The 57671-nt window shown below is 55.9% G+C and carries 51 protein-coding genes and 1 pseudogene; 23 read left to right on the top strand and 29 right to left on the bottom strand.

Annotated features, from left to right (window positions below; translation table 11 throughout):
- Nucleotides 1–232 precede the first annotated feature (232 nt).
- The 9 genes from ACR0CG_RS12900 to ACR0CG_RS12860 all read right to left on the bottom strand — a co-directional run bounded on the left by ACR0CG_RS12900 (nucleotide 233) and on the right by ACR0CG_RS12860 (nucleotide 10067).
- Nucleotides 233–1507 carry an amidohydrolase family protein gene (locus ACR0CG_RS12900; protein WP_480525360.1) on the bottom strand — a complete coding sequence of 425 codons (1275 nt, stop codon included), beginning with the start codon at nucleotides 1505–1507 and terminating at the stop codon, nucleotides 233–235.
- Nucleotides 1507–2451 (bottom strand): ABC transporter permease, encoded by a 945-nt coding sequence (locus ACR0CG_RS12895; RefSeq protein WP_480525358.1) that lies wholly within the window; start codon nucleotides 2449–2451, stop codon nucleotides 1507–1509. Before ACR0CG_RS12895 ends, ACR0CG_RS12900 begins: the two co-directional genes overlap by 1 nt.
- Entirely contained in the window at nucleotides 2451–3500 is a 1050-nt protein-coding gene (locus tag ACR0CG_RS12890) for an ABC transporter permease (RefSeq protein ID WP_480525356.1), read from the bottom strand. Before ACR0CG_RS12890 ends, ACR0CG_RS12895 begins: the two co-directional genes overlap by 1 nt.
- Nucleotides 3490–5028 (bottom strand): ABC transporter ATP-binding protein, encoded by a 1539-nt coding sequence (locus ACR0CG_RS12885; RefSeq protein ID WP_480525354.1) that lies wholly within the window; start codon nucleotides 5026–5028, stop codon nucleotides 3490–3492. Before ACR0CG_RS12885 ends, ACR0CG_RS12890 begins: the two co-directional genes overlap by 11 nt.
- Nucleotides 5028–6050 carry a BMP family protein gene (locus tag ACR0CG_RS12880; RefSeq protein ID WP_480441254.1) on the bottom strand — a complete coding sequence of 341 codons (1023 nt, stop codon included), beginning with the start codon at nucleotides 6048–6050 and terminating at the stop codon, nucleotides 5028–5030. Before ACR0CG_RS12880 ends, ACR0CG_RS12885 begins: the two co-directional genes overlap by 1 nt.
- 201 nt (nucleotides 6051–6251) lie before the next feature.
- Nucleotides 6252–6704: an N-acetyltransferase family protein gene (locus ACR0CG_RS12875; RefSeq protein ID WP_480525351.1), complete on the bottom strand. Its 453-nt coding sequence runs from the start codon at nucleotides 6702–6704 to the stop codon at nucleotides 6252–6254.
- Nucleotides 6705–6757: 53 nt separating this feature from the next.
- A complete protein-coding gene (locus ACR0CG_RS12870; protein ID WP_480525349.1) occupies nucleotides 6758–8824 on the bottom strand; it encodes an oxidoreductase in 2067 nt (688 codons plus the stop codon).
- A gap of 75 nt (nucleotides 8825–8899) precedes the next feature.
- Nucleotides 8900–9568, bottom strand: a complete 669-nt coding sequence (locus ACR0CG_RS12865; protein ID WP_480525347.1) for a TetR family transcriptional regulator C-terminal domain-containing protein — start codon at nucleotides 9566–9568, stop codon at nucleotides 8900–8902.
- Between the two features lie 169 nt (nucleotides 9569–9737).
- On the bottom strand, nucleotides 9738–10067 hold the full coding sequence (locus ACR0CG_RS12860; RefSeq protein WP_480525345.1) for a DUF6614 family protein: 330 nt from the start codon (nucleotides 10065–10067) through the stop codon (nucleotides 9738–9740).
- 80 nt (nucleotides 10068–10147) lie between these two features.
- Here ACR0CG_RS12860 and ACR0CG_RS12855 point away from each other — a divergent pair, with 80 nt between their 5' ends.
- Nucleotides 10148–11440: an NAD(P)/FAD-dependent oxidoreductase gene (locus ACR0CG_RS12855; protein ID WP_480525343.1), complete on the top strand. Its 1293-nt coding sequence runs from the start codon at nucleotides 10148–10150 to the stop codon at nucleotides 11438–11440.
- A gap of 18 nt (nucleotides 11441–11458) precedes the next feature.
- Here the strand turns inward: ACR0CG_RS12855 and ACR0CG_RS12850 are convergent, their stop codons facing one another.
- Nucleotides 11459–12760, bottom strand: coding sequence for an MATE family efflux transporter (locus ACR0CG_RS12850; RefSeq protein ID WP_480525341.1), 1302 nt, complete (start codon nucleotides 12758–12760; stop codon nucleotides 11459–11461).
- A 79-nt stretch (nucleotides 12761–12839) separates the two neighbouring features.
- The gene (locus ACR0CG_RS12845; protein WP_480525339.1) at nucleotides 12840–13478 is read right to left on the bottom strand and encodes a TetR family transcriptional regulator C-terminal domain-containing protein; all 639 of its coding nucleotides are present in this window, start codon (nucleotides 13476–13478) and stop codon (nucleotides 12840–12842) included.
- Nucleotides 13479–13607: 129 nt separating this feature from the next.
- On the opposite strand from ACR0CG_RS12845, the gene ACR0CG_RS12840 reads away from it, so the two are divergent.
- The 4 genes from ACR0CG_RS12840 to ACR0CG_RS12825 are packed head-to-tail and all read left to right on the top strand — an operon-like array spanning nucleotide 13608 to nucleotide 19348.
- Nucleotides 13608–15254 (top strand): phytoene desaturase family protein, encoded by a 1647-nt coding sequence (locus ACR0CG_RS12840; RefSeq protein ID WP_480525337.1) that lies wholly within the window; start codon nucleotides 13608–13610, stop codon nucleotides 15252–15254.
- The gene (locus ACR0CG_RS12835) at nucleotides 15251–16783 is read left to right on the top strand and encodes a phytoene desaturase family protein (RefSeq protein ID WP_480525336.1); all 1533 of its coding nucleotides are present in this window, start codon (nucleotides 15251–15253) and stop codon (nucleotides 16781–16783) included. The genes ACR0CG_RS12840 and ACR0CG_RS12835 overlap by 4 nt, the downstream gene beginning before the upstream one ends.
- Entirely contained in the window at nucleotides 16780–17955 is a 1176-nt protein-coding gene (locus ACR0CG_RS12830; protein ID WP_480525334.1) for an aminomethyl transferase family protein, read from the top strand. The genes ACR0CG_RS12835 and ACR0CG_RS12830 overlap by 4 nt, the downstream gene beginning before the upstream one ends.
- A 13-nt stretch (nucleotides 17956–17968) precedes the next feature.
- A complete protein-coding gene (locus ACR0CG_RS12825) occupies nucleotides 17969–19348 on the top strand; it encodes an aminotransferase (RefSeq protein WP_480525332.1) in 1380 nt (459 codons plus the stop codon).
- Nucleotides 19349–19381: 33 nt separating this feature from the next.
- On the opposite strand, the gene ACR0CG_RS12820 is transcribed toward ACR0CG_RS12825, so the two are convergent.
- The gene (locus ACR0CG_RS12820) at nucleotides 19382–20161 is read right to left on the bottom strand and encodes a class I SAM-dependent methyltransferase (protein ID WP_480525330.1); all 780 of its coding nucleotides are present in this window, start codon (nucleotides 20159–20161) and stop codon (nucleotides 19382–19384) included.
- A gap of 187 nt (nucleotides 20162–20348) precedes the next feature.
- Between ACR0CG_RS12820 and ACR0CG_RS12815 the strand changes: the two genes are divergently transcribed.
- Entirely contained in the window at nucleotides 20349–22808 is a 2460-nt protein-coding gene (locus ACR0CG_RS12815) for a GcvT family protein (protein WP_480525328.1), read from the top strand.
- Nucleotides 22809–22832: 24 nt separating this feature from the next.
- On the opposite strand, the gene ACR0CG_RS12810 is transcribed toward ACR0CG_RS12815, so the two are convergent.
- The 5 genes from ACR0CG_RS12810 to ACR0CG_RS12790 all read right to left on the bottom strand — a co-directional run bounded on the left by ACR0CG_RS12810 (nucleotide 22833) and on the right by ACR0CG_RS12790 (nucleotide 27607).
- A complete protein-coding gene (locus tag ACR0CG_RS12810; protein WP_480525327.1) occupies nucleotides 22833–23396 on the bottom strand; it encodes a TetR/AcrR family transcriptional regulator in 564 nt (187 codons plus the stop codon).
- Nucleotides 23397–23466: 70 nt separating this feature from the next.
- Nucleotides 23467–24309 carry an ABC transporter permease subunit gene (locus ACR0CG_RS12805; protein ID WP_170614538.1) on the bottom strand — a complete coding sequence of 281 codons (843 nt, stop codon included), beginning with the start codon at nucleotides 24307–24309 and terminating at the stop codon, nucleotides 23467–23469.
- A complete protein-coding gene (locus tag ACR0CG_RS12800; RefSeq protein ID WP_480441272.1) occupies nucleotides 24310–25218 on the bottom strand; it encodes an ABC transporter permease subunit in 909 nt (302 codons plus the stop codon).
- 50 nt (nucleotides 25219–25268) lie between these two features.
- A complete protein-coding gene (locus tag ACR0CG_RS12795; protein WP_480525324.1) occupies nucleotides 25269–26333 on the bottom strand; it encodes an ABC transporter ATP-binding protein in 1065 nt (354 codons plus the stop codon).
- A gap of 164 nt (nucleotides 26334–26497) precedes the next feature.
- Entirely contained in the window at nucleotides 26498–27607 is a 1110-nt protein-coding gene (locus ACR0CG_RS12790; protein ID WP_170680759.1) for an extracellular solute-binding protein, read from the bottom strand.
- A gap of 375 nt (nucleotides 27608–27982) precedes the next feature.
- Between ACR0CG_RS12790 and ACR0CG_RS12785 the strand changes: the two genes are divergently transcribed.
- The 3 genes from ACR0CG_RS12785 (at nucleotide 27983) to ACR0CG_RS12775 (ending at nucleotide 30935) form a co-directional block, all read left to right on the top strand.
- Nucleotides 27983–29284 carry an aromatic ring-hydroxylating oxygenase subunit alpha gene (locus ACR0CG_RS12785; RefSeq protein WP_480525322.1) on the top strand — a complete coding sequence of 434 codons (1302 nt, stop codon included), beginning with the start codon at nucleotides 27983–27985 and terminating at the stop codon, nucleotides 29282–29284.
- 15 nt (nucleotides 29285–29299) lie between these two features.
- Complete coding sequence (locus ACR0CG_RS12780) at nucleotides 29300–29542, top strand: hypothetical protein (protein WP_480525321.1); 243 nt, start codon at nucleotides 29300–29302, stop codon at nucleotides 29540–29542.
- Between the two features lie 127 nt (nucleotides 29543–29669).
- On the top strand, nucleotides 29670–30935 hold the full coding sequence (locus ACR0CG_RS12775) for a flavin monoamine oxidase family protein (RefSeq protein WP_480525319.1): 1266 nt from the start codon (nucleotides 29670–29672) through the stop codon (nucleotides 30933–30935).
- 108 nt (nucleotides 30936–31043) lie between these two features.
- Here the strand turns inward: ACR0CG_RS12775 and ACR0CG_RS12770 are convergent, their stop codons facing one another.
- Entirely contained in the window at nucleotides 31044–31838 is a 795-nt protein-coding gene (locus tag ACR0CG_RS12770; RefSeq protein ID WP_480525317.1) for a helix-turn-helix transcriptional regulator, read from the bottom strand.
- Nucleotides 31839–31955: 117 nt separating this feature from the next.
- Between ACR0CG_RS12770 and ACR0CG_RS12765 the strand changes: the two genes are divergently transcribed.
- From ACR0CG_RS12765 to ACR0CG_RS12740, 6 genes are read left to right on the top strand one after another with little or no spacing between them, the layout of a single operon-like run.
- On the top strand, nucleotides 31956–33086 hold the full coding sequence (locus tag ACR0CG_RS12765; protein WP_480525316.1) for an ABC transporter ATP-binding protein: 1131 nt from the start codon (nucleotides 31956–31958) through the stop codon (nucleotides 33084–33086).
- Nucleotides 33087–33117: 31 nt separating this feature from the next.
- Nucleotides 33118–34281 (top strand): ABC transporter substrate-binding protein, encoded by a 1164-nt coding sequence (locus ACR0CG_RS12760; protein WP_480525315.1) that lies wholly within the window; start codon nucleotides 33118–33120, stop codon nucleotides 34279–34281.
- A gap of 27 nt (nucleotides 34282–34308) precedes the next feature.
- A complete protein-coding gene (locus ACR0CG_RS12755) occupies nucleotides 34309–35160 on the top strand; it encodes an ABC transporter permease (RefSeq protein WP_480525313.1) in 852 nt (283 codons plus the stop codon).
- Nucleotides 35161–35169: 9 nt separating this feature from the next.
- On the top strand, nucleotides 35170–35985 hold the full coding sequence (locus ACR0CG_RS12750) for an ABC transporter permease (protein WP_480525312.1): 816 nt from the start codon (nucleotides 35170–35172) through the stop codon (nucleotides 35983–35985).
- Nucleotides 35986–36020: 35 nt separating this feature from the next.
- The gene (locus ACR0CG_RS12745) at nucleotides 36021–36779 is read left to right on the top strand and encodes an SDR family NAD(P)-dependent oxidoreductase (protein ID WP_480525500.1); all 759 of its coding nucleotides are present in this window, start codon (nucleotides 36021–36023) and stop codon (nucleotides 36777–36779) included.
- Nucleotides 36780–36795: 16 nt separating this feature from the next.
- Nucleotides 36796–37572: an SDR family NAD(P)-dependent oxidoreductase gene (locus tag ACR0CG_RS12740; protein WP_480525310.1), complete on the top strand. Its 777-nt coding sequence runs from the start codon at nucleotides 36796–36798 to the stop codon at nucleotides 37570–37572.
- A 218-nt stretch (nucleotides 37573–37790) separates the two neighbouring features.
- Here the strand turns inward: ACR0CG_RS12740 and ACR0CG_RS12735 are convergent, their stop codons facing one another.
- The 7 genes from ACR0CG_RS12735 to ACR0CG_RS12705 all read right to left on the bottom strand — a co-directional run bounded on the left by ACR0CG_RS12735 (nucleotide 37791) and on the right by ACR0CG_RS12705 (nucleotide 46024).
- A complete protein-coding gene (locus ACR0CG_RS12735) occupies nucleotides 37791–39011 on the bottom strand; it encodes an aminopeptidase P family protein (RefSeq protein WP_480525308.1) in 1221 nt (406 codons plus the stop codon).
- Between the two features lie 162 nt (nucleotides 39012–39173).
- Nucleotides 39174–40385, bottom strand: a complete 1212-nt coding sequence (locus ACR0CG_RS12730) for an ABC transporter permease (RefSeq protein ID WP_170614525.1) — start codon at nucleotides 40383–40385, stop codon at nucleotides 39174–39176.
- A 5-nt stretch (nucleotides 40386–40390) separates the two neighbouring features.
- Nucleotides 40391–41665 carry an ABC transporter permease gene (locus ACR0CG_RS12725; protein WP_170614524.1) on the bottom strand — a complete coding sequence of 425 codons (1275 nt, stop codon included), beginning with the start codon at nucleotides 41663–41665 and terminating at the stop codon, nucleotides 40391–40393.
- 74 nt (nucleotides 41666–41739) lie between these two features.
- A complete protein-coding gene (locus tag ACR0CG_RS12720) occupies nucleotides 41740–42831 on the bottom strand; it encodes an extracellular solute-binding protein (protein ID WP_321253967.1) in 1092 nt (363 codons plus the stop codon).
- 103 nt (nucleotides 42832–42934) lie between these two features.
- Entirely contained in the window at nucleotides 42935–44023 is a 1089-nt protein-coding gene (locus ACR0CG_RS12715) for an ABC transporter ATP-binding protein (RefSeq protein ID WP_170806700.1), read from the bottom strand.
- 148 nt (nucleotides 44024–44171) lie between these two features.
- Nucleotides 44172–44882: a maleate cis-trans isomerase family protein gene (locus ACR0CG_RS12710; RefSeq protein ID WP_480525306.1), complete on the bottom strand. Its 711-nt coding sequence runs from the start codon at nucleotides 44880–44882 to the stop codon at nucleotides 44172–44174.
- The gene (locus ACR0CG_RS12705) at nucleotides 44879–46024 is read right to left on the bottom strand and encodes a M24 family metallopeptidase (protein WP_480525305.1); all 1146 of its coding nucleotides are present in this window, start codon (nucleotides 46022–46024) and stop codon (nucleotides 44879–44881) included. The genes ACR0CG_RS12710 and ACR0CG_RS12705 overlap by 4 nt, the downstream gene beginning before the upstream one ends.
- A gap of 192 nt (nucleotides 46025–46216) precedes the next feature.
- Here ACR0CG_RS12705 and ACR0CG_RS12700 point away from each other — a divergent pair, with 192 nt between their 5' ends.
- A complete protein-coding gene (locus ACR0CG_RS12700) occupies nucleotides 46217–47401 on the top strand; it encodes a M24 family metallopeptidase (RefSeq protein ID WP_480525303.1) in 1185 nt (394 codons plus the stop codon).
- 33 nt (nucleotides 47402–47434) lie between these two features.
- Here the strand turns inward: ACR0CG_RS12700 and ACR0CG_RS12695 are convergent, their stop codons facing one another.
- Complete coding sequence (locus ACR0CG_RS12695) at nucleotides 47435–48277, bottom strand: LysR family transcriptional regulator (protein WP_480525301.1); 843 nt, start codon at nucleotides 48275–48277, stop codon at nucleotides 47435–47437.
- 106 nt (nucleotides 48278–48383) lie between these two features.
- On the opposite strand from ACR0CG_RS12695, the gene ACR0CG_RS12690 reads away from it, so the two are divergent.
- From ACR0CG_RS12690 to ACR0CG_RS12670, 5 genes are read left to right on the top strand one after another with little or no spacing between them, the layout of a single operon-like run.
- Nucleotides 48384–48983 carry an amino acid synthesis family protein gene (locus ACR0CG_RS12690; RefSeq protein ID WP_480525299.1) on the top strand — a complete coding sequence of 200 codons (600 nt, stop codon included), beginning with the start codon at nucleotides 48384–48386 and terminating at the stop codon, nucleotides 48981–48983.
- Entirely contained in the window at nucleotides 48955–49743 is a 789-nt protein-coding gene (locus ACR0CG_RS12685; protein WP_480525298.1) for an alpha/beta fold hydrolase, read from the top strand. The genes ACR0CG_RS12690 and ACR0CG_RS12685 overlap by 29 nt, the downstream gene beginning before the upstream one ends.
- The gene (locus ACR0CG_RS12680; protein ID WP_480525297.1) at nucleotides 49740–50657 is read left to right on the top strand and encodes a flavin reductase family protein; all 918 of its coding nucleotides are present in this window, start codon (nucleotides 49740–49742) and stop codon (nucleotides 50655–50657) included. The genes ACR0CG_RS12685 and ACR0CG_RS12680 overlap by 4 nt, the downstream gene beginning before the upstream one ends.
- A 3-nt stretch (nucleotides 50658–50660) precedes the next feature.
- Nucleotides 50661–51695 carry an LLM class flavin-dependent oxidoreductase gene (locus tag ACR0CG_RS12675; protein ID WP_480525498.1) on the top strand — a complete coding sequence of 345 codons (1035 nt, stop codon included), beginning with the start codon at nucleotides 50661–50663 and terminating at the stop codon, nucleotides 51693–51695.
- 9 nt (nucleotides 51696–51704) lie between these two features.
- Nucleotides 51705–53183 carry an aldehyde dehydrogenase gene (locus tag ACR0CG_RS12670; RefSeq protein ID WP_480525296.1) on the top strand — a complete coding sequence of 493 codons (1479 nt, stop codon included), beginning with the start codon at nucleotides 51705–51707 and terminating at the stop codon, nucleotides 53181–53183.
- Nucleotides 53184–53395: 212 nt separating this feature from the next.
- On the opposite strand, the gene ACR0CG_RS12665 is transcribed toward ACR0CG_RS12670, so the two are convergent.
- Nucleotides 53396–54523: an aromatic ring-hydroxylating oxygenase subunit alpha gene (locus ACR0CG_RS12665; RefSeq protein ID WP_480525294.1), complete on the bottom strand. Its 1128-nt coding sequence runs from the start codon at nucleotides 54521–54523 to the stop codon at nucleotides 53396–53398.
- A gap of 1 nt (nucleotide 54524) precedes the next feature.
- Nucleotides 54525–55682 (bottom strand): aromatic ring-hydroxylating oxygenase subunit alpha, encoded by a 1158-nt coding sequence (locus ACR0CG_RS12660; protein ID WP_480525292.1) that lies wholly within the window; start codon nucleotides 55680–55682, stop codon nucleotides 54525–54527.
- A gap of 132 nt (nucleotides 55683–55814) precedes the next feature.
- On the opposite strand from ACR0CG_RS12660, the gene ACR0CG_RS12655 reads away from it, so the two are divergent.
- On the top strand, nucleotides 55815–56735 hold the full coding sequence (locus ACR0CG_RS12655; protein ID WP_480525290.1) for a LysR substrate-binding domain-containing protein: 921 nt from the start codon (nucleotides 55815–55817) through the stop codon (nucleotides 56733–56735).
- A gap of 73 nt (nucleotides 56736–56808) precedes the next feature.
- On the opposite strand, the pseudogene ACR0CG_RS12650 reads toward ACR0CG_RS12655, so the two are convergent.
- Nucleotides 56809–57536 (bottom strand): annotated as a pseudogene (locus tag ACR0CG_RS12650) (IS6 family transposase).
- Here ACR0CG_RS12650 and ACR0CG_RS12645 point away from each other — a divergent pair.
- Nucleotides 57487–57671 (top strand): hypothetical protein (locus ACR0CG_RS12645; protein WP_480525511.1); only part of this gene is annotated, 185 nt, incomplete at its 3' end. The pseudogene ACR0CG_RS12650 and the gene ACR0CG_RS12645 sit on opposite strands and share 50 nt — an antisense overlap.

The following is a 57671-nucleotide window of genomic DNA, read 5'->3' as shown; positions in this document are numbered from 1 at the left end:
CTATTTCATGATTTTCAGCTACGGTTCATCGATCCAGATAGTGGTTTCAAAACGGGATTCACGCAAATGTCGCGTTTCCACTTTTTATTTATTAACAGTAGCTTGTACGCAAAACAGAACGCAGACTAGACCGGGCTATAGTTCGTCCAGCCCAATCGTAAAACCATTGAGTGAGGCTACGAAAGCCCCCGACCCTTCAAAGAAAAATCATGACGAGACCGTCACATAAACCCTAGTGCCGCCTACGCACGCTTTTCGGCCGATCAGGAAGGGCGAGATGGCTATCGTTGCGTTGCTTTCTGGAAACCACATTTCCCTTTGAGATCACCACCAACCGATCAGGTCTCAGGCGGACAGCTTCAATGGGGTCCCCGGCGTCCAGAACCAACAGCGAGGCCATGGCGCCCTCGTAAAGGCCATAGTCTTCAAGTCCGAGGATTGCAGCATTTTCAACCGTAACCATGTCAAAACACCGCCTCATATCTTCTGGAGACGACATCTGAGCGACGTGCAACCCCATGAAAGCAACGTCAAGCATGTCTGCGGTTCCCAGCGAATACCAGGGGTCGCGCACACAATCCTGTCCCCAGCCAACTCGGATACCTTTAGCCTGCATTTCCTTCACCCGGGTCAGCCCGCGCCGTTTCGGGAAAGTGTCGTGCCGACCCTGAAGCATAATGTTGATCAGTGGGTTCGGAATGGCGCTGATTTCGGCCTCGGCGATCAGAGGAAGCAGCTTTGAGACATAGTAGTTGTCCATGGAATGCATTGAGGTCAGGTGAGACCCTGCCACCCGCCCCTGCAATCCCAGTCGCGTCGTTTCATAAGCCAATGTTTCGATATGCCGAGAATTAGGATCGTCGGTTTCGTCACAATGCATGTCGACCGGCAGGTCCCGTTCAGCGGCGATTTCGCACAGGATACGGACCGAGTCAGCACCATCCGCCATGGTCCTCTCAAAATGTGGGATACCGCCGACGACATCGACCCCCATGTCGAGCGCCCGCAATGTATTGGCATGGGCAGTGGGGTCACGCAGCAGACCGTCTTGCGGAAAGGCGACAAGCTGAAGATCCAGGTAAGGCCGAACGACTTCGCGCACATGCAACATCGCCTCGACGCCCTTCAGGCTGTCATCGCAGGTGTCCACATGGCTCCGGATCGCAAGCAGGCCCATAGAGACCGCCCAGTCGCAGTATGAAAGCGCACGGTCGACCATTTCATCGGCCGTAGTCACCTGCTTGAGTTCGCCCCAAAGGCCGATCCCCTCCAGCAGCGTGCCCGATGCGTTTATTCGAGGGATGCCATAGCTAAGCGTTGCATCCAAATGAAAATGGGGGTCGACAAAGGGCGGCGAGACCAGGTCGCCGGTCGCGTCGATGATTGTACCAGCCTCGGCACCGTCCAACTGCCCCATTGCCGTGATACGGTCGCCTGTTATTCCGATATCGGCGACGTTTCCGTCGGGCAGGTTCCCGCCCTTCACAAGAATATCGAAGCTTGCCATCAGCGTTCTCCGCGGTTGTAGGGTATCATCAGCGCCGCTGGCACTTCGGCACGACGCGACATCAGGATCAATGCCAGGATCGACAGGATGTAAGGGATCATCAAGAAGATCTGGTAGGGAACGAGGGCCCCCAGCCCCGTCTGCTGCAGGCGGATTTGCAGGGCATCGAAGGCAGCGAAAAGTAGCGCACCCAACAATGCCTTGCCTGGCCGCCAAGCACCGAAAACCACCAATGCGATACAGATCCAGCCGCGCCCGTTGACCATCTCGAAGAAAAAGCTGTCAAAAGCCGACATGGTGAGGAACGCCCCCCCGACAGCCATCAGACCAGACCCCATGATGACCGCCCCCATTCTAAGCGCGGTAACGGAAAGGCCCTGAGCCTCTACTGCAGACGGGTTTTCTCCGGCTGCCCGCAGGGCCAGCCCCAGCGGCGTCCGGTACAGTACGAAGGCAGTTACGCCAACGATAACAAAGGCCAGATAGGTTAACGGGGTTTGGTTGAACAGCGCCTGCCCCAGAACGGGTATCTTCGACAGTACCGGAACCTCAAATGGTTGAAAGGGTGTTATCCGCGGGGGGCTTGAGACTTCCGGCAGGGCCAGGCGATACGCATAATAGGCGGCTGATGTCGCCAGAAGCGTAATCCCAAGCCCCACGACATGCTGCGACAACCCAAAGGGCACTGTGAGCGTCGCATGCAAAAGCCCGAAAAGCATACCTGCCAGCATCGCAATGAAAACACCGGTCCACAGTCCGGTACCGGCATAGACCGCCATCCAACCGGCAAAGGCGCCGGCCACCATGATTCCTTCGATCCCGAGGTTCAGAACCCCCGCGCGTTCGCAGATCAACTCTCCCATCGTCGCAAAGATCAACGGAGAAGCAATGCGCACAGCAGCTGCCCAAAAACTGGCAGAGAGGAGGATATCGAAGATCTCCATCAGCCCCTCACGATCCTGAACCGCGTCAGCAAGATGGCGAGGACCATGAACAAAAGTGCGGTCGCCAATAGAAGGTCTGCGATATAGGTGGGAACGCTCGCGGCGCGGCTCATACCGTCGGCACCGACGAATACGCCCGCTACGAAAATCGCCGAAAGAACGACGCCAAGAGGGTGAAGTAGCGCAAGCATGGCGACGATAATGCCTGTGTAGCCAAAGCCCGGACTCAGATCCAGCGTAAGGGACCCCTTGAGCCCCGCGACTTCCGAAAACCCCGCCAAAGCCGCGAGTCCGCCCGAAAGAAACGCGGTCTTCAAGAGCACAAGATTTACTGGGATACCCGCGAAACGGGCAGCCGTCGGGTTCTGACCCACAGCCCGGATTTCGTAGCCAAGCGTGGTGCGGGTCTCAATCACCCAGACGACCACGGCACAGATCAGAGCAAGCGCAAAGCCCCAGTGCAGACGAAGTCCTTCGACAATCCGAGGAAGGCGCGCTTCTGCATCCAGCCTGGGCGATTTCGGCCACCCCATCCCCATGGGATCCTTGAGCGGTCCCTCCAGCAGAAGCGAGATGAAAAGAAGCACGATGAAGTTGAGCAGCAGAGTCGTCACCACTTCATCAACGCCGAAACGCGTCTTGAGAATGACCGGGCCCAGCAGCATCAGCGCCCCTCCCAGCATCGAGGCGAGACCGACCAATATCAGTGGTTGCGGCCCCGGCAGGCCCAACGCCGACGTCCCGAAGAGGACTGTAACAAGCGCGCCAATGTAAAGCTGTGCTTCCGCCCCGATGTTCCACAGCTTTGCGCGAAAGGCGACGGCTACCGCCAGACCTGTGAAGATCAAAGGTGTTGCCCGGTTCAGGGTCTCAAGCGCGGCGAACTTCGAACCTGCGGCTCCTTTCAGTATCAGTCCCAACGTGGCGAAAGGATTGGCCCCTGCAAGTAGAACGAGAAAAGATACCACAACGATCGAAAGCCCCAGTGCCACCGCTGGAAATCCCACGGATCGGGCGAGGGACGGTTTGGCAATCGGTTCAAGCCGCACGTTCAAACCCCTCCCCGGCCATCCACCGCCCAAGCTCGGCGGGGGTTATCGTTCCACGGGGGAACTCAGGCGAGAGCCGGCCGTCGGACATCACCCGGATCACATCCGCAAGCCCCATGATTTCGTCCAAGTCTTCCGAGATCAGCAGGATCGACGCGCCCGCATCTCTGGCTGCTATCAGACGCTCCTGAACGTAGGTTACGGCCCCAATATCAAGCCCTCTCACGGGCTGGTTGGCGAGGATGATTTCCGGATCGGATTCAAGAACCCGCCCGAGGATGAGTTTCTGCATATTGCCGCCCGAAAGCAGACGAATTCGCGTATCCGGACCGGGACAACGCACATCGTATCGCGCGATCACCTTCTGCGCGAAGGCTTGTGCCGCGGCCCAGCGCATCCAACCTGCTCGGCTGATCCCCGGGTTCCTGTAGCTTTCAAGGATGGCATTTTCGGTCAACGAGAAATCTGCAATGCTGCCAGTGCTGTGGCGGTCCTCGGGAATGCGCCCGATCCGGGCCGCAAGGGACGCGCGAGGTGACCAAGCAGGCGCCTTTTCCTGACCAAGCCACATCTCTCCGCTCTCTGGCCTGGCCTCGCCCGACAGCAAATCGGCCAGTGCGCCCTGCCCGTTTCCGGACACACCGGCAAGGCCCATTATCTGGCCTGCACGCAGATCCAGATCGATGTTTCGAAGGCCGGTTCGGTGCCCAGGCGGATGCGCAGAGACACCGCGCAAGCTTAGAAGAACGGCACCGGGCTTGGCCTCGGATGGAACGGGTTGGGTAATCTCTTCCCCGACCATAAGCTCAGCAAGGGCATGAGGTGTCGTTTCGTCTGTACGCGTTTCCCCGACCAGCTTGCCATGGCGCAGCACAAGAACCCGGTCCGAGATTGCCATAACCTCGTGCAGCTTATGGGAAATAAAGATGACGGAAAGGCCCTGATCGACGGCGCGGCGCAGCGTCTCGAACAGCGCGTCAGCTTCCTGTGGTGTCAGCACCGCTGTCGGCTCATCCAAAATCAAGATGCGGGCATCGCGATACAGTGCCTTCAGGATTTCCACGCGCTGCCGCTCGCCGACCGACAACTGCCCTGTCTTGGCCGATGGGTCGACGGCCAGCCCGAATTCTTCGGCCAGTTTCATCACGCGTGACTGCGCCTTATGGCGGCCACGGCCCAACGACCAAAGGGAAGAAGTGCCCAGAAGGATATTTTCGAGAACAGTAAGGTTATTGGCAAGCGTGAAATGCTGGTGCACCATGCCGACACCGGCCCGCAGCGCTGCTCCGGTTGCACCGGCAGGCAAGACTTGACCAAACACCTCTACGGTTCCTTCGTCCGCAGTATAGTGCCCGAACAGGATGTTCATAAGCGTTGTCTTGCCAGCGCCGTTCTCACCAAGAAGCGCGATGACCTCGCCCCGGTGAAGCGTCACGTCAACCGAGTCATTGGCCGTTAAATTGCCAAATCGCTTGGTGATGCCATTGAGGCGCAGGACAACCTCCTGCGCCGAACTATCGTTGGACATCAGGAGGACACAGGCTCTGAATCGTCCACTTCCACAACATAAGTACCCGCCCGAATTGCAGCCTCTCGTTCAGCAACAAGCGCCATCGCATCGGCAGGCACCTTGCCTTCGAATGTGCCCAGAGGCGCGAGCGAGCAGCCGCCTTCCTTCATGTAGGAATAAAGCCCGTAATTGGCCGCCGTAAAGCTGCCGTCGGCGACCGCCGCAAGAGCCGCTTGCATCGTAGGCTCAAAATGCCAGAGCGCCGAGGCAACCACCGTATCCGGATAGTCCGCCTGAGTGTCGATGACATTGCCGATTGCCAGAACGCCGCGCTCCTGCGCCGCGTCGGAAACACCGAAGCGTTCGGCATACATAACGTCTGCACCGTTTTCGATCATCGCAAAAGCCGTCTCTTTCGCTTTGGGCGGATCGAACCACGAGCCAATGAACGAAACCTGGAAGGTCGCGTCGGGTTTCATTTCGCGCACGCCAGCCATGAACGCGTGCATGAGCCGATTGACCTCTGGTATCGGGAAACCGCCAACCATTCCGATATTGCCAGACTCGCTCATGGCGCCGGCGATGATACCGGTAAGATAGGCAGCGTCCTGAATATAGTTGTCGAAAACGGCCAGATTGGGATGGGCCGGATCTTCAAGGAAAGACGAACCCAACAGGAACGCGGTATCGGGGTAATCCAGAACCACCTCCCGTGCTTCTGCCTCGACCCCGAAAATCTCGCCCACGATCAGCTTGGCGCCGCCTTCGGCGTATTCCCGCATGACCCGGGTATAGTCGGTATTGGCCGTGTTCTCGGTAAAGGCATAAGTTATCTGGCCCGCATCTTTCGCCGCTTCCGCCGCAATGTGGATGCGGCTGACCCATTGCTGTTCAACTGGAACGGTGTAAATGCCCGCAACGCTCAAAGGCTCTTGCGCAATGAGGCGTTTGGGAAATGTCGCGAGGCTGGCTGCGGCGCTCGCGCCCAAAAGCAGGCTCCGACGATCAATTCCAGAGTAAAGCAGTTCGGCGCGTTTCATGACATATTCCCCCTATCGACCTTGTTGTCAGCCGACAGTAGCAAGAACGCCGTGTAACGCAAAGAAAACGTGCCGAATATTGGGCGAATGATCTCGGCACTGGACTTGCGGTACGCAAATGCGCTGGGTTTGAACACAAATAGAAGCTGTGAAAGACACCCGCCCTCCGCAGATCAAGGCCTTCAGAAAAGGCCCTGCTGACTATCCGTCTTTTTCGTAGACAATGAATGGCGTTCGTTTTGCCACTTTGTCGTATAGCATTCGGCCCTTGTAGTTGAACTCCTGAGTGGTCCAATAAGTTGTTGGAACACCATGCTGCTTTGCGGTTTGAAAAACGGCCTCGATCAGAGCACGGCCGACACCCTTTCCACGGACCTCGGGGTCTGCAAACAGATCCATCAGATAGCAGGTATCCTCGACCGACCACATAAACCTGTGAAACAGGTAATGTGCCAATCCAACCGGTTGTCCGTCCAGTTCAGCAATGAGGCAGTTGTATTCACCTGTATCTGTCGACAACAGCCTGCTGAAAGAAATCTCGTAGACATCTTCCGGGACCGAGGTCTCGTAGAACTCCAGATAGGCAGTCCACAAGCGGCGCCACTCTTCCTTGTCTTTCGCCTCCAGTGGACGGGTAACCAGACCTTTCGGCATGACAGACTTCTCCTGCATTCTAAGATGTTTATCGAGGTGACCGCACCGAGCGATCAAATGAGTTGTTGCCCGACATCGACACGATCGTGTTTTAGCGGGACGTCCACATCCACGTAACTATCCAATTCCTGGGCGTATCTATGCCCGGCATAGACTGCCGCCGCGATAATAGCTGGTGCATCGCAATCGCCAATACGGCGGAGGCTGAATGGCAATTCCGCAGCTTTCGTCAGACTGCTCAGTTCCCGATACAAGCCATCATTTGGTTTCCGGGCTGTCACCATCACAATGTTGGCAACGGGCAAGGTCTTACCTGATCCGCCGTAGAGACAATCCAAATGCGCCATTTCGCCATCGAATTGTCTCAGCGTCTTTGACGGCATGATCTCGATCCCCAGGCGAAGCAAATGCGTTCGGATGCGCCAACGCTCGGACGTTTTTCCAGCCCAATCAGCCACACTGTCGGACGGTGTGACAAACGTTACGGCGTGACCTTGCGCCTTAATTTTTTCGGCAATGACGCTGGCCATGTAGTAGCCATCACTGTCAAAAACGAGAGTAGGCCCGTCGGGAATCTTTCCATCCATGATGTCATCGGGGGTGTATACGCGGTTCAAGGCGGCTCCTTCCGCGACCGGGACGAAACGTTCCTCATCATGGTAATCATTTCGCCAGGTCGCGCCGGTGGCGATTGCAACGTGGTCAGCCTCAACTGCGAAGATGTCGTCAGCCGTCAGCGGGCTTTCCCGGTAGATTTCAACATTGGGCATTTCGATCAATTGCTGCTCGCGATAGTCCCTGACGCGAATGTACTCGCTCATGCCCGGAAGTGCCGCTTCGCGCACAACCCGACCGCCTATTTCACGAGAAGCCTCTGCCAGCAGGACATCATACCCACGCGCCCCAAGCGCCCGCGCGGCTTCAAGCCCGGCAGCCCCTGCCCCGACAATCAGAACGCGTGCATCTGAAGCTTTCTTTCGAATGATTTCGGGATGCCAGTCCTTGCGCCATTCCTCTCCCATTGTCGGGTTTTGCGTGCAACGAATTGGCACGCCAATCGTGTCGCTGGCATAGCAGACATTGCACCCGATGCATTCACGGATCGCAGACAGGCGCCCTTCTTCGATTTTCTTGGGAAGGTAAGGGTCAGCAATCGACGGGCGCGCGGCACCGATAAAATCCGTAATTCCGCGCCTGACCTGCGAGACCATTGTATCGGGTGACGTGAAGCGACCCACAGTCACCACGGGCTTATCCGTCACGGACTTGACCCAATGCATGTAGGGTTCAAGAGCTGCCTCTTTGGTAAAACGGGAAACGCCCATCTCGACCGAGTAATCTGCGATGTTGATATCCCACAAATCCGGAAGATCAGCGAGCATCTCGAACATCTCGCGACGCTCACCATAGATGGGCTGGCCATCCTCACCGATCTCTTCGTCTGCTGAGAAACGGACCCCCACAGCGCACCGGTCCCCAACGGCGTCCTTGGTTTCCTGAATCAGTTCACGGGTCAGGCGCACCCTGTTTTCCAGGCTGCCGCCATATTCGTCGCTGCGCGTGTTCACCCGTGGATGCAGAAAGTTCGAGATAAGGTATCCGTGCGTCGCGTAGACATAGACAATGTCAAAGCCCGCGTCTCGGGCCCGCAAGGCGGCCTTGCGGTGCCACCGGCGCAAATCCCGGATGTCCTGCTTGTCCATCGCGCGGGTTTGATAGGGATGCCCTTTAACGTTGGGCCGGCTGTCGACGTCCATGCTCGGTAATCGGGAAAACAGGTTGTTCGAGTTGGCGCCTCCGTACCATAGCTCAGCACCCGCAAGGCTGCCATATTCGTGCACCGCGTCCGTCATCAAAGCGTGCGCCCGAACATCGCTGTCGTCCCAAAGGGACGCGTAAGGATGCGGCAGGTCGTCAGATGATGGATGGATCGAGTTGTATTCCGTACATATGACCCCCCATCCACCTTGCGCTTTCACCTTGCGCATGGCCGCAAGGGTACGAGGGTATTGCCAGCCCATGCCTGTGCAGTGCGGAACCTGATAGAACCGGTTTGGCGCAGTGACTGGTCCGATTTGTACTGGTTCGAAAAGGATGTCGTAGCGAGAATCCCTACTCATTCGTGTGCCTTTTGTTTGCTGCGCAGTGCGCAGGCCCGTTTTTTCTGTAAAACCGGAAATTTGACCCGCACTGTCTCAACTGCCGCTCTTGAACTCTGGCATTCGAAAATGATCCGGGTAAACCTTGGACAGGAAGGCGGCGATGTGATCCCGGGCTTCGGAACGCCGAAAGTTCTCCGGGTAGGTCAAAAGCTCCAACCAGATTCCGTCGTACAGAGCCTCCAGGATATTGGCGACCTGCCTTGGCGGCATGTCGTCATACCCGCCATCCTCAGCAATTTCCGAACACAGGCGCAGCGCGATGCTGTAACGCTCCAGATCAATGTCATTGATCAGTTTGCGGTAAACTTTGCGCCGCCCCGCCTCTCCGAAAAACGCAAACCAGACGGCCAGTTTCTTCGGCGAGCAAATCCGCGGGTGAAAATGCGCATCGACGATGGCCAACAGCTTTTCAGGCGCCGACAAACCTGCATTGTCAAAAGCGTCCAACCACTGTTCATGGTGTTCCTTCGCAAGAAACAACAGCGTTTCTTCCAGCAAGTTCTGTTTGCTCTTGAAGTGGAAGTTGACGATGCCCAGCGACAAACCGGCTATCTCGGTCACGGTGGACATGGTCGTTCCACCAATTCCGTTTTGTGCGATCGAGTCGATTGTGGCGTTGATCAGCTGTTGGCGCCGCACCTCCTTGGACTCGGTACGCCGGCGCCCTGTCGGATTTGTGTTATCGCTTGGCGTCTGACTCACTCGCACACCTCCCATCTTCTCAAGTACTTCAATCTTGCCCGCACTCACTGCCAAGCCGTGCCGGCGAGAGGCTGATTGACATTCGCAAAGTTTATGCCATTGATTGAATAATCATTCAATGACGAAGATAAATGATGTGAAAACAATACGAATGTTCGCAATCATGGATCTACAGGTCCGACCAAAAGGTGAAAACCGGGTCGTGCACCATAGAAATGACACTGCGATGCAATTCTCCCAGTGGCTCAATGCGATCCTCGATGGCGGACCAAGCCGCGTCGGCCTGCATTTGATCCCTGAACTCGATCACAGCCATAAGCGAATGGTCACGCTGTTCGTCTGTATCGTAACCACTTGTAGGAATGCGTTTACACAATGGGGTCCCGTTCGTTGCCAGACCCGTCGCGACCAAATGTCCGACAAACGCGTTCCAGGCCTGTTCGAACGCGTCGAAGTCGGCGGTCGGTTTCAGTTCGAATTGGTTCAAAAGTCTAGGCATTCTTCACATACTGTCCGGAAAGGCGTCACCAGCCAAACCTATGCAATTACCCCCGCAAGGCAAGCGCGCGAGGCCAATAGATGATCCGCAACGAAAACCCCGTCATTGCAAACAGCCTGTGGTCAGCAACGGCAGCCTATTCAACCGAATACCCGCCACTCACTGGCGAGCGACAATCAGACGTGACAGTGATTGGTGCCGGATTCACTGGCCTTTCGGCAGCGCTTCACCTGGCCGAGGAAGGCATCAAAATTGTTCTGATCGACGCTCAACACCCGGGCTGGGGAGCATCTGGCCGCAACGGTGGGCAGATCAATGTAGGCCTCAAGGACGGGCCGACCGGCATCAAGGCAAGGTTTGGAGATTTCTGGGGAAACAGAATGATCCGAATGGCCGGTGACGCGGCCGATCTTGTTTTCGATTTGATCGCTCGGCACGGTATTATGTGCGATGCAAACCGCCCGGGATGGCTGCGCGCAGCGCATACGACCAAAACACTCAACGAATTGCACAAACTTGCTGAGGATTGGGACAATCACGGCGGCGGCATGGTTCAGCTTGATCAAGGCGGAATGCAGCGTCTGACCGGGACAGAAGCCTATCTGGGTGGAGTTCTGGACCGACGCAGCGGAGTTTTGCACCCACTGAACTATGCACTTGGACTGGCCGAAGCGGCCCGTCGCAATGGCGTGGAAATCTTCGGAGAAACGCCCGCCAACCGGCTCGCGACAGAGGGCAGCCGCTTTCGGGTTGAGACACCTAACGGAGCTGTCTTTTCAGACAAGGTTCTGATTTGCACAAACGCCTATTCTGGTGATCTGCATCCGCGCCTGGCGCAATCCGTCCTGCCCGTTCGGTCAGTTCAGGTGGCGACGGCGCCATTGTCCGACAATATCCGCCAAACAATTCTGCCAGAAGGCAACGCCTTGTCCGACGCAAGACGCCTTCTTTTGTACTTCAGGCAAGATGCAGGCGGCCGGTTCCTGATGGGCGGTCGCGGCACCTACCACGACAATTCCACCCTCAAACAAATTGAGCGACTGAAACGCATTTCTGTTGAACTTTTCCCTCAATTGTCCGGAGTTCAGTGGGAATATGAGTGGGGCGGGTATGTGGCGCTGACAAGGGATCACTATCCCCACCTGCATGAACTCACCCCGGGCGTAATGACAGGTCTGGGTTACAACGGTCGCGGCGTTGCCATCGCCACCGCAATGGGGCGGGTCCTGGCCCGGTGGGCGGCCGGGACCAAAGTCGATGAGCTTGAGTTTCCGGTTACCCCCCTCAAACCTTTACCTTTTTCGTTTGCCCGAGAGACCCTTGTCGAAGCAGAAATCCTGCGCCTGAAACTCCTGGACAAGTTGGGTCTTTGAGACAGAAAGTCACGTCGACTAACGATTTTTGGAGAAGAAGCGATAGGTCAATGCGATCGCGGCCAGTGAGAGGCCTGTGCCGTAGCCAACCCAAACACCGTTGGGTCCGAACCCGAGCCAAAAGCCCAATACGTAACCAAGCGGCAAAGCAACGATCCAATAGGCAAACAAGGTAATGGCAACCGGAACATGATTGTCCATCATGCCCCGAAAAGCGCCCAGCATTGTCCCTTGAACGCCATCTGCGATCTGCATCGCGGCGATCACAAGGAACATCGAAATCGCGAGAGAAACGACATTCGGATCATCTGACAAGCTGTTCGCCAAAGGAATACGGCCAACCAAAATACTCAGGATAACGACTGTCATCCAACTCACAACGACCAGAAGCGACGCTAATACAATTGGCTTCAGCCTGTCCTTATCATCGGCACCGATTGCCTGAGCCACGCGTATTGAGATTGCAATCGAGACGCCCAACGGCACCATGTAAATAACGTCGCTGACCGCAGAAACGATTTGATGTGCGGCAAGCGCGGCGGCGCTGAACCACCCAAGCATCAGGCCTGCAACGGCGTAAGCGGCCCCCTCTCCCAGGTAACCGACGGAGATGACGATCCCTTCTTTGATCTGCGCCTTGAACTCAGACCAGTCAAAACCTGCGGTCCTCAGAAGGTCCCATTTCCGTTTCCTTGCGCCCAAAATCACAAATGCCGCAATCAACGGCACCGTCTGAGACAACAGACTTGCGATCCCTGCCCCAACAAGACCCAGGCCAGGCCAGCCAGCAACACCGTGGATCAACACATAATTCGAAGGAATATTGAAACCGACCGCAAGAAACGCAAGCCCAACGCCAATCCAAGGTTGGTTCATGGCGTCAAACAGGGCTTTCAACGCATAAAAAACAGTGAATGGGACTAGAAGAAGGCTCATCGCGTTCCAGTAGCCGCCAAGCAGGCCTACTACTTCTGGGGGCTGTCCGATCCAGGAAAGAGCCGGTTTCAGGCAGATCATTACGCTCGCACCGACAACCCCGACGAGAAGAGAAACCAAAAGCCCGGCAGTTGTGGCCGAAGCAAGCCCTTCCTCGCTGGACTTGCCGAAGGCTTCCGCCATTCGCACGCCAATTGCGGACACAAAGCCATAAAGCGCAGAATAAAAGATGATCAGCACCGAGGCCGTGATCGACACTGCTGCCAGAGGAAGCGTTCCCAATGGGGCCACCATCACGGTATCCACAACGCCGATCAAAGCAGCGGCGGCAAGGGAAATGACAATTGGCAGGGCAAGTCGCGCAACATCACGCGCTTCCTGCACTATCGCAGCCCTGGGCGGCAGCGGCTGTTGTGAGATCCGCACTCGCGTCATGACATTGGGGCCTCTCAGCCGAAAGTGGCTATGGCGTTTCAGTCAGCAGGCCCGGAACCAAGCGCACGAGGCATCCCCACGCAGCTTGTTCCGCCTGTTCTCGGCTCAGGTTTTCCGGCGCAAGATGCAGGCGCTGCCAATAACCATCCGTCAACGTCTCCATCCATTCCGTCATTTGATCCGGGGAAGCAACATCATCCTCGGCCAGCAATTCTTGCCAGATCGCATACAAAGTTTCGCGCCGCCGCGCTTCAAAGTGTTCCGCAACCTCATCATAGTGCTGCTGGAATCTGAGTTCCCCCCAAAACGCATACCACAAAGGCAGGACGTTCGGACCACATGCATCAGGGTGGAAGTCCGCTTTGATGAGTGCCCTTATCTTTTCCGCTGGCTTATCCCCTGCCTGTTCCAGAGAGGTCGTCCAGTGCTCCTCATAGCGTCGGTACAAGTCGCAAAGCGCTTCGGTCAGAAGGCCTCCCTTTGATTTGAAATAAAAGGCTGCAACGCCCTGAGACAGCTCGGCTTCGGACGCGACCGTCGCAAGTGTCGTTTTCGCCAATCCATGCGCCAGTATGGAACGGCACGCCGCGTCCAGCAGCTGCCGGCGGCGGCGATCTGCGTTTTCCTTCCGCTCTTTGCGGGGGCGTTTCCGCTCTGCGTCGACCAATTGCCGCTCCTCCTACAATTACCGCCATCTACAGTGCGCGAAAAACACGCGTCAATGGTCTAAAATTTATTTGAGCGCTCAAATAAACTTTACGGAATCATGTCCGGTCTGTAAACGGAGAGGAAAGGGATGAAAAATTTGACGACTGAGAACAGATACGACGTGATTGTGGCCGGTGCCGGTCATAACGGATTGACAGCCGCCGCTTATTTGTCCCGTGCGGGCATGCGTGTTTTGGTCGTCGAAAAGAATGACTGGATTGGTGGCGCAGCAGTCAGCCGTTCGCTGCACGAAGGCTGGACTTACTCGAACTGCTCTTATGTCTGCTCTCTTTTGCGGCGCGAAATCGCCAGAGACCTCGAACTCCCGAAATACGGGCTTCAGGTTATCCCCTACGAAGGTGGTGCGAGCTTCACACGCGACGGAGATTACTTCGCCTATTACTCCGATCACAACGCCCTGAAGCGCGAGATGGCGCGCCATTCTGCACGTGATGCAGACGCCTATCGCGGCTATTCACAAGCCATCATGCGGCAATGCCGTTTTATCCGCCCGTTTCTGCTTCGAGACGCACCGGACCCTGCTTCGCTCCGCCCACGTGACATGGGCGAAATGGCGTACCTGGTCAAAAAGGCCCACGGACTGGGAAGTCGCGAACTTGGAGAAACGCTGAAATTCTGGACGATGTCCATTGGCGACTTTCTGGATGAGCATTTCGAGAACGACCTGATCAAGGCGCATTTGGCTGGTTCCGGTATTATCGGCACTGGTCTTGGGGTATATTCGCCCGGAACCGCCTATGTTCTGCTGCACCACTACATGGGCGATATCGATGGCGGCATCGGAGCCTGGGGTTTCGCCCGCGGCGGCATGGGCGCGATTTCGAATGCCATTGCGGCCTCTTTCAAAGATCACGGCGGTACGATCCATACGGGTGCAGGGGTTGAGAGAATCCTGAGCAAAGATGGACGCGTGGAAGGCGTGGCGCTGGAAGACGGCAAGATTTTCCATGCCCCCGTCGTCGCATCCAACATGGATATCAAGCGCACCATTTTACACCACGTTGATGCCGCCGATCTGCCGGATGACTTCACCAAAGCGGTGCGAAATTTCAAAATCCGCGGGTCTTCGGCGAAACTCAACATCGCCCTTGACCGATTTCCAAACTTCCCTGCTGCACCACTGCACACCAGTTTCCTGAGGGGCGATCTGCATGTGTCGCAGAGCCTCTTTGAACTGGAAAAGGCTTATGACGACTGGAAGCTGGGGCGCTGGTCGGAAAAGCCGTACATTGACATGCTGATCCCCAGCCAGATCGACCCAACGATGGCTCCGACAGGTGCGCATATGATGACGGTGTTTGTTCAATATGCCCCGTATGATCTGGACGTCGGCGGCGTCCGGTCGGCTGAAAACTGGGACGACCAACAGCGCAAGGCAATGTCTGAAACTGTACTGGACCAGATGGCTGTGGCTTGCCCTGACATTCGCGAGCGCGTTGTGCACATGGAAGTCCGTTCACCGCTGGAAATCGAACGCGAGGTCGGTCTGACCGAAGGCAACATTTTCCAAGGCGAACTGACCTTTGACCAGCTTTTCTTCAATCGTCCGGTCCCGGGGTGGTCTCAGTACAGCCTGCCAATCAAGGGGCTGTATCTGTGCGGCTCGTCCGCACATCCGGGCGGTGGAGTTATGGGCGCGCCCGGCGCCAACGCGGCCCGCGCAATCCTGAGGAACGAAACACGGCATGGCCGAATGAAGGGGTATGCCGCATGAACCATTTTGATGCAATAGTCGTGGGTGGCGGTGTCAACGGGTTGATTGCCGGAACGCTTCTCGGTCGGCGCGGCAAGAATGTCTGCATCGTTGAAAAATCTGACAGTTTTGGTGGAATGGCGTCCTATTCCGTGGACGGGGGGCCAACACTGGCCCACTCGCTTTACAACCTCAGCCCACGCGCCCTGAGTGACGTCGGTTTGGACCTGCAACACCCTGTTTTGGCCGGGAAACCGACCTCCACGGTCTCATTGGCTGAAGATGGTCGGCACATCGTCTTCAGTGACGAAGGCGTCTGCTGGAGTGACGGGACGGCGCACCCGGACTCCAAAGCCTGGTCTGATCTGACGCAACAGTTGATTACGTATGGGGGCTTGCTACGCCAACTCGCCGAAGCCCCACCACCCGGCGGTCACAAAGCTGTGCTTTCGCGGGGCGGAATGGCTGAGGTTCTGCGCCTGGCAAAACTGGGCATCGGACTGAAAAGGCTGGGTAAATCGGAAATGCGACGCTTCCTGCAGGTCGTTCTGTCCAATGTCTATGACATTGTCCTTGATGACTTGCCGGACGGACCGGTGGCTGGGATGCTTGCAGCTGATGCAATCTGGGGGGCAGCCGCCGGTCCAAGATCTCCGGGAACCGTGTTCAACCTGATCTACCGGATGGGTCACGGGGGCACCATCACCCAACCTGCGGGCGGAGTGTCTGCGCTGACAGATTTAATCGTTGAAGCAGCGCAAAAGGCGGGGTGCGTCCTGATGCCGGGAACCGAGGTTTCCCGCGTTCTCGTGGACAAGGATGCCGTCTCTGGCGTCATAACCACTGATGGGCAAACTTTGACCGCAACTCTCGTGCTGAGCAACCTCGCACCTAAACCAACAAGCCGTATGACCGGGCCATCTGTTTTTGACATCGAAACGATGCGGCGCATTCGGAATATCCGGGCACGAGGAACAGCAGCCAAGGTCAACCTAAAATTAAAGGACAACATGCCGCTGCCCGGCTTGCCTGATGGGTTGGAAAATAGCCGTCTGATCTATGCCCCCTCTGCAGAGTACGTGGAAGCTGCGTTCAATCCAGCAAAATATCGACAAATGTCCAAGGCCCCGGTGATCGAAGCCTTCAAGATGCAGACAGCCGATGGGTCAATCTGGTTGTCGACCATAGTGCAATACGCGCCATCCGACCTAGAAGGCGGCTGGACTGAAGCCGCGAAAGATCAACTTGCGCAAATCACCGTAGATACACTGGGCCGCGCCCTGCCCGGCCTGAAGGATCACATCGCAGGCAGACAAGTCATAACACCGGATCAAATCGAAAGCGCAACCGGAGCGCCCGGGGGCCACTGGCACCACGCGGAAATGTCCCTGGACCAGCTTCTGACACTTCGCCCCGCAAACGGAATGTGCCGCTATTCCATGGGTCCCAAGGGGCTGTACCTGTGCGGCGCTGGAACCCACCCCGGAGGCGATGTCATGGGCCTCGCCGGTCGCAATGCGGCCCTGGCGGCGCTGGAGGAACAGCCATGAGCATCTTCACCGACCCGAAACTTGGCTTAATCCCCGCTGCCTTTCACAAGAAGCTCGAAGAGCAGAATCGCGCACAAAACTGGTATGATTGGGTGGGTTACGCTGCCCCCGGAGTTCTGGACAGTGTCGAGTTCGAGTATTTCGCGCTGCGCAATCAGGCCTCTGTGTTCGATATCTCACCGATGCACAAATACAGGCTGACAGGTCCTGACACGACCGCAATGCTCAATCGCCTGGTCACGCGTGACGTCAGCAAGATCGCAGCGGGCCGCGTTGGATACGCAATCTGGTGCGATGAAGAGGGCATGGTCATCGATGACGGGACTCTTTTCCATCTCGGCGACAACGATTGGCGCTTATGCTGTCAGGAACCGATGCTGACGTGGTTGCTGGACGCGGGATGGGGTTTCGATGTTGCGGTTCGGGATGAAACTCGCAGCGTTGCCGGCCTTTCGTTGCAAGGTCCGACATCCTATGCGGTGTTGGAGGCTGCGGGATTAGATGTTGGCGCGCTTAAACCATTCGATCTGGTCCAGATCGAACCTGACCTCATGATTTCACGGACGGGCTTTACCGGTGACCTCGGCTATGAGCTTTGGTGCGACTGGAACAAGGCCGAAGATCTTTGGGACAGAATTTGGAAAGGTGGCTTGCATCAGGGACTGCGCGCCATTGGGTACGAAGCTGTCAATATCGCACGCATCGAGGCGGGATTTCTGACCGCAGGGGTGGACTTTCAGCCCGTTCATGCGACCGAGCGGTTGCACCGGGGCCAAACGCCATTCGAACTCGGCCTAGGACGGCTGGTCGACTTCGAGAAAGACCACTTCAATGGTCGCCGTGCGTTGCTGTCGAAACGCGATGCTCCCAGAAGCCTCCTCATACGTTTCGATGTCGAAGGCTTCAAACCCTCGGAAGGGTCATTGATCTACAACCGACGCAAAAAAGAAGTTGGGCACGTGACCTCCGGAATTTGGTCCCCCACCGCCAAACGTAACATCGCACTGGCACATGTTCGTATGCCGGATGCAAGCCGCTCATCCAGTTTGATGGCGGAAATCTACACACTGCAGGAAGGCAAATGGGATACCAGAATGGCGCGTCTCACGCCCGTCACCAAAGCCTTTTTCGCACCGCCGCGCGCACGTGTGACGCCGCCCGCCCGCACCTGAAGGAGAAGAAGACGTGAACACACTTGGCAACACTCCAACCGATGGCGATCTTGTCACCTGGGATCGCGACCATCACCTACACCCCTGGGCAGGGACCGAAGGCTTTGGGTCCGATGAGTACATGCGGGTCAACACAGCGGATGGTATCTACCTTTGGGATGCTGCCGGAAAGCGCTATATCGATGGCCCGGGCGGTATGTGGTGCACACAGATCGGTTACGGCCGCCGGGAGATGGCCGACGCCATTTCGCAGCAGGTCATGACGATGCCCTACGCGTCGCCCTGGTCATTTACGACCGAACCCGCGGCCGTTTTGGCCCGTATGATTGCCGAGCGCACTCCGGGCGATCTGAATACCGTGCACTTCACAACCGGCGGCTCCACGGCTGTCGATACCGCGCTTAGAACCGCACTTTTCATGAACAAACGGCTTGGCCGACCAGAAAAGAAAATCGTGATCGGCCGGGAGAAAGGCTATCACGGATCGACTTTTCTGGCTGCAACGGTCACCGGGAAAGAACGCTTCGAAACAAGCTTTGAAAAGGCGCAGGATTTGGTGCGTTTCCTACCCGACGTGAACCCTTACCACCGGCCCGAGGGAATGAGTATCGATGCCTGGTGCGACGCCAAGGTCGCGGACCTTGAAAACCTGATTGCCGAGGTCGGTGCTGACCGTATTGCCGCCTTTATCGCCGAACCGATCCTCTGTTCTGGCGGCGTGATTGTCCCGCCTCCGGGCTACCACAAGCGCACACTCGAAATATGCCGTGCAAACGACATTCTGTACATCTCGGATGAGGTCGTAACCGGCTTTGGCAGGCTGGGACATTGGTTCGCATCAGAAGACGTTTTTGGCATCGTTCCAGACATAATAACCTGCGCAAAAGGCCTGACCTCCGGGTATCTGCCACTTGGCGCTTGCATCATCTCGGACGCAGTAATGCAACGCATCTCTGACGCTCCGGGCGGCGATGTCTTCTACAATGGCTATACCTATTCAGGGCACCCGGTGAGCTGTGTTGCAGCAATCAAAAACATCGAGATCATGGAGCGGGAGGATATTCTTGGGCACGTTCAACGCGTAACACCGCAATTTCAAGAACGCCTGCGCCAGATCAAGGAAAAGTTCCCGATCGTCGGAGACGTGCGCGGCGAGGGCCTTCTGGGATGTATCGAATGCCGCCCCGGGCTGAAGGTCGAAAGCTATGAAGCACACGTCAAGTTTGGGCAGAAACTGGACGACGCCTGCGAAGAGTTGGGTTTGCTATTGCGACCATTTGGAAACATGGCCGTGTTCTCTCCTCCTCTGATCATCACCCCTTCCCAGATAGACGAAATGTTCGACATCATGGAGGCCGGAATGGCGCGGGTCAGCAAGGACTACGGAGAATAGCGGCGACGTAGCCACGACTTGGCTCCAGCCAGATCATGTTGGCTTTCGGCCTCGGATGTGATGCGGGCAGTGCTCTCCGGATTTCAGCACAGGCTGCATCGCGTCCCAGATCTCGATTTGGTGTTCGATAAACTCGGCACCATGCCGGGCTTCCCAGCCAGCGCGGTTCGGCCCGGTCAAATCCGCAAGTTCCCCAGCAGAAACTTCCGCATACCAGGGATTGCGGTTGACTAATTCCACGCCTTCGAAGCCGGCCGCCTCCATCGCGGCGCGATACTTGGAAGGTGACGCCATTTGAAACTCCAAGGCCTCCATCTTCACATAATGCGCCATCTCAGGTGACATGCCCCCGTCATGATTGGTCAGCCAGTCAGAAGCGGCAAACCGCCCACCCGGTTTCAGCACCCGAAAGGCCTCGCCAGCCATCGCGGCTTTGTCGGGAATGTGGATGATCGAGTCTTTTGAGAAAACGACATCAAAAGTACCATCTTCGAAAGGCATTGGGCCGGGAGTGACCTGAAGGATTTCTACTCTTTCTTCCAACCCGGCCCGCTTCACTCGCTCTCTCGCCGCCGCGCAGACGGGAGCCTCCACATCAATGCCTGTCACTTTCCCCGCACCGAAATTCTGCGCCATCAGCACTGCAATTGCCCCTGAACCACATCCAATATCAAGGATATGCTTGCCTTTGAGATCGATCCCCTCAACAACCCGAGTGACTTCCTCGGGGCCTCCTGGCGATAGGAACCCCTCCCCCCAAAGCTCTTCCAGGAAGTTGATCACCTGACGGTCGTAAAGGATATCCTCTGACATAAGCTTCCCCGCATCTGATTGACAGTTCACCGCCACAGTGAAGCCTGATCGCGCTGCCCTGACAAGCCTTTTTCCAGATAGGAAGGCGATGCTCAAAATCAACTATTGAATGATCATTCAGTCAGTAGACATTGAACGCCATGACTGATATGCGAGAAACTGAACGCCCAGAAAGGACATTCTCGCCATGGCTGACACCCTGCCGACGCACGCCCGGACCGTCATCATCGGGGGAGGTTCCATTGGCGCGAATACGGCCTATCACCTGACCAAGCTTGGCCATACCGATGTTGTGGTTCTTGAGCAGGGGCAACTGACATCCGGAACGACTTGGCACGCCGCGGGCCTTATCGTGGCCGGCCTGCTCAAGTCGGAAGCGGAATGTGCAATTTACACGCATGGACGCGATCTATACGCCAACCTTGAGAAAGAAACCGGTATTTCCACTGGTTTTCGGGACGTTGGATATCTGCAGATTGCGACCAACAAAGAACGCCTGCATGAAATGCGCCGTGTCGCAGCCTTCATGCGCCGTTTTGGGATAAACAATCACGAAGTCTCAGTAAAGGAAGCGCAGGATTTGTTCCCTATTGGCGACCTATCAGACGTCGTTGGGGCGTTCCTGATACCCGAGGACGGGCGCGCCAACCCGGTGGACGTGACAATGTCGCTGGCAAAGGGGGCCAGAAGCAGAGGCGCCCGTTTCTTCGAAGGTGTTCGGGTCGACGAGATTTTGGTCAAGAACGGCACCGCGACTGGAGTCCGCGCCGCGAACGGTCACGCCATCACGGCTGAAAACATTGCGATATGCGGTGGCATGTGGTCCCGCCAGTTAGGGGCCAAGCACGGCGTCAACCTGCCCCTTCAAGCGGCTGAGCACTACTACCTGATTACCGAGCGCATCCCGGGCTTGCCCCGCGATCTGCCCGTTCTCGAAGACCCTTCCACGTACACTTATTACCGCGAAGAAGTTGGGGGGATGATGTTGGGTCTTTTTGAACCAGGCGCTGCGGCGTGGAAGCTGGGTGGTATCCCCGACGAATGGCAATTCGGAGAGATCGAGCCAGACTGGGAACGTGTTGGCCCCGACCTTGAAAAAGCCTATTCGCGCGTGCCTGACACGATGAATTATGGCGTCAAGAAACTGTTCTGCGGACCGGAGAGCTTTACACCCGATCTTGCACCGCTTGTTGGCCCGACACCGGAACTTCGCAACCTCTGGGCTGCATGCGGGATGAACTCTTTGGGCATCCTCAATGGCGCCGGTACGGGTATGGTTCTGGCCCATTGGATTGTGGATGGCTTGCCCCCAATCGATGTCACGGGCATCAACGTCAATCGCTTTTCGCGTGAAATGGCCACACCGGCGTTCCGGCGCGACAGAACGCCGGAGCTGCTGGGCAAGCTCTTTGGCCAGCATTACCACAATGAGAATTACAAGACGGCCAGAAACGTAAAGCGTTCTGTGCTGTATGACCGCCTGAAGGATGCTGGGGCGTTTTTCGGCGAAGGAAATGGTTGGGAACAACCTGATTGGTTTGCCCCGACACCGGAACAGGCCAAGGTCGAAGAATACAGTTGGTATCGCCAAAACTGGTTTGAATGGCACGCCGAAGAACACAAGGCAGCGCGCGAGGATGTCATCGTCATGGACATGACATCAATGGCGTGTTTCAGCGTCGAAGGTCTAGATGCATGCGCCCTTCTCTCGCGCCTTTCCTGCAATGAGGTTGATGTTGAACCCGGCCGCGTGGTCTACACTGCCTGGGTGAATGAACAAGGTGGGTTCGAGGCAGACCTTACGGTTACTCGACTGTCCGAGCGGAAGTACTGGGTTATTGTCGGCGAAAACTCCGCGGGTCACACCGAAATGCGCATGCGGCGGCACATTCTGGACGAAGAGAATGTGGTCATCACAGACATCACTGCTGCGCGCTGCCAAATCAACGTTCACGGCCCAAAGTCACGCGATCTTCTGAGCAGAATATCCGGCGCTGATTTGTCGGACGAAGGTTTCCCATTCATGATGGCCCGAGAGATTGACGTCGGGTATGCCGTTGTTCTGGCCTATCGCGTGACCTTTATCGGGGAACTGGGCTGGGAGCTTCATGTACCTGCCACTCAGGCCGTTCAGACATACGATCTGATAATGGAAACGGGTCGTGACTTGGGGGTTCGAAACGCGGGCATGCAAACCCTAAACTCCCTGCGACTCGAAAAGGCCTATCGTGATTTCGGAATCGATGTGGACAACACGGACAACCCCATTGAGGCCGGGCTTGGTTTTGCCATCAAACTGGACAAACCCGAAGGCTTCATCGGCAGGGAAGCGCTGGCTGCGATAAAAGCAAAAGGCACACCCAAAAACCGAATGCTGCAGTTTCTGCTGAAGGACGCTGAGCCCCTGATGTATGGTAACGAGATGATTTATCTGAACGGCAAGGAAGTCGGGTACATTCAGGTTGGCGGGTATGGGCACACGCTTGGCGCGGCTGTCGGGATTGGTTTCGCCGAGACTGAAGAACCGCTGACGGCAGACATCGTCGCAAAGGGACACTGGCAGATCGAAATTGCCGGCGAGAAATTCGACGCCACTGCTTCGCTAAAGCCGCTCTACGACCCCGGGATGAAGAAGATAAAGTGCTGAAGCACAATTACACGGTATTGCGGCTTAAACCGGAAAGTGTTTTGGAAAGAACCGTGACAGCGAAAGCAGGCAAACATCCCTGAACTCTCGCCGGTCAGCCACCTTGGGATACAACATCAGGCTGAGCCAGGCGCCGTCAGACATTGCCTCAACAGCTCGGGCTGTTTTTTCGGCCTCAAGATCGTCGTAATCGCCGTCGGCGATCAACTCTCCACATAGATGCAGAATTCGATCGTATCTCTCGTTGTCAAATTTATTGTGAATCTTCAGGTAATTAGGACGGTACTTTGCTTGCCCCCAGAACGCAAACCAAACCGCTAGGCGCTTGTGCGTGCAGATGCTTTTGTCAAAATCCGCGCGGATAATAGCCGCGAGCCGATGCGCGGCCGTAGGTTCCGCGTCGTCATAATACCTTAGCCAGTTTTCGTAGTGCTCTTGTGCCAGAAAACCCAGCGCGGCGTCATACAATGCTTCCTTGCTGTCGAAATGGTAATTCACAACCCCATGGGACAGATTGGCAGCTTCGGTCACGTGTTTCAGCGTTGTGTCAGAAAACCCGCGCCTCGAAATCGAGTCTATGGCCGCCATTATCAACTGCAGGCGGCGAACTTCCGGAGGTTCGGTGCGTCGTTTTTTCTGAAGCTCGTGCGACTCCAATTTATCCTTCCTCTCGTTCAGCCATTTGTCTGTCCAGCAGATCCGCCCTTTGTTGCCGGAACATAACGATAGCTGCGATAGCGACGCAAATAGCGATCACGAGGATCATTATAGTCGCAAGCGCATTGATATCCGGCCTGAGGCCCAGTCGAATGCGCGAAAAGATCAGGATTGGCAAGGTATTTGCCCCCGGACCTGTAACAAAACTGGCTATGACCAGGTCATCGAGAGACAAAGTAAACGCCAGCAGCCAACCTGAAATAAGGGCCGGTGTCAGCTGAGGAATGGTGATTGCAGTCAAGACTTTAAAAGGCTTGGCACCGAGATCGGCGGCAGCTTCTTCCAGAGTTTGCCCCACGCCGGTCAATCGTGCCTGAATTGTCACAGCGACATAGGCCATCGAAAAAGTAATATGCGCGATCGTAATCGTCGCGAACCCGCGCTCGGCGGGCCATCCGATTAGCTGGTTCAGTGAAATAAAGAAAACCAGCAAGGACAATCCGGTTATCACCTCGGGCATCACCAAGGGCGCGACCAACATGCCACCAAACAAAGTCCGGCCTTTGAACCGGCCAAATCGCACCATCGCAAGACCTGCAAGCGTACCAAGCGCTGTTGCAAAGGTTGCATTTACAACGGCGATCTGAAGGCTAAGGGAAACCGCGCTCCAGACTTCTGCAGATTGAAATAGCTCCTTGTACCATCGTAAGGACCATCCCCCCCAGACCGGAACCAGCTTGGAGTAGTTGAACGAATAAATGATCAGCAAAATCATCGGGATATAGAAAAATGCCAAACCCAGTGTCAGCATGATTGTCAGGAAGCGGGAGCGTTTGCTGTACATCTATTGCTCCTCCGACGCTTTGCCCTGGTAGTGCTGGAACACCATGATGGGCAGCACCAGAATAACCAGCAGAACAATTGCAACCGCGGCAGCAACCGGCCAATCACTGTTTCTGGAGAACTCGTTATAGAGAACCCGGCCAATCATTTGTACGTTTCCACCCCCTAAAAGATCGGGAATAACGTACTCCCCGGTCGCAGGAATGAAGACCAGCAATGAGCCCGCGATGATGCCGGGCATCGTCAAAGGCAACGTGATTTTGAAGAACGTGTTCGTTGGCCGGGATCCAAGGTCCGCTGCAGCTTCATTCAGGCTGTCATCCAGCTTTTCCATGTTCGCGTAGAGCGGCAGGATCATGAAGGGCATGTAGGTGTAGACGATGCCAATATAGACAGCGAATTCCGTGTACAGCATCCGGATCGGTTCGTCGATTATACCAATTGCGATCAACAGGTTATTGATTGTACCTTGATCTGCAAGCAATCCCATCCACGCGTAGACGCGCAGCAGGAAGGACGTCCAGAACGGCAGGATTATTGCGAAAAGCAATAGCGGCTTGGCGACTGGGCCTGATCGCACGATTGCATAGGCAATGGGGTAGCCAAAAAACAGGCACAAGAAGGTCGAAGTTACCGAAATCTTGAGCGAGTTGACGTAGGTGTCAAAATAAAGGCTGTCTTCCCAGATGTAGATAAAATTGTCGAACACCAGACGGATCGTCATGATCCCGCTGTCCGACCACTCGATCAAACTGGTGAATGGAGGGCTTGCAATGGCAAGTTCAGCCAAGCTGATTTTGGCGACAATAAAGAACGGTGCCAGGAAGAAAACCAGAAGCCAGAAGAACGGTATGACGGTAACGATCTGTCGCCACTTGCTTTGCAAGCGCCGCATAAATAGGCCAAGCATCGGCTGTCGTTCAACCTGTAACGGTTCGGGCCTATCTCCCGTGAACTCCGTCATGAGTGGAGCAACATGGCACTGGACGGATCCCAGCTGATATTCACCTTGTCCTCCCACGTAATGCGCTGGGTGGCATGCGTTGGGCGTGACTGGTTGGGCCTGGTGACATCAAATATCTCTCCATTGGGAAGCCTCACCTTGTAGATCGACGTCTCTCCTAAATAACCCACGTCGTCGATGATGGCTGATGTCTGGTTGGGGCCTGGAGCAACTTCATCGGATTTCGAAAGACGGATTTTTTCGGGCCTCAAAGCCACCCAGATCTTGCTGCCAACTTTCACGGAGTGACCGTGATCTATGAAAACCTCGCAGAATTCAGTCTCGACCCGAACATGATCTGCACCTTCCTCGGTTACCCTGCCCTCAAAAATATTCGCTGACCCGATGAAGTCGGCGACAAAGCGAGACGCGGGAAACTCGTATATTTCTGTTGGCGTTCCAATCTGCTTGAACCGCCCAGCATCCATAACCGCCATGCGCGACGACAACGTCATCGCTTCTTCCTGATCGTGGGTCACCACAATAAACGTGACACCGACCTTGTCCTGAATATTGGCAAGCTCAAACTGCGTTTGCTTGCGCAGCTTCTTGTCAAGCGCAGCCAGAGGCTCATCCAAAAGCAGCAGCTTTGGGCGTTTGACCAACGCACGAGCCAGCGCAACGCGCTGGCGTTGCCCGCCTGACAATTGCTTGGGTTTTCTCTTTTTGAAGTCTTCCAGTTCGACAAGCTTGAGGATGTCGTGCACCCTGTCGGCTATGTCAAATTTTGGGACATGGTCTTGTTCCAACCCGAAAGATACGTTCTTTTCGACAGTCATATGCGGAAACAGCGCATAGCTTTGGAACATCATATTGGTTGGGCGTTCGTAGGCAGGAACGTCAGCCATATCGACGCCATCAATGATGATCGAGCCGGCGTTCAACTCCTCAAATCCCGCGAGCATTCGCAGCAGAGTGGACTTTCCGCACCCTGATCCGCCCAGCAGACAGAACAACTCACCCTTGTAGATATCCAGATCGACGTTATCGACGGCCGTTACTTCACCGTAATTCTTTGTCACACCTCTGATCTGAACCAATGGTTGTTGTTCTGTTTGGTCTAACCAAGGTACTGCGCTGACAGCTTTGGAAACGGTCAATTTGGGCCTCGCGGTCTGCCTGAATGGATCCGAAGTGCAGTAGCGATCCAAATAGGTTCGCTACTGCACTTGCCGGTGTGAGTGGATTAGTTACCGGCTTTGAAGTCAGTCCAGGTACGGGTCTGCAAACGCTCGACCTTGGGAGGAAGAACCGCAGTTGTGTACATCTTGGCAACCTGATCAGACGTCGGGAATGCGGCCGGGCTGGATGTGACGGCTTCGTCAACCATTGGCTTGGCTGACAGGTTGGCAGTCGCATACCAGGTGAAGTTACTGTCATTGGCCGCAACTTCAGGGCGCATCATGTAGTTCAAGAAAAGATGCGCGTCTTCCTTGTTGGCTGCGTCTTCCGGGATCAGCCAACCATCAATCCACAACTGCGCGGTGCGTTCGCCTTCAGGCAGGAAGAAGTCCAGCACAACCCCAGTGTCGGCTTCGGCTGCCCCGGACATCGCAAGAAGGCCATCCGGTCCCCAAGTGGTTGAGACGCAGAACTCTTTTTGAGGCATTCTTTGGTACGCGTAGTTGTCGAAGGTTTTGATGTACGGGCGGACTGCGGCCAGCATTTCTCCGACCTTTTCGTAGTCTTCCGCGTTCGTGGAATTCGGATCCAAACCCATGTGCGCCAAAGCCATCGGTATGATGTCGCCCGGAGAATCCAGGAAAGAAACACCGCACTTTGACAGCTCTTTCATGTGCACGGGATCGAACACCATGTCCATCGAACCGATGGGCGCGTCCGGATACGTCTCTTTCACCAATTCTTCGTTATAAGTGACCCCGTGCGTTCCCCACATATACGGAATGAAATGCTTGTTGCCCGGGTCCCACTCACTGGCCAGTTGCTCCATAATAGCCGGATCAATGTGCTGAACGTTGTCCAGCTTCGATAAATCAAGCTCTGCGACAATACCGGCCTTAATCAGCCGCGCCGTATCACTGCCTGCATGGCTGACCACATCATAGCCGCTGTTTCCTGCCAGCAGCTTGGCATCGATTGCTTCAGCCGAGTCGTACGGATCGTAAATTACCTTGATGCCGTATTCTTTCTCGAAGTTCTCGATCGTGTCTTCAGCGATGTATTCCCCCCAGTTTGTGACTTTCAAAACGCGCTCTTGCGCAAGTACCGACCCCGAAATTGCAGTGGCCGTTACTGCGAGAACGGTAACCCCGGCGACTTTCCTGATTGAGTTCATAATTTCGCTTCCTCTCCCTGAGCGGTGGCTGCAGCAATTTTGCTTACTTTGTCTGCTGAACACTGTTTTTATGAGCCCCCCTTTTGACAGGTTTGCTCATCTTGCACCCCATTCCCCTCCAATCATCATGAATTTATCTGACTGGCCATTCAAAACGGTAGTCTGATGAAATCGCCGCTGTCAAGCAAAGCTGATCCAATTTTGATCAAAAGCCGAAAAGTCGCTTAATTGACAGAAAACTTTCTAACTTTCCGCGCGCGCATCAACCTCAATTGGGTCGCAGGGAACCATTTGGGATCTACTTTTGAATGACTATTCAGTCAGAAATGATTGACGAGCAGCCCAAATTGGGCAAAATCTACAATCAATCGAACGATGGCTGATCCAACTGAAATCCAAGATCGTAGGCTGGGATTGGCCGAACCGACCAAAACACTGACTGATCAAGTCAAAACTGCGCGGATTGAACAGATGCATGACGAACCCCGGAACATCGAAGTTCCAGCCAATTGGGACAGACGTGGACTGCCGGGCTGGTGCTATCACAGCACCGCTCTTCTGGACCTTGAAAAGAGCAATCTGTTCAAAACCCATTGGCAAATAGCATGTCATGTTTCGGACGTTCCGGAATCCGGCAGCTTTCTTTGTTTCGACATGTGCGGCGAGCGTGCGCTGATCGTACGAGACAACAACTCGGACATTCGAGCGTTTCTCAATGTTTGCCGTCATCGCGGATCACGGCTCGTGCCCAAAGATCAAGGAAAGTGTGAAAACGCCTTGGTTTGCCCGTTTCATGGCTGGGTTTACAATCTTGATGGAACGCTGCGTGGTGCCGCCCGGCCAGAGTCCTTTCCGAACCTGGACAAGCATAAGTTTGGCCTGAAAGAACTTGAAATGGAAATCTGGCACGGTCTTGTGTTTATCCGCTTCAAACCGGGCCCCCAGCCATCAGTGGCGGAACTTCTGGCCCCGATTGAACAGGAAATCTCAGCCTACAAAATGGCCGAACATGTTCCGACAGACGGGATTTGGACGGAGGAGACGCCGGTCAACTGGAAATCAATCAGAGACGTGGACAACGAAGGATACCACGTTCCGCTTGCGCACCCTGCCCTGCAGGATTTGTACGGTTCAACCTATTCCGACGAACCTTATGTCGATGGTGTCTCACGTTCTGATGCAAGTTTCACACCGACGAAAGGGCGTAGATGGGCTGTTCGCAACTACAAGAAGTTCACAAAGCCCCAACCCCACCTGCCCGAACACTTGCACAAAACCTGGCTCTACTATGGCATTTTCCCTAACGCGGTGATTGCTGTCACTCCCGAAACAATGTTGTTTTATCAGGAGTTTCCAGTCACGACGAAAAAGTCCGTACTGCGGAGCGCAACATATCGAAACCCGCACGAAGATCGCCAACAAAGGGCAGCCCGGTATCTCGCCGCCCGGATTGATCGCGAAACCGTGGAGGAAGATATTCAACTGACGATCTGGTCGAACGAATCCATGGCTTCGGAATCGTTCGAGGGTTTCTACCTTTCGGACCTCGAATATGGTGTCCGGTCACATCACGACCACCTCCGCAAAATACTGCCCGTCTACAATTCAGAAACCGCGCCACGTGAAGATGAAGTTGTGTCGCTCAATACCGCCATGTCGGCTGCGCCCAAGACGTGAACAAGGGCGCGTTCTATGTCGGAAGCAGAACTTCAAAAGCAACTTCTTGTGACGGAAGTCGGAATCCAAGGCTCCGGCGCCACAAGGTATGCGGCCGCAATGTATTTTTATCAGAACGGCAGAATGTCTACCGAGATGCTGGAAATTTACCGGAGGTGCAGCAAGTTTGACGCCGAAGACCCGCTTGATCTGGCCCGTTACGAGGGGGTTTCAGTACCAGAAATGCTTGGCGTTTTAGATGGATGCACTGAGGCATGATAACGCCTGCGATTAAGATCTCACCTCAGAAAGATTCTGATGATTGGTGGGCGTCGCAACGGCGAGCACTCGAAGTGCAATCTTTGAAATCACCATTCAAGCCACTCAATGCACCGGAGGAAACAGAGTGAACGCGTTTGACTATGACGTCGTCGTTGTGGGCGCTGGCGCAGCGGGAATCGCGGCGACCCGGGCCCTTATGTCGGCAGGTCTGTCAGTTATCTGTGTCGAGGCATCGAACCGCGTCGGAGGGCGCACCCACACGGATACGGAAATCTTTGGCGTCCCTTTCGACGTAGGGGCGCATTGGATGCACGCCGAACATGCCAACGCTCTGAAGGCGCCGGGTCTTGCGCTTGGCCTTGACCTTTACGAGGCCCCGGATAACGCAATGACATACGGCCTGAAAAATGATGCCGTTCTTTGGAACGAAGTAGAAGACATCCACAAAGACATAGCTGAAGCGGCGCGCCTCGATGCAGAAATTGAAACAAGTACCGGAGTTCCAACCGACCGGTCTTTGGCTGACATCTGGGAAGACAAGGGACCTTGGTCATTTACGGCAGCCATGACATTTGCGCTGTCGCTTGCCAGGGATTTGCCGGACACTTCCCTGCGAGACATCATTGCCTGGGAGGGGGGCGACGACTGGTTTTGCCGGGAAGGTTTCGGGCACCTCATCGCGTGCACGGCGCAGGGTCTTCCGATCAAACTGTCCAGTCCGGTCACAGAAATCGAAGCCCTTAGTGACGGTGTGCAGGTAACCATGGCGACTGGCAAAACCAAAGCGCGCACCGTCGTCGTAACAGTATCCGTCGGGGTGCTGGCCGAAGACGTCATCCGTTTTGATCCCCCCCTTGAATCCGACCGGCGCGCGGCGCTCGAACTCATTACAATGGGAGACTACAATCACGCAGGCCTTCTTTTTCACCCCGGTGCATTACCCGTGCAACCCGACACATGGCTGACCTACCACTTAGAACCCGACGCGTCCGGAGTGGCCCGCGGTGGCGGCTTTCTTTGCAACATCTCAAGCACCGGCCTCACCAGCTTTGAAAGTTCCGGAAGCCTTTCCATAGATTTGCAGAACGCAGGACCTGAAAGCGCCATCGAACATGCACTTGAAACGCTGGTTGGCTTCTTCGGCTCGGCCATCAGAGAAAAATTCATAAAGGGACACGCAACCGCCTGGCGACATGAACCATACGTGCTTGGGTCTTACGCAGGATCCCAGCCGGGGGGCTATGGCCAACGTGCCGTTTTGCGACAACCCCATGCGGAATGGGTTCACTTTGCTGGCGAAGCGACACATCCCAACCAACAATGCTCTGTCAGTGGCGCCCACCTGGAAGGTTTGCGAGCGGCGGAAGATGTGGTGGCTCAGTTGCTTTGACAAACCGGGAACCATTCCGGCCCAGCAAGCGCAATAGTTATGCCTGCCAAACATCCCACCGCTGGGAACAGTTTCTGGAAAGCGCCAAACGGCACGTCGCTGAGGGCTTCACTTTTCCTCCGGCCCCAACAGCGCGTCGATGAACCGCGAAAACAACTCTCCCTGAGACCGGATTCTAAGCTTGGAGTATATGTTCCGGCGGTGAATACGAACCGTTCCCGGAGAAATACCCAGTATTCGGCCAACGGCGTCAGCGGAATGGCCTTTGAGAGTAAACTCGACAACCTCCTTTTCGCGAGGCGTAAGCAGGCCTTCGTCAAACTTTTCAAATGCCTCGTCCACATTCAGCACCCGCCCCCGACGCCGCGTATTTGCCGGTTTCTGCCCAAACTCTCCGGCCAATCCGTTCCAGTGATGCCTGCAGGTTTCACTGACCACAGGCCAGGCCTTTCCCAGTTCCCGGAAGTCCTTGGCGCTAAATGCCTTTTCTGCCCGCATCAACGAAACACAAACGGTTGCCTCGTCAGGCAGGTCAACAACATAGCAAATCTCTTCGGCCAAACCGGTCTGAACATAGTAATTTCGAAAGTACTCACCCTGATAAAACCGATCTGGTGCCAGATCACGTAACCGGTACAGACCTGGATCAATGGAGTTTGCGCTGGCCAGGTAAAACGGATCCAGAAGATATGGACCCTCCTGATAATCCTCAACCATAATCTTCCGCTTCGATTTTGGGAAATCGTCAAACAGGTCGATCGGGCGCGCTGATCCGAGATACCCAAATATGACAGTATAGTCGAACCCACTGATTTCCTGCAGAGATTTCGAAAGCGTCTGGGAGAAATCGTCTGTTCCGACAGCAGCTATGACTGCGCCTGCTTCGGTCAACCAATCTGTCACGACCGCCTCCTACTCAAATTTGAATACCACATTCGTGATATATACAAGAATCGACAAACTTTTTACCGTTTACCTGAAACAAGTGGTATTTCAAAAATGAGGATATGTCCCGAAAAAATGCCAAACGGTGAATATACCCAACAATCGGACAGATCGACAGGAAGCACAATCGCCGAGCTTCGCGGCGTGTCCAAAAGGTTTGGGGACGTGTTGGCGGCCAATGATCTAAACCTGAAAATCGCAGAAGGAGAGTTTCTGTCGTTTCTAGGTCCGTCCGGGTGCGGCAAGACAACGGCGCTTAGAATGCTGGCAGGTTTTGAAAGCCCGTCGGAAGGCGATGTTTTGCTGGACGGAGAGGTGGTGAACTCGCTTGATGCCCATCTGCGTCCGGTCAACATGGTGTTTCAGCATTACGCACTGTTCCCGCACCTGACCGTTGCACAGAATATTGGATACGGTCTGAAACAGCGGCGCCCGAAGCTGCCCAAAGCGACGATCGCGCAAAAGGTCAGCAAGGCATTGGAAATTGTTCGGCTCGAAGGGTACGAAGCGCGCCGAATTTGGGAGATGTCCGGTGGACAGCAACAACGCGTAGCACTTGCCCGGGCAATCGTGAACGAACCCAAGCTGCTGCTGCTTGATGAACCGCTGGCCGCGCTGGACAGGAAATTGCGCAAAGAAATGCAGATCGAACTGCAAAACATCCAGCGCCGTCTGGGCATTACCTTTGTCCTAGTAACCCACGATCAGGAAGAAGCGCTGTCGATGAGTGACAGGATCTGCATCATGCGCGACGGCCGGATCGAACAGGTTGGCAGCCCACAGGACCTGTATGACCGGCCAGCAAACCGATATGTGGCTGGTTTTGTTGGCACGACCAACATTTTCAACGGTTCGATCACTGAAACAAGTAACCAAAATGCCGATGTGCAGCTAGTTACCGGGCAAACCGTCACGGGACAGAACCCGTTCAATCTGAATGTGGGAGAAGCCGTCGGCCTGAGCGTTCGGCCCGAACAAATCCATCTCAGCAGGACATCAAAGGCGGAAACCGACCTTGCGGTCACAATCCTCAATCGCATCTTTCTGGGGGAACATACAGAATACCTGGTCAGGCATGACACACTGGGAGAGTTCCTGGTGTTGTCGCCACGCCAGTCAGAATTGAACGAGGGATCGTTCAAAGTGGATGAGCCGCTCTTTGCGTCCTGGAACGCCAGCGGAGCGCTCATCCTTTCCGGAGACTAACCTAACGGATCCAGCCAACAGGGGAAAACTCATGACAAAAACACCGGATCACATCTCTAAGCAGAAATTCATGGAAGAGCTGTACCGCTACAAGCGCGGTTCGGTCACACGCCGGCACTTTCTCGGTGTGACGGGTCTGGGGGCGGCGACGGCTGTGCTTGGCTCGGCCATGCCGGGTCTTCGGCCAGGTCCCGCATGGGCATCCGGCGATATTGGGGATCGCGTGGTTCTCGCCACCTGGCCGAACTACCACGACACCGCCAATTTCGACGCCTTTGCCGAAGCGACCGGTGCCAATGTTCAGGTCAACGTCTTTGGGTCGAACGAAGAGATGTTGGCCAAGCTTCAGGCCGGGGCAACCGGCTGGGACGTGTACGTCCCGACCAACTACACCATCACCACCTATGTCAGTGAAGACCTGATCGAACCGCTTGATACATCGCGGCTGCCGAACTACGACGCGTCCGCCTATGACCCGCGTTATGCCGAGGCCGGCTCGGTCGATGGCAAGCTCTACGCCGTGCCCAAAAACTGGGGCTCTACCGGTTTTGTCGCCAATACCAGCCAACTCAACGGTGCGCCCACGCCGTCGAGCTGGAAAGAATTCTTTGATTTGACGATGGGAGATCTGTCTGGCGGTACAATCGTACATGACTATCAGCTAACAACGATCGGGAACGCGCTGAAGTACTTTGGCTATTCCTTCAACTCGGTCGACAAGAAGGAACTGGCCGACGCCGAGAAACTGCTCATTGACGCAAAGCCGCACCTGTTTGCAATTTCATCAGACATTCAGCCGTCCATGCGCAGCGGAGACGCAACACTGGCGATGGCCTGGTCTGGTGACGGCAAACAGCTGAACACCGACATGCCCGAGATCATGTACATCCTCGGCAAGGAAGGCGGCGAGTTGTGGAGCGATTACTACGCCATTCCGAAAGGGGCACCCCACATGGATGCAGCCTATGCGCTGATCAACTACCTGCTGGATCCCGCCGTGAACGTCAAAGAGGTGCTGGCGCACGGCTACCCGACAGCAGATGCGAAATCGATCGCGATGTTGCCGGAGGAGTTGCAGAACGACCCGATCCTGTATCCGGCGCAGGAACTTCTGGACGCGCTTGAATTCGGTGCGGCGGTAACGCTGACCGACCCGAACCGCGCTGAACTTATGGCGCGGTTCAAATCTGCCTAAAGTCCGCAAACCGGAGATAAGAACGACATGAATGCGAGAACGCGCAACTGGCTCTTGCTGGCCCCGGCCGGGACCTGGTTCCTGGTGATGCTTGTGCTGCCGTTGACGGTCGTTCTTATCTTCAGCTTTGGGGAACGCGGCCCGGCTGGCGGCTATGTGCCGGCTTTCACGCTGGAACAATACGCCAACCTTCCGGCACGTTGGACGGCGTTCAAAAACACGATGGTGCTGGCCCCGGTCGGCACCATTGCCGCCTTGTTCATAGCCTATCCGCTGGCGTATTTTCTGGCCGTCAGGGCTGATCCTAAATGGAAAACCATCCTGCTGGTTCTGGTGATCGTTCCGTTCTGGACCTCGATCCTGATCCGCAGCTATGCGTGGATATTCCTGCTGGGCGGTCGCGGAATTCCAGAACTGATCGACTTTATCGGGTTCGCAAAGCCACGTCTTATCAATACACCTTTCGCGGTCCTGATTGGCATCATCTATGGCTACCTTCCGCTGATGGTGTTTCCGATCTTCGTCAGCCTTGATCGGTTGGACAAACGTCTGCTCGAAGCCTCTTCAGACCTTGGTGCCACACCTGTGCGAACCTTCCTGCAAGTGACTTTGCCCTTGTCGGTGCCCGGCGTGGCCACGGGCTGTCTGCTCGTGTTTATCCTCCTGATGGGGGAATTCCTGATCCCGGCGCTGCTGGGCGGAGGCAAAGTGTTCTTTGTTGGCAACGCGCTGGTCGATCTGTTCTTGCAATCGCGCAACTGGGCTTATGGGTCGGCGGTGGCGGCAACGCTGGTGTTCATCATGTTGATCTCGGTCACGATCTACATGCGCCTGATCTCGCGACTGGGAACCCAGCGCGAAGACGTATCGTTGATGTAGGGGGATAAGATGCGACTGTATGCTCTGTGCGTTTATTTGTTTCTCTATATCCCGATCGGGGTCATAGCGCTGTTCAGTTTTAATGCCGGACGCCATGCCAGCCAGCTGCAGGGTTTGTCCACACAATGGTACGGCAAGGCGCTGAACAACCCGTTCGTTATGGATGCGTTGGAAACCAGCCTTATCGTGGCACTTGTATCGGCCACTCTGGCCTCTTTGTTCGGAACAATGGCGGCTGTGGGTCTGCAGGGTATCCGCGGGTCGATGCGCACGGCCTTCGACGGTTTGATCTACGTGGCCATCATGATCCCCGGCATCGTCATCGGAATTGCGACCCTGATCGCACTTGTCACTGTGTTCAACTTCGTGAACCCGGGTATTGCAGCGCTCTGGCCGGAAGGGGCTGAACCCCCAAAGCTCAACATGGGTATGGGCTCTCTCATTGCAGCGCACACCATGTTCACGATGGCACTGGTCGTGATCATTGTTCGCGCAAGACTTTCCGGCATGGACGCCACCCTGACCGAGGCGTCGTCGGACCTCTATGCGACGCCATTTGGCACGTTTAGACAGGTCACTTTGCCATTGATCTTTCCTGCGATACTGGCCGGATTCCTTCTGAGTTTTACCTTCAGCTTTGACGACTTCATCATCGCATTCTTTGTCGCAGGGTCCGAGACAACGCTTCCAATTTACGTTTTTTCGTCAATCCGCCGCGGTGTCACGCCAGAGATCAACGCCATAGGCACAATGGTTCTGGCCGCGTCATTGGTCCTATTGATCACAGCCCAGGTCCTTCTGCGGAGGGGAGACAAGAAGAAATGACAGCCGCTAAGCTCATGAAGACACGTTCTGAAAAAATCTCTCTCGACGGTCGCATTGCCTTTGTGAGCGGGGCAGGATCAGGCATCGGAAGGGCCAGTGCCATTTCGATGGCTGAGTGTGGAGCGCACGTTGTCGTAACCGATCTTGTCGGTGAACTGGCCGAAGCGACCGCCCAAAAAATCATGGAAAATGGCGGCAGTGCCGACAGCATTGCGCTGGACATGACGGATGACAGCGCTGTTGTTGGCGCACTCCGGACGACAATCGAAAAACTAGGCCGACTGGACATACTGCATTCGCACGCAGGTATTCAGGTCGAGGGCACGTTGGAACAGGTCAGCCCCGAAGGCATGGATGAAAGCTGGAGGTTAAACGTAAGGGCGCATTTCATTGCGGCACGGGCGGTGGTCGGGCAGATGCGTACTCAGGGCGGCGGCAGCGTCATCATCACTTCTTCCAATTCTGGGGTTCAGTACGACCGCGAAATGATTGCCTATGCGACCACGAAGCACGCAGTTGTGGCGATGGTGCGCCAGATGGCTGCGGACTATGCCAAGGACAATATCAGGTTCAATGCGCTGTGCCCCGGTTGGGTCGACACACCATTTAACGCTGGCTTTGAAACCCAGATGGGCGGGCGGGCGGCTCTGGAAAGCTATATCGCGAACAGCATTCCCATGGGGCGTTGGGCGCAGGCCGATGAAATCGCCGATGCCGTCGTGTTTTTGGCCTCTGACATGTCCACCTTCATGACGGGCCACGCGTTGGTGATCGACGGGGGTGAGTGTATCTGACAAAAGGGAGGGATTGATGGTTCACCGGTCAAGACTGGAAGGAAAGACGGCTGTCATCACCGGCGGAGCAACAGGGATGGGGCGTGCAACGGCCCTGTTGTTCGCGCAAGAAGGCGCAACTGTTTCGATCTTCGATATCAACGATGACGAGGGTCGGAAAACAGTTCAGATGATCCGTGATCAGGGCGGCAAAGCTAAGTTCTTTCACTGCGACGTCACCAGCGCCCGTGATATCGACAACGCATTTGATGCCTGCGTCGCAGAGTTCGGGGCATACGATGTGCTGTTCAATCATGCAGGCTCGATCATCGTGAAATCCCTGCATGAGACATCGGAAGAAGAATATGATTGGCTGATGGACCTGAACGTGAAATCTGCTTTTCTTGTTTGCAGACGCGCGGTGAAGGAGATGGCCGAGAACGGCGGTGGTTCGATCGTTATCACCTCGTCGATCGCTGCCGAGTTGGGGTACGCGTTGGAGTCCGTCTACTGCATGTCCAAAGCCGCCGTCCTGCAGCTGTCCCGCACGATCTCGACCGAGTATCGGGACGCCGGAATACGCTGCAACGCGATCTGTCCCGGATTTGTTGAAACAGCGCATGGGCTAAAGGAAATTTCTGAACTGGACGCCGCAGGCCAGGAATGGGAGGACAGCGGCATGGCCGCGACGCAAGGGCGCATTTGCTACCCTGAAGAAGTGGCCAGAACCGTGGTTTTCCTCGCCTCGGATGATGCGAGTTTCGTCAATGGAACAGCCACCTATGTCGACAACGGCTGGCACGCGAAGGGTTGAAGACTGGAGAGCGGGTGGAAACTGATTTCCGAAGGCTTGGCATTCCCCGAAGGACGGCCGACCCGCTCGCGTCTGGCCGACTAACTCCACCTTTCGTTGGAATTTCGACTTTCGGGAAATCTCCATACGTCGAAAACCGGAACACTATTGTTGCCGATGTTTGCCTGCTCGGCGCGCATCCCAAAAAGGGTGGAGCAAAAGCTCCACCCCCTTGATCATCAGGCACCGATAATGTTGTGACCCGGTCCGTATGGGAAACCGGTGATGTTTTCGGCCCCGTCTTCACCCACCACCAGAATATCGTGTTCCCGGTAACCGCCCGCACCGGGCTGGCCTTCGGGAATCCACAGCATCGGCTCGATCGATACGACCATGCCGGGTTCCAGCACAGTGTCGATGTCCTCACGCAATTCGAGACCGGCCTCACGACCATAGTAATGGCTCAGAACGCCGAATGAGTGGCCATAGCCGAAGGAGCGATACTGAAGCAGGCCTTCGTCGGCAAAGAACCGGTTGATCTCGGCAGTGATGCCAGAACAGGTGGCACCCGGCTTGATCAGGCTGAGGCCAAGTTCGTGCGCTGCCACGTTTGCCTTCCAAAGGCGCAGGCTGTCGGCATCCGGCTCGCCCAGAAACAGGGTCCGTTCCAGTGCGGTATAATAGCCCGAGATCATCGGGAAGGTGTTCAGGGACAGGATATCGCCCTTTTGCAGCGCGCGTTTTGTCACCGGGTTATGTGCGCCATCGGTGTTCAGACCGGACTGGAACCAAACCCAGGTGTCGCGGTATTCGGCATCCGGATAGGCACGCGCGATTTCCTCTTCCATCGCGTCTCGACCCGCCATTGCCACTTCGATCTCGGTTACGCCTTCGCGGATGGCCGCGTGAATGGCTGCACCGCCAACATCCGCAGTGCGCGCGCCGCCCTTGATCAGCTCAATTTCCTCTGCGGATTTGACCATACGTGCCGCCATCGTATCGGGCGCGACATCGACCAACTCGGGGGCACCCAGTATGCGCAGGGCAGTTTCACGCGCCGCAATGGTCATGTGGTCGCTTTCGATCCCGACCCGCTTGGCGTTTCCGATCAGACTTGCAACGGCACGCCAGTAGTTGTCGCGCTTCCAGTCGGTGTAGATCACGTTGTCTTCAACCGACCGGCGCCACGGTTGCCCCGCATCGATATTGGCGGACACGGTGGTGCAGTTGTCTTGGGTCACAACGCAGCCATACGGGCGACCGAAGGAACAATACAGAAAGCCCGAGTAGTAGGCGATGTTCTGCATCGACGTCAGCAGCACGACGGGGATATCCCGCTTGGCCATGATCGCGCGCAGCTTGCCAAGACGGCGGTCATACTCGGCCTTGCTGAACGGCAACGGGGCCTTGTCACCATTGTGGCAAGTGAAGAACTCGGGGCGGTTTGAAATGTCAGTCATCTTTGGTCTCTCATCCTTGCCGGGTGTGCAATCCCCGGCCACATGTCCCGGCGTTCAGGACAGGCGGTCTCGGGGTCCGAGAGCCGATCACCTCCTTAGACGCCGCGACGCCATCGCGGCGGAGATGAACAGGTGAATCGATAGATCAGACTGTTTGCTACGTCAAGCGGGCGAAAGACCCCGCAACCGTTCGGAACGGCGCCGCAACAGTTCGACCGTGGTCAACAGGGCAATCGACAAGACCACCAGGATTGTCGCAACCGCCAGAATGGTCGGGCTGATCTGCTCACGCAGGCCGGTGAACATCTGCCACGGCAAGGTCTTCTGGCTGGCGGAACCGACAAACAGCACCACGACCACTTCGTCGAATGACGTGATGAAGGCAAACAGACCACCCGAGATGACGCCGGGCAGGATCAGCGGCATCTGGATCTTGAAGAAGGTCCGCACCGGCCCCGCGCCCATATTGGCCGCAGCCCGTGTCAGAGACCGGTCAAAACCGACCAGAGTCGCCGTCACGGTGATGATCACAAAGGGAATACCCAGCACGGCGTGGGCCAAAATCACTTTCAGATAGCCCACGAAGTTCTTGTTCATGCCCAGCGTGCCTTCAAGGAACCGTCCGATATCGCTGTAGAAAAAGAACATGCCCGTCGCCGAGATGATCAGCGGGACAATCATCGGCGAAATCAGAATTCCCATGATCGCGCGGCGCCCGGGAACGTGGGACTGGCTAAGACCAATGGCGGCCAGAGTTCCCAGCGACACCGAAATAACTGTCGCAATCGGCGCAATAATGAGCGAGTTCTTGAAGCTGCGCTGCCATTCGTTGTTGGTGAAGAAGTCCCGATAGTGCTTGAGCGAATAGCCTTCCGGGTCCAGCCGCAGCATCTCGGGCGTAAAGGTGAAGAAGTCCTGCGCGTTGAACGACAGCGGCAGCACCACAAGAATCGGCGTGATCAGGAAGACGAAGATCGCACCACAGATCACGCGAAACAAATAGTGATAAAACACCTGTTGCGCTGTCAGGTACGGCAACAGCTTGCGCCGATAGCGCCCCTCATACAGCCAGTAGATAAACCAGACGAAAAACCAGCCGCCGAGTAAACCCAACACGCCGCCCATCAGGCCGGCCACCAAAAACCCTATGACGCCGAATCCGACGATGTTGATCCACCGTGCGAGTTTTTCATTCTTAACAAGATTTATGTAGACCCAGGCCAGCCCCGTAATCAGGACAGCTCCGCCCAGAATTCCAAGAAAAACCGAGCCATTTCCTGCGCCGACAAAGATGCCGGCAAAAGCCCCTGCCAGTGCGACACTGGGCAGAACCATGGACATGGGTTTGCGGGATATCGGTGTCAGTGCAGCCATCTTGATTATCCCAACTTCACGTTATCGATGCCCACGATCTTGTCGTAGACCCAGTAGAGCAGCAGCACGACCCCCAGAAGGATCGTACCCAAGGCCGCGGCAAGCCCCCAGTTCAATGAGGATGAGATGTGATAGGCGATCCGGTTCGAAATAAAGACGCCTTTGGTTCCGCCCACGATCTCGGGCGTGATGTAGTAACCGATCGCCAGAATGAACACGAGGATCGACCCGGCGCCGATCCCCGGAATGGATTGCGGGAAGTAGATACGCCAGAAAGTGGTCCAGTTCGTCGCACCCATGGATTTGGCCGCGCGTGTGTAAGTGGCCGGAATGGTTTGCATCACTGAATACATTGGCAGGATCATGAACGGCAGCAGGATATGCGTCATCGCGACGATCGTACCAATCTGGTTGTTGATGATGATCAGTCGAGAGTCGTCCGCTACCAGCCCTAACCAAACAAGCGTATCGTTTATGACCCCCTGTTGTTGCAACATGACTTTCCAGGCAGATGTCCGAACCAGAAGGGATGTCCAGAATGGCAGCAGCACCAGGATCATCAACAGGTTCGACACCCGCATCGGAAGCGTCGCCAACAGATAGCTGACAGGGTACGCAAGCAAGATACAGGCACCTGTTATGACGAGCGACATGAACAACGTGCGTCCGAAAAGCTTGATGAGGATCTGCTTGTCTTCGGGTTGGGCCTGCGCCCCTTCCGGCGTTCTGCGCATATCGACGGCATTCAGGAAGTACCCGTTGGTGATCGTCGGTGAATGGGTTTTCATCACCCGCCAGGTTTGCGGATCCCCCCAGCCATCGTGGATCTCGATCAACTTCTCCTTGAACGGCCCGTCCGTTTCAGGATCCAGCTTTTTGATCTGACGCCCGGATTTGCGGAACATCGAGGACATACCTGTCTCTTCATAGTTCAAACGCGTGCCGAGCTTTGTGTGCTCTTTGTTGTCAATCGCAACAATCATGTCGCGCACGAATGCGTCATACACATCCTCGCCCGGCAACTCTCCTGATTGTTCGTCCCAGTTGTTCAGGGCCTCAACGGTCAATGGAAGAGTGTCGGACACGATGCTGTTTTCCACTGACCGGAACAGCATCGACGCAATTGGAACAAGGAATGAAAACAGGACAAACAGAAGAAGAGGCGCAACCAACATCAACGCCCTGAGCTTTTGCCGTCGTAGCGAACGCGCCAGCGACTGCTTAAGCGGTGTTCCATCAGCGGCCAGCATGGGGCCCGCGTTTTGGGTTGCGTCAGTCATTGTTGTCCCTTGGCTTTTTCTGGGTCAGGGGCGGTGAAACCCGCCCCTGACAGTGTCACCAATTCAACGGCTGCTTATTGCGCCAGCCACGCCTGGAATTTGGCGTCGATATCGTCGCGGTAGTCAGCCCAGAACTCGTAGTTGTAAAGGAACGTGTTCTTGGCGTTCTCCGGATCAGTCGGCATGTGCGGTGCCATGTCGATACCCAGATCGGCGTGCTGACCAACCAGCGGAGCCGACGAAGCGCGTGCCGGGCCGTACGAGATGTACTTGGCCTGATCCGCCAGACGCTGCGTATCGGTCGCGAACATGATGTAGTCCAGCGCGCGCTGCTGACGCTCTTCGCTCAGGCCGGCCGGGATGATCCATCCGTCAAGATCGAACACCTGCGCGTCCCAAAGCATGGCGACGGGCTGCTTCTGCTCTTCGATCACGCTGAACAAACGGCCGTTATAGGTCGAACCCATGACAACTTCGCCATCGGCCAGCAGCTGCGGAGTGTCCGCACCGGCGGACCACCAGACAACGCTGTCTTTGATAGTGTCCAGCTTGGCCAACGCTTGATCCTGACCCTCGGCAGTGGCCAAAACGTCATAGACGTCATCCTTGGCCACGCCATCACAAAGCAGCGCCCATTCCATATTGTTGATCGGGCGTTTTTCCAGCGAACGCTTGCCGGGATAGGTTTCCAGATCGAACACGGCGCAGATGTCGGTCGGTGGCGTATCGCCTACCAGATCGGTGCGGTAACCGAAGGTGGTGGAGTAGACGATCTGCGGGATAAAGCAGTCGCTGACCAGCAGGTCGCCGAAATCCTCGGAGGCCGGTGTGCCATCGGGGGCCGGAGCGAGTTGGGTGTCAAAGTCGATTTCAAGCGCAAGCCCTTCATCGCACAGACGAATTGCATCCGCAGCGACCACGTCAACCACATCCCAGGTGATGTTGCCCGCTTCGTTCATCGCACGCAGCTTGGCCACAGCTTCATTCGAGCTGTCATCGTTCAGGATGGTCACCCCGGTCTTCTCGGAATAGGGCTCGTGATAGGCCTTCAGCTGCGACTTGGAATAGGCCCCGCCCCAGGAAACGATGGTCATTTCCTGTGCGAAGGCACCGCCAGCAACCACCCCGAGTGCCGCTGCTGTCAACAATGTTTTGGTTGTTTTCATGTATAACTCCCAGTTCTTCCCGTTTATGTGTGTGGTCGGCTGATGCACGGGTATTCACCAGCCAGTCCCTCAGTGAGGTCGCGCTTGTTCCGCGCGACTTGGTCTATGCGTCGAGCGCACGACAATCCTGAGCCAGCCAACCAATCTCGATCTCCTGCCCCGGGGACAGGCGGATTGCGTCTGGTGCGTTCCGGGTTTTGACGATGAAGTCATCGTTCCCTGCGACGGACATCCGGAACCGGAAAACGTCGCCCATATAAATGAACTCTTCGACGGTTGCCTTCAGCGTATGCGCATCCGCGTGCAGGCGATTCTTGTTGAATTCTACCCGCTCAGGCCGGATCGACACCTTGGTCCGTTCACCCGGTTTGTGAACATTGATCGGAACCGCGTCGATTTCAGAGCCATCATCCAGTTGGACAACACATGTGCCACCACCAATCGATTTAACGACACCTTCCAAGGTGTTGTTTTCCCCGATGAATTGCGCAACAAAGCTGTTTTCCGGTTCTTCGTATAGCTGATCAGGCGGCGCAAGCTGCTGAATGCGGCCATCGTCAAACACGGCAACACGATCGGACATGGTCAGGGCCTCGGTCTGGTCGTGGGTAACGTAGACCGTGGTGATTCCCAGTTCATGCGCAAGGCGCGTGATTTCGAACTGCATATGCTCACGCAGCTGTTTGTCCAATGCGCCCAGGGGTTCGTCCATCAAAACCAGTTCGGGTTCGAAAACCAGGGCGCGCGCCAACGCGATCCGCTGTTGTTGGCCACCGGACAACTGAGCCGGACGTCGACCTCCAAAATGGCCCATCTGGACCATGTCCAAAGCGCGCTGAACCTTTTCCTCACGCTCGGACTTGCCCAGTTTGCGGACCTCCAACGGGAACGAAAGATTTTCGGCCACTGTCATGTGCGGAAACAGAGCATAGTTCTGGAAAACCATACCGATTCCGCGCTTGTGCGGTGGAATATTGTTGATGGGCTTGCCATCAAGCAGGATTTCACCGTGGGTGGCGGTTTCAAACCCTGCGAGCATCATAAGACATGTCGTCTTACCCGAACCTGACGGCCCGAGCATTGTCAGAAACTCACCCTTGGGCATCGCAAGATTTAGATCTTTAACGACGAGGTTCTCGCCATCATAAGACTTCTGAACGCGTTGGAATTCGACAAACGCGGCGTCGTTCATTGTACCGGTCACAAGACCCCCTGTTTCGTCAAATGATTATCCGAGAGTTTCGGATTTCATTGATCTGTAAGCAGCAGTTAAGACCATGCAGTAGGCACTTGGCAACAATATATAGCGCATTTCCGCATTTTGAATTTAACTTTACCGCTCAGCGAACACCGTTGAGGCGACGCATATGCCATGCAAGGCTTTGATTACTCGAAAGAACCGGCTTGCCGATCCGCTCACGAATCTCGGGGATAGCTTCAAGGGTGCGAAGGTTCGTGCAGCTAAGGAAGACGGCTTCAACCGACGGATCAGATCCCAGTTCAGTTGCGGCTTCAACCACGGATTGGACCGAAATCCGCGCAACCTTTGCCTCTTCGGCCTGCCCGAAGGTTCCAAATACATCCATGGTTATTCCGTTTTCCGAGAAAGCGTTTCGCAGCGGTGCGTTGACCTCCTCGATGTAAGGAGAAAGCAGCGCGAATTTCGAAACACCCAGGTCCGCAGCGCAGGCCGTGGCGGCACGCAATGGATTTGTCACTTCGTCTGTATTGCACGCCTGCTTTACAAGCTCTGCCACACGCTCTGATCCAATGACCGAACTGGCCGACGTGCAGCCATATCCAACCACCCGAAAAGGTCGCGCGCCTGGCAACAACCTCGCCGCCGCAGGCAGGGCTTTCTCCATTTCCGCGAGGCTTTCGGTTGTTACCTCGATTCCACTGGGTATTCGCGTTATGTAAAGCGGGTTCTTCCGGTCTGAGAAATACGCACTGAATTCCGGCTCAATCGTTTCGTCGACTTGCAGAACAATCAACCCAAGCGGCGAAGCCTGCGGGTCGTCTTCGTCAAGTGTGTAGGGAACGTGGGTCATAGTTCGATCATCTCCGGCCCGATGCGCGGGCTGATAAACTGCGGGGCGTCGGCTGTTACAACGATGTTTTCTTCGTGAACCAAAATTTTGTCACCAACCGCAATACCCGGCTCCAACGTCAGCACCATACCAGGTTCAAGAACTGTTTGGTCCATCGGGATAAGAGACGGCCATTCGGTCAGCGACATCCCCAACCCGTGCCCCAGTCGCCCTGCATCCGTGCCTTCAGAGTCCTTGGTCAGCACCGTATTCATGGCATGAAACAAGTCCGCCGCGGTCGCACCGGGTCGCGCGATTTCGAACGCGGCGTCCGACGCTTCAATCAACCTGGCGTAGGCAGATTTCACATCCGGACTTGCAGGGCCCACAGACCAGTTGCGGTCGAAGTCGCTGAAATACCCGTCCCAGACCAGGCCGGTGTCAAGCATCAGTACATCGCCAATCGCCAAAGGCGACGAAGAGGCAGGCGAAATCACGTCGGAGTAACCGCCCTGCTCTGCCCCACCAGCGAGATACGGCACCCAGTCGGCACCTTCCTCCAGACAGAGTATCTGGAAACGACGAAAAACCTCATCCAAAGGCACGCCGACCCGGGCAATCTCGGGAACTCGAGCGAATGCCCGACCGGCTATGCCGCATGCGGTTTCGATTTTGGTGATCTCTGCCTCGGATTTGACCGTGCGCAGTTGGCGTAATATACCGTGGTCTCCTGTGACACGGCGCGAGCCAAGACTGATACGCAGACGTTCAATATCCGACATGGGCATACGCGCGTGGGTCTCGTGACCATCGGGCATTCCGATACGACCGTCGGCTGGCGTCAACTCCATCAGGGTATCGGCCAGAAGCGAAATGCCGTCGTCCTGCAGGTCGGGTGAACTCCACGTTCGGATATCATCAATCCAGGTCTGCCCCATCAGCGAAGCACCGATTGAGGGGATAACGGCGACAGGTTTACCGGCTGCAGGCAAGATCAGGAACCAGGGGCGGGTCGGGCTTTCCCAGAACCTGGTCAGGTATCCGGTAAAGTACCGCACGTCAGTTTCCGTGGTAAGCAACAGCGCGGACAATCCTGCGTCATCCATCAACGCCTGCGCGCGTTTGGTACGATTCGCGAATTCTGTTGGCTCGAACCCCCTCATTCGGCGACCTCAGTGCTGGCGCCCCACATGCAGGCCGAAACGTTGGAACGATACGGCACAGTTGGCGCAGTTCTTCGGTCTAATCGGTGTGGATTGATATCGGTCTTCATGCCCCCCCCAATTTTGGTTCGTTGACGTGAGCCGATCAGTAGGGTTCTGTCAACCAAAGTCTGTTGCTAACTGGAGACGCCTATGACCCATTCCGATCCAGCCTTCAGTCAGGCCGAGTATGATCGCCGTCTTGCCAAGACCCGAGAGGCGATGGTTGCAAAGGGAATAGACTGCCTGTTTGTCGAAGACCCATCGAACATCGGGTGGCTCACCGGGTACGAGGGTTGGTCTTTTTACGTTCACCAGGGCGCCCTGATCTTTCTTGACGCGGACCCGATCTGGTGGGGACGCCGTCAGGACACAAACGGCGCGCTACGCACAGTGTGGATGGCGGACGATCGGGTTTTCGGATACGCGGATCATTTCGTGCAGTCGACCACACGGCATCCGATGCAGGATTTGGCGCAACTGATTGTCAGATGCGGGCATGGCGCTAGCCGAATTGGGGTGGAACTGGACAACTACTACTACTCGGCCAAAGCCCATATTGCGCTGACGTCTGAATTGCCTGAGGCAACAGTGATTGATGCAACGGCTTTGGTAAACTGGCAACGAGCCGTGAAATCCGACGAAGAAATCACCCTGATGCGCAAGGCGGCCCGAATATCGGAGTTTGTTACTGACGGCGTCCTTGAACGCGTTGAACCCGGGTTGCGAAAGAATGAACTGGTCGCGCAGATATACCATGATGCGATAACGGGCGTAGGTGATGATTGGGGGGACTACGCCGCCATCGTGCCACTTCTGCCGTCAGGGTCCGACGCCGCCGCGCCGCATCTGACTTGGAATGGTGATGTTTTCAAGTCGGGTGAATGCACGTTCTTTGAGCTTTCAGGGTGCTATCGCCGCTATCACGCGCCTTTCTGTCGATCGGTATTTCTGGGTCAGCCACCTGATCACCTCAAAAGAGCCGAGGAAGCTTTGGTTGAAGGGCTGGAAGCGGGTCTGGAGGCCGCAAGGCCCGGCAATCGTGCAAGTGATATCGCCAAGGCGCTGGCCGCACCGCTCGAACGCGCCGGGATCGAACGCGGTGCTCGCTGCGGCTATCCCATCGGCCTCAGCTATCCTCCGGATTGGGGTGAACGCACGATTTCGCTGCGGGACGAAGACAATACGATCCTCGAAGCTGGCATGACGTTTCATTTTATGCCGGGACTTTGGATGGATGATTGGGGTTTTGCGATTACCGAGTCGATCCTGATCAGGGAAAGCGGGCCTGCAGAGTGTTTGTGCCAACGACCACGAAAAATGTTCGTGAAACCCTGAAAACGGCACGGGCTATTAAGTGTCGATGCCTGATCAATCGCAAATCTGTTCAAGCAACCAGTCATGAAACAACACGGCTGCGGGATTGGAGGTATCGGCGGAAAGGTAATACCCTTCGTTGCATTCGACCGAGCAGCTATGCGCACGTTCGACCAGACCGGACGCAATCGCGTGTTTCGCCAGCAATTCGCTGACCAGAGCGACCCCGCTGCCATGAACGGCCAGTTGAAGCGCCATGCCGAATGTATCGACAAAAACGGATGGCTGACGCCGCACGTCCTGCTTTTCGAACCATGTATTCCAACCGCTTGACGTACCGACTGCCTCAATCAGGGGAAGGTCAAACGGGTCTCCGGCAAGTGTCGGCGCCTTGAACGCGACCAGGCCGTCCGGCCTTAAGCGCTCGGACCCCTGCCCCACTTGTTTTTCTGACCCAAACCGGACCTGAACGTCAGCCTGGGACGCGTGAAAATCGTCAGGCCAGATTGCACTTAACAGCCGCACGCTAATTTCGGGATGGCGCTTGGCGAAGTCCGAAAGATGCGGGGCGATGACCCATTGTGCAATGCTGACAGATGTCGCCACCGTCAAAACATCGCCTGGTGCGCTGGCATCGGCCCTTCCGGCGGCAGCGGCCAGGACTTCAAGCGCGCTGCCAACTTCGGGCAACAGTTTTCGCCCGGCATCTGTCAGGGCCAGACTGCGCGGATGCCGGACAAAAAGTGCGGTCCCCAATCGCATCTCAAGAGATTTTACCTGCTGACTAACTGCCGATTGCGTCAGCCCGATTTCTTCCGCCGCCGCCGTAAAGCTCAGGGTGCGAGCCGCAGCCTCAAAGGATCGGAACCAGGTCAGAGGCGGAAGTGATTTTCCCATTGGTCAAGCTGGCCATTAGTCTTTTTAATGTGAAAGCACATAATTCAATCATTTGTCAAAATCCACGGCCATTTCTAACTTCTGCCAGCGCGACAGGAGGGTTAAGATGCAGCCAGAGATACGCAAGATTGTAACCTACGACGAGGAGGTTCTTGTCGAAGGGTTTCGCCCCGTGGAAGCCCCGTGGCGCATGTTTGCCGTGGCCGCAATAGTCACCAATCCATGGGCCGGTCGGTACGTCGAAGACCTTAAACCTGAAATTCAGGCCTATGGCCCCGTTCTTGGCAAGATGATGACAGACCGCATGATTGCATTGGCCGGGAGTGGTGACGCAATCGAAGCTTATGGCAAGGCAGCCGTCGTCGGGCTGAATGGCGAGGTCGAGCATGCTTCGGGCCTTATTCATACTCTGCGGTTCGGCAATCATTACCGGCAGGCGGTTGCCGCTAAATCCTATCTGGCGTTTACAAACACACGTGGCCCGGCGAATGCGCCGATCATGGTGCCATTGATGGACAAGAACGATGCCGGTCGGCGTTCTCACTACCTGACCATTCAATTCTCGATCCCGGACGCGCCGCGCGACGACGAGATTGTCGTTGTACTGGGCGCGGCAACCTCGGGCAGACCGCATCACCGCATCGGCGACCGCTATCAGGACCTTAAGGACTTGGGCCATGACGTGGACAACCCGGCCGCGGTCTGAGGTCGGCGGGCTGGCCGCAATTCAAGCTGGCTCAGGACCGGACGTTCTGTTGCTGCATGGCGTTGGCCTGCGGGCTGAAGCCTGGGGCGCTCAGTTGGACGCATTGGCCTCAGCGAACCGCCTGACCGCTCCGGATATGCCCGGTCACGGAGAAAGCCCGCTTGGTGATTCAGGCGGCGAGCTGTCGGACTACATCAATGCGGCATTGAATGTTCTGGGTTGTCTGAAAGGGCCGGTCGTTTTAGTGGGCCACTCGATGGGCGCCATGATCGCGCTGGAACTTGCCGCCAAAGCACCGGATCAGGTCCGTGGTGTCGTGGCTTTGAACGCCATTTTTGAACGCAGTGCAAAAGCAGCGCAGGCGGTACAGGATCGGGCCTCGGAACTGGACGGCGAATCACGTGCCGATCCGACGGGCACGTTGCGCCGGTGGTTCGGCGATGCCGCCTCACCTGAACGCGATGCCTGTCGTGAGTGGCTGATGGCCATGGATCCAGCAGCCTACAAGTTGGCCTATACGGTTTTTGCCCAAAGCCAAAGTCCGCGGCGCGACGAGTTGGAGAATCTCGCTTGCCCCGCGCTTTTTCTGACCGGCAGTCTGGAGCCGAACTCCACCCCCGAAATGTCCCGCAACATGGCAGATGCCACTCCGAACGGGCGGGCGCAGGTCATTGACGGGGCGGCACATATGATGCCGATGACACATGCAATTCAGGTCAACGCCGCCATTTTCAGCTTTCTGAGCGAGGTGCAACCATGACCAAACTCGACCCCCGTGACCTCCGGCGCGCTTTTGGCAGCTTCATGACCGGCGTGACAGTCGTTACCACACGAAATGCCTCTGGCGCTGCCGTGGGCTTCACGGCAAATTCCTTCACATCGGTTTCGCTTGACCCGCCGCTAATCTTGGTCTGCCCCGGCAAAAGCCTGTCTTCATACAACGAGTTCTCAGCCTGCGACCATTTTGCAGTGAACATTCTGGCCGAGGGGCAAGAAGAAGTGTCCAACACATTCGCCGGCTTCAAAGGTGATCGATTTGCCAAAGCTGGCCACACCCTCGACACGCGCGGCATTCCACTGATTGACGGCGCGGTCGCGACGTTCTCCTGCCGGACCCATCAGGTGGTCGAGGCAGGCGACCATTGCGTTTTGATCGGGCAGGTCGAGGCGTATTCCCACAACGAAACCCCAGCGCTTGGCTTTGCGAACGGACGGTATTTCAGTCTCGGCCTGGAACGCGGTGCGCTTGAACCCACAGGGCAAAAGGTCGTCTGCGGCGCAATCATCGAACATCAAGGGCATGTGTTGCTGGAGAAAACCGATGCTGGTTTCAGACCGCCCCAGGTCACGCTTTCAGACCGGAGCCAATTGCGAGACGGCCTTCGGCAAGACCTGCACAATCGTGGAATAGACGCGCGTCTGGGCGTTGCCTACTCGGTCTATGACGATGCCACGACGCACCATGTCTACATACTTGCCAATGCGGCGGAACTTCCGCGGCACGGCAATCTCGAGGCGGTCGCAATCAAGGATTTGGCGACCCTTTCTTTCGCGACGCCTCCAATCGCCACCATGATGTCTCGTTATGCACTGGAAAGCCGAACCCGCGACTTCTCGCTTTATCTGGGCAGCGCGCAACAGGGCGACACGCACAGCCTCTCGGAAAGGACCTGAATGATGGAGTTTTCTCTATTTGCACACATGGAGCGGCTGAGCCCCGATCAGCCCCATGAGAAGCTGTATGAAGAGTTCATTGATCTGTGCAAGATGGCCGATGAGGCCGGAATGCGCGCTGTCTGGACTGGCGAGCACCATGGCATGGACTTCACCATCGCGCCCAACCCGCTGATGTCACTGGTGGATATTGCACACCACACCAAAAACGTGCGGCTTGGCACCGGCACAGTGATTGCGCCATTCTGGCATCCGATCAAGCTGGCAGGCGAAGCGGCAGCGGCCGACCTTATGACGGGCGGCCGTATCGAGCTGGGCATCGCGCGCGGCGCCTATTCCTACGAGTATGAACGGATGATGCCCGGCATGGATGCGTGGGAAGCCGGTCAGCGTATGCGCGAAATCGCCCCACTGCTGCCCAAGCTTTGGGACGGTGACTGCGCGCATGACGGAGTGTTCTTTCAATTCCCGGCCACCACCTCGGCCCCCAAGCCCCTACAACCGGGCGGACCGCCCATCTGGATCGCGGCGCGGGATCCAAACAGCCATGAATTCGGCGTACAGAATGGCTTTAATATCCAGGTTACGCCGCTGTGGCAGGGCATGGAGGAAATAGAAACGCTGATGGGTCGCTTTGAAGACGCCTGCGCAAATTACGAAGGCCCGCGCCCCAAAATCATGCTGTTGCACCACACCTATGTTGGCCGCGATGATGCTGACTTGGGTCAGGCCGCAAAGGATTTATCCCGCTTCTACAATTACTTCGGGGCCTGGTTCCAAAACAAGCGGCCAGTCCAACAGGGCTTGATCCAGGAATTGACGGACGAAGAGATGGCGGCCAATGCTATGATGGCCCCGGAAAACCTGGCTCGTGATCTGACCGTCGGTACCGCGGATGGGGTCACGGATCGTCTGAAACGCTATGAAGACCTTGGCTATGATGAGTATTCGTACTGGATCGACAGCGGCATGAGCTTCGAGCGCAAGCGCGCATCGCTGGCGCGTTTCATTGACGACGTAATGCCCAAGTTTCAATGAGGCTCGATCATGAACCAGAAACCACACTTTCAGCTCTATATTGACGGCGAATGGACCGAAGGTTCGCGCGGACAGGTGATGAGTTCGCAAAACCCCGCAACGGGCGAAGAATGGTCCAGTTTCGCCTGCGCTTCTAAAGATGACGTGGACCGCGCCATTTCTGCGGCGCGCCGGTCCCTTGATGACCCAGCGTGGCGCGACATGACGCAAACCGCACGCGGCAAACTCCTGTTCAGGCTTGCGGACCTGATCGAACAGAACGCCAAGCTCCTGGGCGAGCTCGAGACAAAGGACAGCGGAAAACTACTGGCCGAAACCGCAAGCCAGACAGCCTATGTCGGTGATTATTATCGATACTATGCAGGGCTCGCAGACAAGATCGAAGGTGCGGTCCTGCCGATCGACAAACCGGATATGCATGTCTTTACCAGGCGCGAACCTATTGGCGTGGTGGTCGCGATCGTGCCCTGGAATGCACAGATGTTCCTGACCGCAACCAAGCTTGGACCGGCTCTTGCGGCGGGTTGTTCTGTCGTGCTGAAAGCATCAGAAATTGCACCCGCTCCGATGCTGGAGTTTGCGCGGCTGATCGATGAAGCGGGCTTTCCGTCCGGTGTTGTGTCCGTCATTACAGGCGATGCCGAGAATTGTTCGATCCCCCTCACCCGGCATCCCGAGGTCGACCGGATCGCGTTCACTGGCGGACCGCAGACAGCACGTCACGTGGTGCGCAACTCGGCTGAAAACTTTGCGGTAACCACATTAGAGTTGGGCGGTAAATCTCCGATCATAGTTTTTGATGATGCCAACCTGGATGGCGCTGCAAACGGCCTGATTGCAGGTAACTTTGGTGCCTCAGGCCAAAGCTGCGTGGCTGGGTCACGCGGGCTGATACATCGTCCGGTGCTGGATGCCCTGGTCAAAAAGATCGAAGAGAAGATAAAGGGGGTCGTTATCGGGGATCCTTTGGAACAAGCCACCCATATCGGCCCGCTTTGTACCGACGCCCAGATTGCCAGAATTCAGGCGACTTTGGCAAAGGCCACAGAACAAGGCGCGCGCATCCGTTTTGGTGGTACACCACTGGACCGGCCAGGAAACTACATGGCCCCGACACTGGTTGAATGCACAAGTGCTGAGACAGAGACCCTGAAGGTCGAAATGTTCGGACCCGTGATGTCTCTGTTGCCTTTCGAAACGGAAGATGAAGCCATCGCACTGGCCAACGACTCGCAGTATGGGCTTGGGTCCGGCGTTTTCACCGAAAATGTCGCCCGTGCCCATCGTGTGTCATCGCGATTGAAATCGGGAATCTGCTGGATCAACACCTACCGCGCCGTGTCCCCAATCGCGCCCTTCGGTGGCTATAATCAATCCGGTTATGGCAGGGAGGCGGGCGTCGAGGCTATTCACGACTATACCCGGACCAAAACTGTCTGGCTGAATACGTCAGACCAGCCAATGTCGAACCCATTTGTCATGCGCTGATCAGACCCTGCTTCAGGTTTTGGTCGAAAGGATCCGTCTTTTTGCTTTTCCTTCGCACCGAGTACTCAGAGGGCCGTTTGATATGACGCGAAGCCGAACGATCTTGGGACCGGCGTTGAGGCAGCTCGGCTCCGATTAATAGACAGGGGCTCTGGCCGGAACGGGACCGGTCCAAATTGGTCGATCCCGTTATTTGTTTGCCATCATCCTGTTCATGCAGGGAATTGTCGCGAAAGGTAACGATAAAAGTCCCATATCGTTCCTTCATAGTCGCTTGGCGCGAGGTGGCCGGACGGCGCGTGGCGCGAACTGAGCGCCGATTGCATTTTCTCCAGCTTCTCGCGGTCCTCGCGGTTTACCTCGTGCCACAGCTTGATGCGTTCGTCCAACTCGTCCTGGGTCAGCTCGTCGCCATAGGTCGACATCGTCCATCGCACCCGGATGCAATCCACGGACAAAGGTTTGATGGACAAAGAAACTAGCAACGTCGCGGCCTGGCTGGCCACCTGAGCGGGGAATACATTGAACAAGGTTGAGCGGCGGCGTTCGTCATCGCTCAGCCCTAGCGCGCCCATGCCACGGGATTCGGCGCTTGATGGGTAGTTGGCACAATAAGCCGTGAACGTGTCGTCGGATAAGGCCTTTCGGCTTAAACCCGTCGGCGTGTAGGGATGCAACGTTTCCGGATGCACGACCGACAGGTGGTACGCTTCCATGAAATTCTCGACAAGGCACTTCCAGTTCGTGTGCCAGTCTTCTTCAAACGTTGCAACATGGCGCATCCTGTCGGTCTGGTAGTTGCCAAGCAAAACTTCCAGTTGCTCAAGTCGCGGCGCCAGCGGCTCTGCATCATCGTCCAGATTGACATAGATAAAGCCGTTCCACTGCTCACAGCGAAATTCCGGTAAGGCGCAACTGCCCTTTTTGACGCCTTTGTCTCGCATGCGCGGCGCGTTCAAAAGCTCACCGTCTCGCGCATAGCTCCAGGCATGGTAGCTGCAGACAAACTTACGGGTTGAACCAGACCCTTCGGCAATCGGCATGCCCCGATGGCGGCACAGGTTCGACAAGATTCTGACTTGCTCGTCATCCCCGCGAACGACCAGTAGGGGTTCGTCGAAAAGCTGCGCTGTAAAGTAGTCCCCGGCACTTGGGATTTCGTCGGCACGGCCAAGGCAATGCCACTCCTTGCTCAGGAATGTTCTCACCTCGAAATCAAAGAACTCGGGATCCGTGTAAAACCATCCGGGCAAGCACTGCGCTTGCGACTCTGGCAGGGCCGCGACCTGATGGAGCATTCCCACCATCTCGGCGACCCGCTGCTTTCGAACCATTTGCATTTTACTGCGCGGCCTCCTGTCCGAAGACGCGGTTGAACCCGGCCGTCTTCTCGGCCAGATACTGCGTGAAGTCGTAAATCGGTCGTTCGAGGTAAGAGAGATGTCCGGCCCGCGCCGCGCCGGAATTCAGACCTTTGAACACTTTTTCCGTACAGCCGCGGTCTTCGTCATTCACGTCATCCAGCAGCTTCTTCAGTGTCGCGATGTATTCATCCGCCTTCGGGTCCGCCATGAATTCGGGTGACAAACCGCCGCCATAGACAATCGAGACCTGACCCGTACCTTTTGGGTGCAGCGAAAGATACCAGAAGTAGCCCGGCGTCAGAGTGATCAGGTGACTTGGATAAAGCGTCAGCAGAGCGGTGGTCTTGCGCCAATCGCCCTCAAGGCGCGTGTTGTTCGGATGGGCGTTGCCCATTGGCAGCGACGCCTCTTTGGTGATCCAGTGATAATTGAAGTGCTTCAGCCCCGGCGGACAATCCATCTCCTCCAGTTTTGAATGGCCCCCAACTGTCTGGGCGTGACACACAGGCAGGTGGTAGCTCTCCATGAAGTTTTCTGCCAGAACCTTCCAGTTCGTGTCCCAGACATGGGTCTCGCGGAAGCATTCCACATAGTTCTCCATGCCGTACTGGGACACCATCTCTTCCAGTTCAGACAGTTGCTGGGCCACCGAGGCTGAATCCGGGTTCAGGGTCACGTAAATCCAGCCCAGCCATTCCTCGCAGCGGATTTTGGGGAGCTTGTAGCTTTCCTTGCAAAAACCCGTCGTCTCTTTCATGAACGGTGCGCCGCGCAGGTTGCCTTCCAGATCGTAGGTCCAGGCATGATACGGGCAGACGAGCACGCGGGCGTTTCCTTCGCCTTCCACGATCGTCGACATGCGGTGCAAACAAACATTCGAAAACGCTTTCAGCTCTTCGGACTTGTCCCGAAGCACGACGATGGGTTGTTCCGCGACTTCAAGGGCGATGTAGTCACCCGGATTTGCCAATCGGCTGGAACGTCCAACGCAGACCCAGTCCTTGCCAAAAACATTGTCCAACTCACTGCGCAGGAAATCCTGACTTGTGTAGACAGAAGGAGGCATGGCAACCGCGTCTTCCATCGGCCGATGAGCGGCATTCAACAATTCAGTAACTGCCTGGTCTAACGACATAGGTGGCTCCTCAATCATGCGGTGACCCCGATTTGCAGGCTAAGACAACCTGTCATCCTCGGACGATTTCATGTTGCACTCGAACTGAAAAATATAAAAACTTAAAAAAGATGGCCTTTAAGAAGGTAAAATATGGTTCGCTTCACTTTGCGCCAATGCACCTATTTTCGAACCGTCGCCGAATACGGCGGCATTGCACAGGCCGCGCGTGTGTTGAACATTTCGCAGCCTTCGGTCGCGCAGGCGATAAAAAAGCTTGAAGATGTCACTGGCTTGGTCCTGTTCAATCGCCACCATGCCCGGGGCTTGTCGCTCACGCTTCAGGGGCGCCTGTTTCTGGAACATGTCAAGGAACTTGAAGCGCAGGCTGAACGTGTCGGCACTCAGGCAAAGGCACTGCTTTCGGAAACGGCGGGCGAACTTCGGCTGGGCGCATTTCGGACCCTTTCACCCTTTTTCCTTCCGACGCTCATTCGAAAATTTCAACGCACCTATCCGGATGTCCGGGTGTTTCAACAAGAGTATGGTCTGGCTGAACTTGGTGATGCGCTGCGAAACGGAGAGATTGATCTGGCTCTGACATACGACAGGGGCTGGTCACTGGATGGGCTGGAGATCGTCAGACTGGCCGCTTTGCAGCCGAAAGTCATTATTTCTTCAAACCATCCGCTGGCACAAAATGAAGAGGTTCGATTATCTGACTTGCGCGATATTCCATATGTCATGTTCGACGGGCCAGGCAGCCGGACCTATTTCGAAGATTTGCTGAGAGAGGCGGCTCTTTATCCAGACATAGCCTATGCGTCGAATTCTCTTGAAACCGTGCGCAGCGCCGTAGCTGAGGAGTTCGGATTTTCGTTTTTGATAATGCTGCCCGAGTCGACGACGACATATAGCGGAGGCACGATAAAAGCGCTGCAGTTGGTCGAAACCCTGCGCCCTCTAAACGTTGTACTTGCTTATCACAGAGATCTTCAGAGCAAGTTCATCAGGGGTTTTCAGGCACTTGCGAGTGAGCACTTTGGTGGCCGTTCTGAGGACCAAACTGAATGAGAAAAGTGTTGCAAGCCAGCAACTAGCTGCTATGCCGTTTGGCTCGGTGAATGAAGAGTTGGCTATTATCGTGTCAACTAACGTCAAAGGCGGAGCAGAATTGAACTTCGCCAGGTGCCGTCAGCCAAATTCGAACCAGTGTCAGCTTGAAGGTACCTCTTCTGGCTAGCGATCTTTCCTGGTTGAAGTGGGTGTAGACGAAGAATGGACGGGGAAGAATTTCTGTAAACTTCGCATGCGCCTGAAACCTTGCATGGCGCGATCGCGTCGTCAAAACGGGAGGTGCGAATTCTCGACGCGGTTTTTAAGTCACCTGCCTGCCTGCTGTTTTTCGGTAGCTCCAAGCACTCTGAGAGCTGCCCGTTTCGATACGAAGCGATCCGTGACAACCTTTTCCGCTTTACCATGCCACTTCTTCAATTTATTTAGGAACTTCAATGCCGTCTGCCTGTTTCGGCGTTTGGTGACGACTGATTGCAACACTTCACCCTCATGATCTACGGCCCGTCAGAGGTAGTGTTTCTTGCCGTTCACCTTCGCAAGAACCTCATCCACGCGCCACTTCCATTTCGAGGAAGCGCTCAGTTGCTGGACTCGCTTTTGTCTGATCTCGGAAGTAAACATCGGGCCGAAATTGTTCCACCAATAGCGGACGGTTTCGAGGCTCACCTCAACTCCCCGTTCGTGCAATATGTCTTCCACATTTCGAAGCCACAATGGCAACCAAACGTTCGGCATGACTGCCAGACAAGTGACCTTTGGACTGGTCTTGAAATACTTGAAGGGCGATCGTTTTTTCATGCGCGAAGGCCACGAGAGCATCCTGCCCTCCTCAACCCAAGATTGGTGCTGTCAGACGAATTCGAACCAGTCTCAGTTTGCCGCGGAAACCGTGAACCTATCCGGAACAAAGTTGACGCCACTCGGCGAGAGCGG

It is taken from the genome of Ruegeria sp. AB8 (assembly GCF_056542605.1).
Note: the sequence above shows the minus strand (reverse complement) of the source record. Positions and strands in the feature narration are given on the sequence as shown.

What these genes read in the sequence shown, in the direction of transcription:
- ACR0CG_RS12835 (WP_480525336.1), top strand. Translation starts at nt 15,251, where the DNA reads ATGAACCATTTTGATGCAATAGTCGTGGGTGGCGGTGTCAACGGGTTG.
- ACR0CG_RS12830 (WP_480525334.1), top strand. Translation starts at nt 16,780, where the DNA reads ATGAGCATCTTCACCGACCCGAAACTTGGCTTAATCCCCGCTGCCTTT.
- ACR0CG_RS12860 (WP_480525345.1), bottom strand. Translation starts at nt 10,067, where the DNA reads ATGCCTAGACTTTTGAACCAATTCGAACTGAAACCGACCGCCGACTTC.
- ACR0CG_RS12700 (WP_480525303.1), top strand. Translation starts at nt 46,217, where the DNA reads ATGACCCATTCCGATCCAGCCTTCAGTCAGGCCGAGTATGATCGCCGT.
- ACR0CG_RS12690 (WP_480525299.1), top strand. Translation starts at nt 48,384, where the DNA reads ATGCAGCCAGAGATACGCAAGATTGTAACCTACGACGAGGAGGTTCTT.
- ACR0CG_RS12805 (WP_170614538.1), bottom strand. Translation starts at nt 24,309, where the DNA reads ATGTACAGCAAACGCTCCCGCTTCCTGACAATCATGCTGACACTGGGT.
- ACR0CG_RS12815 (WP_480525328.1), top strand. Translation starts at nt 20,349, where the DNA reads ATGGCTGACACCCTGCCGACGCACGCCCGGACCGTCATCATCGGGGGA.
- ACR0CG_RS12885 (WP_480525354.1), bottom strand. Translation starts at nt 5,028, where the DNA reads ATGTCCAACGATAGTTCGGCGCAGGAGGTTGTCCTGCGCCTCAATGGC.
- ACR0CG_RS12705 (WP_480525305.1), bottom strand. Translation starts at nt 46,024, where the DNA reads ATGAGGGGGTTCGAGCCAACAGAATTCGCGAATCGTACCAAACGCGCG.
- ACR0CG_RS12660 (WP_480525292.1), bottom strand. Translation starts at nt 55,682, where the DNA reads ATGTCGTTAGACCAGGCAGTTACTGAATTGTTGAATGCCGCTCATCGG.
- ACR0CG_RS12735 (WP_480525308.1), bottom strand. Translation starts at nt 39,011, where the DNA reads ATGACTGACATTTCAAACCGCCCCGAGTTCTTCACTTGCCACAATGGT.
- ACR0CG_RS12675 (WP_480525498.1), top strand. Translation starts at nt 50,661, where the DNA reads ATGGAGTTTTCTCTATTTGCACACATGGAGCGGCTGAGCCCCGATCAG.
- ACR0CG_RS12670 (WP_480525296.1), top strand. Translation starts at nt 51,705, where the DNA reads ATGAACCAGAAACCACACTTTCAGCTCTATATTGACGGCGAATGGACC.
- ACR0CG_RS12765 (WP_480525316.1), top strand. Translation starts at nt 31,956, where the DNA reads ATGCCAAACGGTGAATATACCCAACAATCGGACAGATCGACAGGAAGC.
- ACR0CG_RS12695 (WP_480525301.1), bottom strand. Translation starts at nt 48,277, where the DNA reads ATGGGAAAATCACTTCCGCCTCTGACCTGGTTCCGATCCTTTGAGGCT.
- ACR0CG_RS12680 (WP_480525297.1), top strand. Translation starts at nt 49,740, where the DNA reads ATGACCAAACTCGACCCCCGTGACCTCCGGCGCGCTTTTGGCAGCTTC.
- ACR0CG_RS12725 (WP_170614524.1), bottom strand. Translation starts at nt 41,665, where the DNA reads ATGACTGACGCAACCCAAAACGCGGGCCCCATGCTGGCCGCTGATGGA.
- ACR0CG_RS12880 (WP_480441254.1), bottom strand. Translation starts at nt 6,050, where the DNA reads ATGAAACGCGCCGAACTGCTTTACTCTGGAATTGATCGTCGGAGCCTG.
- ACR0CG_RS12840 (WP_480525337.1), top strand. Translation starts at nt 13,608, where the DNA reads ATGAAAAATTTGACGACTGAGAACAGATACGACGTGATTGTGGCCGGT.
- ACR0CG_RS12750 (WP_480525312.1), top strand. Translation starts at nt 35,170, where the DNA reads ATGCGACTGTATGCTCTGTGCGTTTATTTGTTTCTCTATATCCCGATC.
- ACR0CG_RS12785 (WP_480525322.1), top strand. Translation starts at nt 27,983, where the DNA reads ATGGCTGATCCAACTGAAATCCAAGATCGTAGGCTGGGATTGGCCGAA.
- ACR0CG_RS12875 (WP_480525351.1), bottom strand. Translation starts at nt 6,704, where the DNA reads ATGCCGAAAGGTCTGGTTACCCGTCCACTGGAGGCGAAAGACAAGGAA.
- ACR0CG_RS12755 (WP_480525313.1), top strand. Translation starts at nt 34,309, where the DNA reads ATGAATGCGAGAACGCGCAACTGGCTCTTGCTGGCCCCGGCCGGGACC.
- ACR0CG_RS12730 (WP_170614525.1), bottom strand. Translation starts at nt 40,385, where the DNA reads ATGGCTGCACTGACACCGATATCCCGCAAACCCATGTCCATGGTTCTG.
- ACR0CG_RS12760 (WP_480525315.1), top strand. Translation starts at nt 33,118, where the DNA reads ATGACAAAAACACCGGATCACATCTCTAAGCAGAAATTCATGGAAGAG.
- ACR0CG_RS12665 (WP_480525294.1), bottom strand. Translation starts at nt 54,523, where the DNA reads ATGCAAATGGTTCGAAAGCAGCGGGTCGCCGAGATGGTGGGAATGCTC.
- ACR0CG_RS12780 (WP_480525321.1), top strand. Translation starts at nt 29,300, where the DNA reads ATGTCGGAAGCAGAACTTCAAAAGCAACTTCTTGTGACGGAAGTCGGA.
- ACR0CG_RS12810 (WP_480525327.1), bottom strand. Translation starts at nt 23,396, where the DNA reads ATGGCGGCCATAGACTCGATTTCGAGGCGCGGGTTTTCTGACACAACG.
- ACR0CG_RS12710 (WP_480525306.1), bottom strand. Translation starts at nt 44,882, where the DNA reads ATGACCCACGTTCCCTACACACTTGACGAAGACGACCCGCAGGCTTCG.
- ACR0CG_RS12855 (WP_480525343.1), top strand. Translation starts at nt 10,148, where the DNA reads ATGATCCGCAACGAAAACCCCGTCATTGCAAACAGCCTGTGGTCAGCA.
- ACR0CG_RS12800 (WP_480441272.1), bottom strand. Translation starts at nt 25,218, where the DNA reads ATGCTTGGCCTATTTATGCGGCGCTTGCAAAGCAAGTGGCGACAGATC.
- ACR0CG_RS12870 (WP_480525349.1), bottom strand. Translation starts at nt 8,824, where the DNA reads ATGAGTAGGGATTCTCGCTACGACATCCTTTTCGAACCAGTACAAATC.
- ACR0CG_RS12715 (WP_170806700.1), bottom strand. Translation starts at nt 44,023, where the DNA reads ATGAACGACGCCGCGTTTGTCGAATTCCAACGCGTTCAGAAGTCTTAT.
- ACR0CG_RS12655 (WP_480525290.1), top strand. Translation starts at nt 55,815, where the DNA reads ATGGTTCGCTTCACTTTGCGCCAATGCACCTATTTTCGAACCGTCGCC.
- ACR0CG_RS12740 (WP_480525310.1), top strand. Translation starts at nt 36,796, where the DNA reads ATGGTTCACCGGTCAAGACTGGAAGGAAAGACGGCTGTCATCACCGGC.
- ACR0CG_RS12790 (WP_170680759.1), bottom strand. Translation starts at nt 27,607, where the DNA reads ATGAACTCAATCAGGAAAGTCGCCGGGGTTACCGTTCTCGCAGTAACG.
- ACR0CG_RS12685 (WP_480525298.1), top strand. Translation starts at nt 48,955, where the DNA reads ATGACGTGGACAACCCGGCCGCGGTCTGAGGTCGGCGGGCTGGCCGCA.
- ACR0CG_RS12900 (WP_480525360.1), bottom strand. Translation starts at nt 1,507, where the DNA reads ATGGCAAGCTTCGATATTCTTGTGAAGGGCGGGAACCTGCCCGACGGA.
- ACR0CG_RS12820 (WP_480525330.1), bottom strand. Translation starts at nt 20,161, where the DNA reads ATGTCAGAGGATATCCTTTACGACCGTCAGGTGATCAACTTCCTGGAA.
- ACR0CG_RS12895 (WP_480525358.1), bottom strand. Translation starts at nt 2,451, where the DNA reads ATGGAGATCTTCGATATCCTCCTCTCTGCCAGTTTTTGGGCAGCTGCT.
- ACR0CG_RS12720 (WP_321253967.1), bottom strand. Translation starts at nt 42,831, where the DNA reads ATGAAAACAACCAAAACATTGTTGACAGCAGCGGCACTCGGGGTGGTT.